We start from the raw sequence: 55,587 nt of genomic DNA on the forward strand, positions 1-55,587 counted from the left end.
CCAAGAAGCAGGCCGGCGAGGCCGCGGAGGACCTCCGCGTCGTCGACGTGGCACAACTGCTCCTGCAATCCGTGCAACTCCCCGAACCACCGGCGGCCGAGGGGGCCCTGGAGGACGCGGGAGCCAAGTAGGGCCTGTGTGAAGGGTCGGCGGTCGGCGGTCGGCGGTCGGCGGTCGGCGGTCGGCGGTCGGCGGTCGGCGGTCGGCGGATGATAACGAGTGACAGGTGACGGGATCGCCGTCGGTTCTCCTGCGGGAGGTCGACGGTGATCGCGTTTTTGTGCCCGAATTACGACCTTCCCGGGACGACGCGAGGGGTCGAACTGCCGGTACCGTCATTGATGTGACTGGCAATGGACCCTACGACCCGTACCGGCAACAGCCCCCGCCTGCCGGCCAGGGTTACCCACCTCAGCACGGCGGGGCTCACGGCGATCAGTACGGTGGCCAACAGGGCCCGTACGGTGGCCAACAGGGGTATGGGCAGCAGGGCTACGGCGGCCAACCGGGCCACGGCGGGCAGCAGGGCTACGGCGGGCAACAAGGCCATGGGCAGCAGGGCCACGGGCAGCAGATTCCGCCGCCACCGCCGCCTACGCCTTCGTCATCGCAGGGTGGACAGGGCGGCTCGGGCGACCCGAACTACGGGCCTCTGTCGTTGCCGGACGAGACGAGTCTGTACATCTACGGCGCGCCGCCCGACGAGTACACGACGGTGACGCCCGCAGTGTCGCCCCGGCAGCAGCAGCCGTACCCGCAGCCGCCGCAGTACAGCGGTCCACCGCCGCGGAACCTGCACTGGAAAGAGGTGCTGAGCGGGTTCGTGCTGCGCCCGTTGCGCACCATGGACGCGGTCCGCGACCAGGCGGTGTGGTGGCCGGCGCTGATCATGTCCGCGCTCGGTGGCGCACTCGCGGTGTTCGCGAACGACGCGTCCCGCAAGGAACTCGTCGACTCGACCATGAGTACGAGCGTGCCCGCACTCGGCATCGTGATCGTGATGGTGCCGGCGTTCTGCGCACTGCTCGGGCTGGTGTCGCATGCGCTCGCGACCCAGTTCGGCGGGAACGGATCGCCGACGCCGTTCATCACGCTGTCGATGATCCTGGTCTGGATCGCGGACGCACCACGGCTGGTGGTCGCGCTGTTCGCACCCGACGACAATCCGATCGTGGCCGGTATCGGCATCGCGTCGTTCGCGTTGACCGCGTGGCTGCTGACGATGTTGATGACGCGGGTACACGAGTTGCCGTGGCCTCGGGCGCTGGGGTGTGTGTCGGTCGAGCTGATCGCGCTGTTGCTGGTGCTGAAGCTGCCGTTGGCGTCGTGAGGTCGCGGGGGCGTGAGGTCGCGAGGGCGTGACGGTGTGCGATCGTGGCGGCGTGGGGCGTGGCGGCGTGGCGTCTTGAGGCGTGGCGGCGTGGTGGCGTGACGTTGTGCGGTTGGGGGTCGTGAGGTCGTGAGGTCGTGACCCTGAACAGCCGGACAGCTGGACAGCGTCAGGGTGTTGGTGGCGTCGTGAGGTGGGCGGCGGTGGGGGCGTGGGTGCGGCCTCGGTTCTGACGTCGAGTCAGCCCGGTGGCGAAGCGTGCCGGCAGTGGACCGGGTGGACCACAAGTGGCACGGCCGGGCCGCGTTGCGGATCTGTTCGGTATCCGCTCCGGGCGGTGTACTCGTAGAAGTACACCTGTCCGCGTACGACATCTCGTCGTCATCGCGGTTGTGAGGAACGGAACGGACATGCTTGTGCGGCAACGCACCCGGGCTGCGCTCCAGGCCGCCGCTCTCTTCTACGTCGTGGATCGCGGTTGGCCCGTCCTGCCCGGTGCCTACGTCGAAGACGGTCGATGTTCGTGCGGCGACACCGATTGCCCGGACCCGGGCGCCCACCCCGCCGCGGAACCCGGGCTGACCCGGGCCACCCGATCGACCGACGACGTCTGGGAATGGTGGAGCGGGAAGCCGTACACGGTCCTGCTGGCGAGCGGGCTGGAGTTCGACGTCCTGGACGCCCCGGCGAAGGTCGGCTATGCGGCGATCCGCCAGTTGGAGGTGACCGGCCTGCCGCTGGGGCCGGTCCTGCATCTACCGGGCGAGCGGCTGTTGTTCCTGGTCGACCCGGGCGCGCGCAGCATGTACTGGTACACGGTCGACCACAACGACACGGCCCGGTTCGACGTCCGCCACCACGCGGTGGGCCACTTCGTACCGGCCCCGCCCTCGTCCACCGCATGCGGCGAATGCACCCGCTGGGCGGTCCCTCCGGATCCGATCGAGCGGGGATTGCCGGGCGCGGTGGACGTACTGGGCGCGTTGATGCGGTTCAGCACACAGGGACGGTAGCCGGCGGGCGGAAGCGCGGGCGGTAGCGCCGGTGGCAGCGCATGTCGGAGCCGGTACTCCCACTCCGGCTCCTCTTCCTCTTCTTCCTCTTCCGAACCCTGCTCCGGTCCGGCTCAGGCGTCGAGAATCTGGCCCTGGCGGGTGACCACCGGCGGCTGCACGGACCACGGGAAGTTGATCCACTCGTCGGTGTGCTTCCACACGTACTCGCACTTGACCAGCGACTGCGGCTTCTCGTAGACGACGGCGCAGCGCACCTCGGCGACGTTGCCCTCGCAGAAGTCCCGAACCAGCAGCAACGTCTTGCCGGTGTCCGCGACGTCGTCCGCGATCAGCACCTTCTTGTTCGAGAAGTCCACCACGTCCGGCACCGGCGCGAGCATGACCGGCATGTCCAGCGTGGTCCCGATGCCGGTGTAGAACTCGACGTTGACCAGGTGCAGGTTCTTCACGTCCAGCGCGTACGCGAGCGCACCGGCCGCGAACACGCCACCGCGGGCGATCGACAGGATGATGTCGGGCTCGTACCCGTCCTCCGCAACCTGCGTCGCCAGCTCACGCGTGGCCTGGCCGAAGAGCGGCCAAGTGAGGTTTTCGCGCACGTCACTCATGTCCGGGTATGCCTATCTTCGCTTCGGGATCGGCCGCGGGTGGTGGTCGCGGCGGGAGAGTGGAGGCGAGAGCAGTGCTCACGCTAGCGAGCAGCGCTCACGGCTATGAGCATCGCCCGCGATCAAGATCGGTGCTCGCGGTCTTGAACAGTGCCCGCGGTCGCGGTCACGGTGTCGGCGGGATCGCCACCTCGCCGCGATCTAATCGCGGACGTTCGTCCGATGAAAGTCCTTGAACGAGCGGGAGGGAGTGGGCCCCCGCTGCCCCTGGTAGCGCGACCCGTACACCGAGGACCCATACGGAAACTCGGCCGGCGACGACAGCCGGAACATGCACAACTGGCCGATCTTCATCCCCGGCCACAACTTGATCGGCAGCGTCGCGACATTGGACAGCTCCAGCGTCACATGCCCCGAGAAGCCCGGGTCGATGAACCCCGCAGTGGAGTGCGTCAACAGCCCGAGCCGCCCGAGCGAACTCTTCCCCTCCAACCGGGAGGCCACGTCGTCCGGCAACGACACGACCTCGTAGGTCGAGCCGAGCGCGAACTCACCGGGATGCAAAATGAACGGCTCGCCTTCCGGCGGCTCGATCATGCGAGTGAGATCCGGCTGCTCGACGGCGGGGTCGATGTGCGGGTACTTGTGGTTCTCGAAGACCCGAAAGAACCGGTCAAGTCGAACGTCCACACTCGACGGCTGAACCATGGCCGGCTCGTAGGGATCGATCCGAACCCGACCGCAGTCGATCTCCGCGCGAATGTCCTTGTCCGATAGAAGCACGTGGAAAGGGTAATCGCAGGCCCCCGGATCCACCCAAACGCTCCGCACCACCCACCCGCCACACCCACCCCCACCACGAAACGTTGCTGCAACCACGCTCGACCATCCGGTAGAGTGACGGTGCAGGGTTCCCCTTGGGGCGCCTGATGCGGGCGTAGTTTAATGGTAGAACATGAGCTTCCCAAGCTTAGAACGCGAGTTCGATTCTCGTCGCCCGCTCCGGAAGTGAAGGCCCAGGTCACGGACATGATCCGCAACCTGGGCCTTCGCCGTTCCCGGGTGCGCTATGGCCTCGCGTGCCAGGTCCGGGCCGGATCGGCGATGAGCTTGGTTGGCTCGGGGACTTCCTGATCCGCTCTGCTATGGCATCGGCGATGGCTTGGTCTCAGCCGGCGCGAGCATGCTGTAGATCAGGGCCGCATGGGACGTGCGATCCATGAGCTCTCGGAAGGTGGCGCCAGTCTCGGCGGCCAGGACGTTGCCGGTGTGGCGTAGGTCGTGAAAGTGCAGGTCGCTCACGCCGAGGTGACGGGTACCGCGGCGCCAGACCCGGCTGAAGTTGCAGCGGCGGAGGGCGGCGCCCTTCGGGCCGACGAAGAGCAGGCCGCCCGGCTCCTTCTCGGCGAACCACTCCACGTGGCGGCGCAGGTCGAGCAGGATCGGCGCGGGGATGGTCACGGTGCGCTTGCCCGCAGCCGACTTGGGCGGGCCGGTCACGCGTTGGCCGTTGCTCATCTCGATGGCGGACACGTCGATGCGGATGGTGCCGGTGTCGAGGTCTACATGGTCGCGTCGGAGAGCGGCGAGTTCGCCCCAGCGCAGGGAGCCGAAGGCGGCGAGGAGTACGAGGGCCCGGAAGCGAGGCCCGACTCCGTCCGCGATGGGTGAAGACCTGTTCGAGGGTGAGGATCGGGCGTTCAGGAGCCTTCTCGGCACCGCCGCCCTTGATGCGGCAGGGGTTACGGCGGATCAGTCCGTCGTCCACGGCGGTGTTCATGATCGCGCGCATGAGTCGGTACGACTTGGCGGTGGTCGACAGGCCAAGGCCGCCTTCCAGGCGCATGGCACGCCAGCGGCGCACGTCGGCCTCCTTGATCGCCGGGATGGCTGCGTCGCCGAACGTGGGCTTCAGGTGGAGCCTGAGCAGAATGCTGTACAGCTCGCGAGTGCGGGGGCGGAGGTTCGGCCGCTCCTTGATCCAGGCCGTCGCGAACGTACCGAAGACCATGTCGCCGCACGGATCGATCCAGTCGCCGCGTCTCATCTCCGACTCGGTGTCCGTCAGCCACTCTTCGGCGGCCGTCTTGGTGGCGAAGGTCTTGTCAGCCGTCCGCAGTTGGCCGTCCGGACCGGGGTATCGCGCCTGCCACTTCTTGGACGGAAGTTGGCGAACCGCCCCGAAACGACGACGCCGTCCCTTGCTATTGGCCATCAGGCTGCCTTTCCGCATGTCCGGCTGGGCTCGACAAGTCCAGCGCGAATGAAGGCGTCGACCGCGTCCTGTGGAATTCGAACGTGGCGGCCGATCCGAATGAAGGTGATGCGTCGCTCTGCGATGAGGCGACGGACGAAGCGCTCGCCGACGTTGAGCCGGTCGGCGGCTTGGGGGACGGTCAGGAGCCGTCCGGGAGTGCTCTTCTCGCTCACGGGAGCAAGTCCCCTCGCAGGTCTGGACTGGTCAGGTCGCGTCCTGTTGGGGCCCGTCTGCGTGGGGACCTCGGCTGGTTGTCTCGACACCGTTGGGCGTTTGGTCGGTGCAAGCCGGCCTGTGGCGGCCGTTGCCGAATATCGGTCGGGTGGTGCGGTGGTCCGGCCGGGTGCGCGGGAAGCGCTCTGCGCACCCGGCCGAGGTGTGTGGGGTCAGGCCGCTTCGTCGTGCGCGGCGAGGTGATCCAGTTCGGCACAGAGACCGTTGGCGAGGAGCGTGGCCAGGCGGTGGACTGCGTCGGCAGGGACGGAGCCGAGGTTGACCAGGCCGTCACCGTGGACGTTCACTTCCGCCTTGAGCGCTCCGAAACCATCGTGCAGGCCGGCCATGGCGAGGCGTGCGGCGAGTTCGGTCGTGGCGTTGTTCGCCTTGCTCCAGCCACGAACGTAGGGGATGCCGGCGTGCAGAACCTCGGCATGTGGCGCGCAGGTTCGCGCGTTATCGGAGACAGGACGCATAGCGATACCTCCTTGTCAGGTGGGGTTCTTCTCGGCTGCGGCAAGAAGTTCGGCGAGCCGGGTAGCGGCTTCCGGTGTGGTGCGGCCGAGTTCGACGAACCCGTGGCCGAAGGCGTTGACGTCGGCCCGGAGATAGGGGAAGTGCTCGGCGAGGCCGGCGGCGATCAGAACGTCTCGGAGAGCCGCAACGGCGGACCGCGCCTCGTACCAAGCCGTGGTGTCGATGGGCGACCAGGAAGCCGCGTCCGGATCACTCATCGCCCGTGCCCTCGGCGGCGGCAGTCAGGTTGCGCAGTGCGATCAGGAGATGGACGGTGAGCACCGCAACCGCGTCGCGATCGAGGGTGGATTCCTCCGTGGGCTTGGTGAGCCACTGGTAGCGGTCTCCCGCTTCGGCGTCCCGGCCGGGGACCACCAGATACCCGCCTGTCGAGAGGTAGCGGTACGGGACGTCCCCGCGCAGAACCGTCAATGCGCCCGCGAAGAAGGGCTCCCCGACCGGCGCAATGAGGAAGGCGACCTTTCGCGCCTGGTGGTCGATGACGGACGGCGGAGCCAGGGAACCGAGACGCCGGTACCAGTCGACCGCTTCGATCCCCAGCCGATCCGCCACGATGACCGCGTCCACGACGTGGCCGGTCGCCCACAGCCGAGGTGCCCGGCGGTGTCCCGTCCCGGCCGAGGTGCCGAGGGCCGCGAGCAGCCAGGCACCGGCGAATTCACTCGCCTGATGAAGCGTCATGTTCATCTCCCGAAGCCCGCCGGTCGTTCCGCCGGGCATCACAACGATGCGGCGGCGGCACCGGTCCGAGGCAGACGGCAAGGGATGACAAGGGGTGACACGGCTTGTCACCTCAGCGCGCGTCAGCAAGATCAACTCACTGCGATTCTTTGACGACGCTTCGTGTGCGCGAGCATGATGGCTGGATCTGGCTCCGCTTCCGGGGAGGCGATTCGTGGTGTCGATCACCACGCCGTATCAAGCCGGTCTCCTACGCGCGGCCCGAAATCACCTCGGCTGGAAGAAGCCCCGTCTCGTCTATGCCCTCCGCCAGGCCGCCGCGCAGGAGGGTCGCTCTCTCCCCACCGACACGTCACTCCTGCGAAGCATCGCCCGCTGGGAGAACGGCCAGACTTACCCCGCCGACTACGTCGAACTGCTGGTGAAGGTCTACGGCCAGCCAGCTCACCGACTCGGGTTGGCCGACGCCCCGGCCGCTCCGGAGCCCCCAGGGGCGGTCTACCCGACCACCCCCGTAGACAGCGTTGAAGCACTCACGGCGTTGTGGCGCGCCGATCTCGCACCCAGTAGCGACATGCCGGCGTTGTCCCCGGACCCGGCCGCCTGGAATGCGGCGCCGCTCGCCTGGCTCGTTTCCGGACAGCAAGAGCAGTTGCCGAACGCGCGCACGCGCACACAGGTGGGGGTGTCAGACGTCCAAGCCGTCCGTGCAACGGTCGACGTCTACGCCGACCTGGACAACCGCTTCGGGGGAGGGCACGGCCGCCGAGCCTTGATCCAGTACCTGGACGGCGACGTGGCCGAATTGCTGACCGCGCGCAGCACGGAGCCCGTAGGCCGCGCCCTGTTCGGCACGGTCGCCGAAGCCACGCTCCTCGCCGGGTGGATGAGCTACGACAGCGGGCACCACGGCTTGGCCCAGCGCTACTTCATCCAGGCCCTCCGCCTGGCCCAGGCCGCCGAGGATCGCCGTCTCGCAGGAAGCGTCCTCTCCGCGATGAGCCATCAGGCCACCTACCTCGGCCGCTTCACCGAGGCAGCCAACTTGGCCCGCGCCGCCCAGCTTGGCACCACAGGCCACGCAACGCCGACCCTGACCGCACAGTTCCTCGCGATGGAGGCCCGAGCGCTCTCCCGCGTCGGCGACCACGCCGGATGCAACACGGCCTTGACCCGGGCAACGACGATCTTCGAACGCACCAACCCGGGCGAAGACCCGGAGTGGATCGGCTACTTCGACCAAGCGGAGCTGTCCGCCGAACTCGGCCACTGCTTCCGCGACATGCGCCAAGCCCGGCAAGCCACCACATACGCGGAACTGTGTCTCGGCGGCACGGACGGCCGCTACGTTCGCAGCGACTTCTTCGCGACCATGGTCCTGGCGGAAGCCCACCTGACGGCCGGAGAACCCGAACCCGCCTGCCGCAGCGCCCTTGCCGCACTGAGGCTCGGACGCCAGCTCAAGTCCGCCCGCTGCGTGACTTATCTATCCGAATTCCGCACAAAATTGGCGGTGTTCGCAACCTCAGCTTCAGTTGCCGAATTCCTGGAGGAGGCCGAGAGCCACCGCCTGTGGCAGCAGACCGCCAGTTGATCCGGCCTCAGAACGGCTTCCACCCGTGCCGGTCGGCACCGGTCCGCAGGTCCGACATGCGCCGCGCGACCTCCGCCGTCACCGCAGCGTTGCCAGCCATGTTCTGCGTCAGCCACACGGTCATCATCAACTCACGCATGTCGGCCAGCACGGGATAGCCGTACCAGTTCATGACGTCGAACCCGTACGCGTGCACGAACGCCTCGTACTCGGCCCGGGTGTGCCACCCGTACCGCTCGTAGTACATCGCAGTCAGCACCAGGTCCCACTCACGCGGCCCGAGCGCGAACCCATCCAGGTCGATCAGCACCGCCCGCCCGGCATCGTCAACGAGGGCGTTCCCGACGTTCGCGTCCCCGTGCACGAGCCCGAACGGAAGCACGAACTCCAGAGCGTCATACCGCTTACGCAGTTCCTCGGCCCGCTGCTGAAGAAAGCCCCGGTCCTCATCACCCAACGCCACCGCGGCGTCGATCCGCCCCCAGGTCGCCGCCAACGGCTCCAGATACGGCAGCCCCAGCGACTCCGGCTCCTCCAACCAGTGCAACCGCCGCAGCAACTCGGCCAACGCGACCACACCCGCAAACCGCTCCTCCTCGGCGACAAGCTCCCAGAAGGTCACCACCCGCCCATCAGCCACGAGCGGCTGCCGAATCCGCGAAACAACCCGCACCGCAGGGAACCCCACCACGGCAAGCCACCGAGCAGCAGCCACAGTCCGCTCATGCTCATCAACCCGGTCCGCCGACCGCGCCACCCGCACCACAACCCGATCACCCAACCGAAAGACAGCGTTCTCCCCAAGCCGCAGCAGAGACGCCCCCTCAGCGCTCAGCCCAGCCACAGCACACGCCGAGCCCAACACCTCCCGAGCGTGCTCCGCAGTAAACGCACCACCGGCCCCAGACACCCCGCCATCCGCCATACCGCGAAGCTACCCGCATCCCGCGCCCTGTCGACCCACCAACGGCACCCAATCGACTATTGCCGAATTTGGCTCTACTGGATCGAGAGCGCCGCCCTGCGTGCGCCGCATGGGGTCACGCCGCGCGTGCGGCGTGACCGCCGGTCACGGCGTGGCCCCATGCGCATCGAAAGGTGTAAAAACTTGCGATCAACATCTCTCCTGATTCTTAATACCCCTCACCGCCATGAATTGATCATTCCTTGATTAGACAAGCCAACATCTGATCGATTCACGTGTATATCGCGATCAAAATTACAACCCGCTATAACCATGTATGCTAACCAAATGAACAATGAGCACCCCGTAGGATTTTGGAGCTACACCCATCGCGATGACGAATTGGACGATGGCCGAATCCGCCGCCTTGCCCAGTCAATCGGCGACGAGTTCGAGATCATCACAGGCGAAGAACTGAAGGTTTTTGTAGACAAGAAATCAATTGAGTGGGGTGACGGATGGCGCATTCGAATTGACACCGCACTTACGAGCAGTACGTTTCTCATTCCCATCATTACTCCAAGATATTTCAAAAGCCAGCAATGCAGGCGGGAAATCATCACATTCGCCGGCCATGCAGCCAGCCTGGGGTTGGACGAGCTGCTTCTCCCTATCCACTACGTAAATGTGCCAGAGTTGACTGATAATAAGGATGAAGATGAAGTCATAGCACTCATTCGCAAGCGTCAATGGGTTGACTGGAGAGACCTTCGCCTAGAGGATGAAAAGTCCCCAGAATATCGGAAGGCAATCAATCAACTAGCTGCACGGCTAAGTAAGATCCTGGAGGAGTCTGCGTCCGTTGAAGCCCCGCTTCCAGTTCCTCGCCAGCGAGGATGACAGCCCGGGGTTTGTCGAGATTATGGCGACAGCCGAGGCGGCTATGCCGCGTTGGGTTGAAACTCTCCAGTCGTTGACAGACGTCATGACACTCGTCGGATCAGAAATGAACTGGGCGAGCCAATCATTCACGGAATCAGATTCCAGAAATGCTGGCTTTGCCGGACGGCTTCGTATCTCACAGGAGCTCGCCAAGCGACTCGATGGCCCCGCGCAGGAAATGTTGACGCTGGGCTCCAAGTACTCGACCGAACTGATCGACATCGACCCTGCCATTATCAGCATCATCCGATATGCGGCAGAAAATGAATTGAACAAGGAAGACAAGCAATCTTTTCGCGAGTTCTTCGAAATTCTTGCAGGATTGATTACGGCCACTCGCGCCAACGCTCCACATATGCAAGCTTTCGCAGAGGGGGCGCGTAGCACCGCCCAATCAAGCCGGCACATCCGACCCGTCATGAATATCCTGCAAGCCGCCATCCAGCACGTAATCGATGGCCAGACCATCATCGAGGAATGGGATCGGCTTCTGAAAGACGTGGATGATGATCCCGAATACCCAGACGAAGACATAGATGAATAGACCGCAGGGCGTCACCCAGTTCCCGGCACAACTATGCGAACGGGGCTCTACCCCGGACCTGGCCCTCTCTCGGAGGGCGGCCCGGGCATGGGCCACTGCGGTTCGTGGGTGGTCTTGGGGTCTGGGGGTTCCCTCCTCGATCGGGCACCGCAGGCGTACCCGGAACCCCGGAGGGGCGCAACGGCCGAGCGCGAGCGTCACGGTGTGAGCCGTTGCGCCCCTCCGGGAACCCGGGTCCGTGCAGGCATGCCCGATCGAGGAGGGAACCCCCAGACCGACCACCCCCTTGGAGAGCAAGGCAGGCCCGGCTAACTCACCAGATGCGCACCAGAACGGGGCGCGGCTCAGGGGTCCTCACGGGCACTCAGGGGATGAGCGAACGCCCCACCGCAGGTGGGTGGTTGCGCAGGTCGCGCCCAAGATCACGGGCAACCCTTCCAAGCTAGGAATCCGCTGCTGTCGCTTCGCGCGGGGTGACCCCTAAAAGCGAGAGGCGCACGCTCCTCGCCGTGCCAGATGCGTGCCAGAACAGGCGGGAACGCGCGGTCATCAGCGAGCATTTGGCGGGCAATCGAGCCATGAGGGCCAGCCGGAACAGAGGGCTGGTCAGGGGGCATCTCTGCGGGCCGCTGGGACTGCGCTTCCCAAGCTTAGAACGCGAGTTCGATTCTCGTCGCCCGCTCCGGAGGTGAAGGCCCAGGTCACGGAGGACTTCCGTGGGCTGGGCCTTCGTCGTTTCCGGACTCGCCGCGCCTCGCATGCGGGGTCCGTGCCGGATGCGGGTTGATGTCGGCGGTGAACTTGAGTCGCTTCGCGATGGTGGCGGCAACGGCTTGGCAGCGCGACTGCCGGCTTGTGGACGCAGCGTCCGGTCCTACCCGTTACACATCCACTCTGAGCCGATGCACCAGAGGGGCGGTCGTACACGACCAGGCCGTGACCGGCGGATCTTGGTGGGGCCACGCCGCCCGGCACCGCCTCTCGCTGCACCGGGAAACAGCGGAGGTGGAGCAAGAAGAGTTCCGGGCCTGCGTGCCGGACGGCGAAGGGCGAACCGAGGTGCGCCCAACCCCAGTCCGAGGCTCTCCCGGCAGACCTCGTCCGCTGGCCTGACGAGTCGCCAAATTCAGCATCACGCTCGCCCCGATGGGCCCGACACTCCATACCAGCTGTCAGCGCCATAATAGGCGGCGCCTCTCATGGACCCTCGCGTGGGTCAGAGGTCGAGCAGCCCCTCGCCTCGCGCCCATTCAATGAACTCGCTACCGGAGCATGGCAAGAATGCTTCGTGGTCGGCGAGAATATCGACAACGCTGGAAGCTTCGTCTTCGCTGATCATCCCGTCGCGTATCCCTCGGCAGATCAGTTGAAGGGATCCGGTGATTTGAGTACCACGCTCGATCGCCATCGCCCTACCGGCGCGGTCGTCCACCACGGCGCAAATTCCGTGAAACTCCGCATAGGCAAGGGTTGCGCACTCTCCCAGGTTGCGCATGCCTCCGCCCATTCGTGAATGATATTCACTGAATCGTGCTATGTACCCAAGGCTCGGTTCGTCAACAACACTGATCCAAGGCGTGGCAAGGACTTGATGAAGCCGACTGCTCTTGGTTGTGCCGTTTAAGATTTCCTCCTCGACGACGCGCGTGATGACGCAGCGATGCCCATCAACGAGCCGGCCGAGCTTGTCCAGCTGGTTCGAGCGCGCGAAGTAGTTTAGTGGCGAGCTGTCGAACACCAGGCGCCCGCCCCCGAGCAAGGCTGTCAAGCCAACTCATTCCTCAGTGCCTCGAGCGGGATCTCATCTCGCGCCGGAAGCTCGTCCACGGTAACGGCTCCACGCGCAATTTCAACTGCGCGCTCAGCAGAGATCTTATGCTTCTTGTACGCGCGAATGGCAGCCTGCAAAACTCCTGTAGAAACTTCAGGCGCCACCAACTCTTCTTCCACCCGGACACCCGCTTCGAGGTAGTCTGCGCGCGTCGGAGATCGAGAGTCGAGAACCCGCAAATCACTTCCGGTGATCAGCGAAAGCTCTCTGAGACGAAACAAAAGGAGAGACCAGCTCACCCGATACTCGGCGCCAAGAATAATTGCGCTGCTGCGTTTTTCATGCTTGAGAGTGAGTTCCGACCAGCGCCGGCTGATACCCGGCGGAATCAGGATTGACCTGGCCAGCGCATCAATCGCACGTTCATGCTCGCCGGTTGCCCCTCCCCAGTCGGTAGAAAAGGCGTCTCCCAGTACGTGATGCCCAATCTCATGCGCCAGGACAAACCGACGATGGCCCGAGTCTCGGTCGCCGTTGATTACGGCAACCCCGATACCATCGCCAACTTCGGCATAACATCCGTCGACAGCACCCTCGCCGAGCCTCAGAGAGTACGCGTACAGGCCAATGCGGGCCGCCGCGTCAGACAAGGCGAGCAGCGGCTTCGACCGGTCGACACGCATGCAGTCGCGCACCGATGTCGCGATCGTTCCGACGGCTTCCACGTCATCCGCACCGAACGAGGAGTAGCGTCCAGGCTGATGCGGGGGCCGGATCGCTTTGACCTCGACGAGCAGGGTCACGTCCCGACTTACGTCCTCGAGGACGAGGTCTCCTACCGGATCGGAGCGTTGCTCGGCCTGCTGTGCCCTCCGACTGGCCACAGCCGGTGGTGGACTCGTCACGAACCACGCAAGGGGGCGCTCCAAGCGCTCCGCCAGGCGAACGAGTTCAAGAGAACTCAGCTGACGCCGCCCCGCCTCGATTTTGGCCACAGCGCTGCGGTCGACGTTCAGGGCCTCGGCCACCTGCTCCTGGCTCAGGCCGACCAAGCGCCGAGCGGTGGCTACCCGCGCTCCGACGTCAGACCAAGTGAGTTCGGCGTCCATTGTGCCAATATCGCACATCGAAGGATTCGAGACCACGGGGCTCCACGCACGAGTGACGCCGGCGGAGCCGGGCGCCGAGCTGCCGCGATGTTGTTTGCTTGCTCGACTGACAGCACGGACCCAGCCGGCCATGCCTCGTAGTGGCCTCCACCAATATGGCTTCGACCTATCGAGGAGCAACGTTCTGAGGTCCAGTTGCGCCTCGGCCGGTGCGAGGGTTGCCGCAGTGACGTGGTGATACGCAAACGCACGTCTTGGTGGAGTGACCGTGGGATGAATTCGCCCCCGCATCCCCGGCCCGGTGGAATCGGCAGGTTGCGCTTCCGCGCGATCCTGGCTCGGCCCCGCGGGATCTGACCTTGTTCCGATGGAACCCGCTCGTTTGATGAGGGCCCGGGTCACGGATGGTCTCCGTGGACTGGCGACTTCGTTGGACTGGGACTTCGTTGTTTTCGAGTTTGTTCGGTCTTGCTTGGCGGGCTTGGGGTGAGGTTCCTGATCCGCCTTGCGGTGGCGTCGACTGCTTGGGTGGGTCGGAACAGGGATGCTGGTGGGGTGGGTGTGCCGGTGGGTGTGCGGCTGCTGTCGGTTGAGGCGATGGGGTTGACGGGTTTGATGGGCGGGACGATGCGGGCTGTGGTTTTGGGTGGGCCCGGGCCGGTGGGGAACCTGGTGGTGCGGGATGTGGCGGTTCCCGAGGTGCGGCCGGGGTGGGTTCGGGTTGCGGTGAAGGCGTTTGGGCTCAATCGGTCGGAGTTGCATACGCGGCTCGGGTTGGCGGAGGGGGTCACGTTTCCGCGGGTGCCGGGGATTGAGGCTGTGGGGGTTGTGGATGGGCTGGATCCAGCCGATGAGGAGTGTGGGCCGGCGGTTGGGCAGCAGGTGGTGACGATGATGGGGAATATGGGGCGGACCTACGACGGCGGGTACGCGGAGTACACGTTGGTGCCGGTGGGGCAGGTCATTCCGTTTTCGTCGGAGTTGGCTTGGGAGGTAATCGGGGCGGTTCCGGAGACGTTGCAGACTGCTTATGGGTCGCTGACCACCGGGTTGGATTTGGCTGCGGGGCAGACTCTGCTGGTTCGTGGGGGGACTTCGTCGGTCGGGCTGGCTGCGGCGGCGCTGGCGAAGGGGCTCGGGGCGACCGTGTTGGCGACCACTCGTAAGGCCGCGAATGTGGATGTGTTGAAGGCCCAGGGGGTCGACCACGTGTTGGTTGACGATGGGAGCGTGGCCGGGGCGGTTCGGGCGCTGTATCCCGATGGGGTCGATGCCGCGTTGGAGCTGGTCGGGACGCCGACGTTGCCGGACACCCTGGCCGCCACGCGGGTGCATGGGACGGTGTGTTTTACCGGCATGTTGTCCAATGAGTGGCTCGTGCGGGACTTCTATCCCATTGGTTATCTGCCGAAGGGCGTTCGGTTGACCGCCTATGGGGGCGAGAGCGGTGATCTGCCGGGCGAGGTGTTGCAGCACTACCTCGACGAGATCGCCGCGGGGCGGATTTCGCTGGGGCCGACGCACGTCTATCGGCTCGATGACGATGACATTCGGCAGGCCCATATGGACATGGAAATGGGCCGCACCGTGGGCAAGTTGGTCGTGCTGACCGGTCGGTGAACGCGGAGGGCGGGCTCATGGCGCCGCCGTCCGCGTTCGCCGATGTGGCTGGTGGCGCGGGTGTGGATCGACCGGCGACGGTACGCCCTTGGCGTGTCACGGCGGCGGCACGCTGCGGACCGGGTCTGGCCGGGCCTGGCCGGCCCTGGCCGCGGCCACGTCCTGTGGCATGCCGACGGGTCGATGCCCAGGTGGGCTTCGACCTCGTTGCCCTCCCTGGGCTGCGGTCTGCTCTGGGTGGCCGCGCCCGGTGGCGGGCAGGGCGGCTGTACGTCCCTGGCCTTCGAAAACGCGTGGACGGTCGGGGCGGAACCACCGAGAGTCGGCGTATGGATGTCACGAGTGCCGACCGGCTTCGACGGTCGGATGAATGGTTGAACGAGGCCGCGAAATCGGCGCTGCCCGTCTGGGAGGCGGAGCGTGACCACGATGCGTTTCGGCGGTTTCTGCGCGCTCAGGGTTGGAGTGCCGTGCAGGCGATCGCGGTGATCCGGCGGGTGCAGGGGTGTTCGCTCAGGGACGCCATCGACGTCCACGAGTCGTATCGCACACGAGCCCGGGCGGAGGAGGGCTCGTCCGAGGCCGGCCCCTGAGTCGGTGGGGTTCCGGCGTGGGCGGTCCGGCGGCGCCCCGCGCCGGAGAGACCCTGTCGGCACATGCGACTCGGGCCAGGCGCACCCACGACCCGCGCCAGGCGCCAGGCGCCAGGCGCCGCCGGATCAGGTGGAGGCGGACTCGCCCTGGGCCGGCGATGATCCGAGAGTGGCCGACCCCGTGGAGGAGCGGGCGATTCCGGGGAGGGTTCATCGCCGAAGTAGTGGGTGAGAAGGCCGTAGGAGGCAGGCCGGCGGCCCTTGAGCCGAACGGCGGCGGCGGACCCTTGAGGCGTGCATGATCCGGGCAGGGCGCGTTCACGACGGCGAATCGGCGCGGCCGGATCAGGTGGAGGCGGACTCGCCCTGAGCAGGCGGGGATTCCAGCGTGGCCGGCTCCGTGGAGAAGCGGGCGGTTCTGGGGTCGCGTTCGTCGCCGAAGTGGTGGGTGAGGATGTCGTAGAGGGCGGGGCGGCGGCCCTTGAGCCAGCGGCGGCCGGTGGACATCGGGATCAGGGACAGGTCGATGTCGGCGGTGACCATGGTGTCTTCGGCGGCGCAGGTTTCGGTGAGGATGCGGCCGTAGGGGTCCAGGATCATCGCATTGCCCGTGCGGACCTCGTCGTCGTCGCGGCCCACGCCGTTGCTGAAGATCAGGGCCAGGCCGTTGTCGTGGGCTCGGGCGGGAAGCCAGCGCATCAGCCAGGCCCGGCCGCTTTCGCCGCGGAAGGCTGCTTCGATGGCGGCGGGGTCGCGGTGTCTGGCCTCCCACAGGGGCATCGGGATCGGACGCATGGCGTGCGGGCTGCGCGAGGCCGTACCGCCGGTTTGGTGCGGGGCCACCAGGATCGAGGCGCCGAGAAGGGCGGTGGCGCGGACGTTTTCGACCAGGTTGTTGTCCCAGCAGATGAGGATGCCGACGCGGGCTCCCCATGGGGTGTCGAAGACGGTGTAGTGGTCGCCGCTGGAGATGGCCTCGTGTTCGAAGGCGTGCAGTTTGCGGTGGCAGTGGACTCGGCCGTCGGGGAGGCAGACGGCGTACGAGTTGTAGAGGCGACCGTCGGTCTCGTCGATTTCGAGGAAGCCGAGGCCGGCCGCGATGCCCAGTTCCATGGCGAGCCGGCGCACGTGCGTGACGGACGGGCCGGTGCTCGGCTCGGCGAGTTCGCGCAGGCGGTCGGGGGTGTGGCGACGGAGGTGCCAGTAGCCCAGGAGGCACATCTCGGGGAGGACGACCAGGCGAACGCCGTCGGCGGCGGCTTCGCGGACGAAGTGTTCGACGCGGGCGAGGTTGTAGACCTTGTCGTCCGGACGGGGCTCGAACTGTACCGACGCGCAACGCAACAATTGGTCCATCGATGGCTCCCGCTCTCGGGTTCGGTAGGCGGTGGGCGGTAGGCGGTAGGCGGTAGGCGGTAGGCGGTAGGCGGTAGGCGAGTATCCGGAGTTCGGTACGCGGTATTCGGTACGCCGTATTCGGTACCTGGATACGTCCGGATACGTGTGGTCGGGCTTACCGGTCCGATCTCTCCCCCATCACAGTGGTGCGGCGGGCTGCGGTCCAATGAATGTTTGGGCCGCTTCGATAACCGAGTGGAATGGATCGCCGCCTAGACTCCGGGTATGGACGTGCGGCTGCTGCGAGCCTTGGTCGCGGTCGCGGACTCCGGCGGGTTCGGAGTCGCGGCGGGGCGCTTGTCGATCACTCAGCCCGCGTTGACCAAGCAGATTCAGGCCCTGGAGGCCGAGGTCGGTGGCGCGTTGTTCACGCGCGGACGGCGGGGGGCCGAGCCGACCCGGCTCGGGCTGGCGCTGTTGCCGGATGCGCGGGAGTTGGTGCGGCGCGTCGACGTGTTGAACCGCCGGGCCGCGCAGTTCAGGCGTGGCGAGGCGGGGACGCTGGCGGTCGGGTTCGGGCTCTCCGGTATCGATCTGGCCCCGCAGGCCGTGGCGGCCTTTCGGCGGCGCTTCCCGGGAGTCGGGATCACGTTGGAGGACATGTCGTCCGATGCACAGGTCGAGGCGGTACGAGCCGGCGATCTCGACGTGGGTTTCGTACGGCTGCCGGCGCCGGACGACCTGGGGCGGCTGGTGGTGCTGACCGACACCCTGGCGGTGGCCTCGCCCGGGGACCAGGATCCGCCGCCGACGGATGCGGTCGGGGTCGCCGCGTGGTTGCGCGGGCGGCCCGTGGTGCGGCTGACGCGGGCGAAGGGGCCGGGGTTGGTACGGCAGATCGAGCTGTTCGAGAGTGAATTCGGGGCTCGGCCCGAGCTCGTCCAGGAGGCGTCCGACCTGCAGACGGTGCTTGCTCTGGTGGCGGCCGGGGTGGGCGCGGCCCTGGTGCCGGCCGGCGCCGCCGACATCGCGGCGGCCACGGTCACGGTGACCCCGATCGAGTCCGGTGGCGGGTCGAGTGGCGGGCTCGACGGCGGGGCGGGTGGCGAGTCCGGCCGTGGATCCGACGGCGGGGCGGACGGCGGAACGCTCGGCAGGTTCGGCGGCGAGCGAACCGGCGGATCCGATGCGGTGTCCTGGCGGATCGGCGCGGTCTGGGATCCGGCTCGGCCCACTCGGGTCCGGGACAACTTCCTCGCCGTCGTCCGAGACCTTGCCGGCCGCCGCAACGGGGGCACCTCCGACGCCGGTTCGGTACGGATGCCCGGCCGGGGCCGCGAACGCGACGCCTCTGCGACCGGTCCGTAATGCACACGGGCCCGGGGCGGGCGAGGATGCGGAGACGCAGCAGCGTGCGAGCCGGCGAAACCCGAGGGCGGGGGCGGAAGGCGGAAGGCGGAAGGCAGCTAAGGGAAACGCGCATGCTGGAACGTCGTGGTCGGCGACGCGGCCCGGCCCGGCCCGGCCCGCCGAATCCGATGCGGGTGACTGCCCGGATCTCGTCGGCGGCCTCGCCGGGTGACTCATCCGGCGGTCCGTACCGAGCCCGGGGACATGGGCGCCGTGCGGTGATCGCTTCTCCGAACACCGCCGCCGCGCCGGACCACCCGCCCGGTTCAGGGGACAAGGCAGCGCTGGGCGAGGACGCGGTGCGCGGTCCGGGCCGGCCCGCGTGGCTCCGGCGCGCTTGGGGGCGGCGGCTTCGGGCACTTCGACAGGTCGCGTGCCGAGTACGAGCAATCAGCGGCTGACCAGGCAGAAGGGATGGCCGGCCGGGTCGGTGAGGACGCGCCACCTGTCCTCGTTCGGCTGGTGGTCCGGCTTGCCTGCGCCCAGTTCCAGCAGTAGGGCTTCGGCCTCGTCCAGGTCTTCGACTTCGAAGTCGAAGTGGAACTGTTGGGGGACGCTCTGATCGGGCCAGCGAGGAGCCCGATAGTCGTCGACCCGCTGGAAGCCGATGAAGAGGCCGTCCACACTGTTGAGACCGGCGAAGTCGGCGTCGGATTTGGGGTGCGGTTCGAGGCCGGTGGCTTGCTGGTAGAACGCCGCGAGAGCCTGCGGATCAGGGCAATCGAGGGTTATCGCGCACAACTTCATCGGCAGGGGCATGGCACCTCCGGAGCGGATCGATGGCTTCTGCAATGCCCAAACCTAGAGCGTGACTTCCCTCCTTCGCCGGGTTCACGGGCGTCCCACGCCGCGTCTCGGTGTGCCGGTGCGTCGGCGGGCCGGCGGCCCGGAGAATCACCCGCACGTGCCGGAACGGCACCCGCATGGGGCTGCATTCGGGCGTTTCGCCGAAGCGGCGCCCGCAAATGCGGAGCCCGCAGGGCGGATGCACGCAGGGCGGATGCCCGGCGGCCGGGTAGTCGGCGGGGGATCGAGGACACGCCTTGCGAGCGGCGCCGCCCCGCCGACCCGCACGCGGCGGTGGCCTCCTGCCGACGTTTTCGCGTGCCGGGACGCCTCGCCGAGGCTCGCCCAGTGCCCAAAACCATCCCGATGGCCGGTGCCGACCACCCCGATGGCGGACGCCCATGCCGCCGCCGATCCCAAGGCGCGCTCGGCCCGCGGGCTCTGCCGTGGCTTCAACGGCGGGCTCGGCCGCGACGCCGGCACACCGGCATTCCCCGCGGTTACTTCTTCGCCAGGCGGGCGCGCGTGAGTTCCGGAGTGTCCGGGGAGCGGGATTCGACCGTGGCTCTGAGGTCGGCGAGGGTCTGGGCGGCCAGTTCGTGGCGCCAGGCGAGGTCGGCTCGGGACATGGCCTGGGCGATGGCGCAGGAGGTGCGGTAGTCGGCCGTGGGGTCGGCGTCGGGGCCGTTGTGCAGGATCTGTTGGCAACGGAAGGCCGGGTCGGGACCCTCGATCGCGACGACGACGTCCATCAGGGTGATGTCCTTGAGGGCGCGGGCGAGGCGGAAGCCGCCGCGTGGGCCGGAGGTCGAGGTGACGATGCCGGCCCGGGCGAGCGCCTGGAGCTGCTTGTTCAGGTACGCGGCGGGCAGGCCGTAGAAGGCGGCCAGTTTCGTGGCCGTCACGGCAGTTCCCGATTCGGCCCACGCCAGATTCAGGCAGCTGTGCAGCGCCCACTCCACGCCTTCGCTCATGTGCATATGCTGGACGCTACCCATCCAGAATATCCGGAACAACCTCGATCACCCATCGGAGGGACGCTCCGGGAAGGTGGCTCGACGAGTCTTCGGGGCCACCCCGCCCCACCACGAGGGTCGCCGCGAACGACGGCGGGCCCGCGCCGGGGCTACAGGGGTCGGCCGGCGAACCCCTTCCACGTCGTCGTCCTCAGCGTTGACCGTGCCTGCGGCTGTGCGTTGCGGCGAACTCCCGGAAGTCCGCGTCGCTCGCTCCGGGCATGCGAAGTCCCCCATTCGTCGGCGTCACCAGAGGAATGGGGTGAACCCGACGATCCGTTACAGCCCGCCCGACCGGGTTCCTGGTTTCCGGTACCCGTCGCGTTGGGCAGGCTCGATGCGCGCGTACCCACGCGGTACTTCGGAGTTCGGGAGAGGCGACCAAATGGCCAAGATCAAGGGGAGCGTGAAGTGGTTCAACGAGGCCAAGGGTTTTGGCTTCATCAGCCCGGAGGACGGCAGTAAGGACGTCTTCGTGCACTTCAGCGCGATCCAGGGCAACGGCTTCAAGACGCTCGCCGAGGGCCAGTCGGTCGAGTTCGAGATCCAGGACGGCCAGAAGGGCCCGAGCGCCGCCAACGTGCTCGCCATCTGACCCGAAGCACCGCGGACATGCGATCGTGGCCACGAACCCGGTCCGCCGACTCGTGGCCACGACGGCACCCACACCGAGGCCGCTCCCGACTCGGGCCTCGACCCGGGCTCCGCGACTGCCGGCCCCAAAACTCCGGACCAAGGGCCTCCGCGCCAAGGGCCTCCGGGCTCCGATCCGAAGCCGAATCCGAGGCCGGAGCCGAACCCGAGGCCGGAGCCGAACCCGAAGCCAAGCCGAAGCCGAAGCCGAAGCCGAAGCCGAAGCCACGCACTCGTCTTCGGCCTCCGCGGCCCTACGCCAGGTACCGCTCGATCGTCTCCACCTTCGCCGTCAGCCCGTCCACGACCCCGTCGCGGATATCCGCCTTGAGCACCAGGCTGACCCGGTTCGAGTGCGCCTTGACCGCCTCGACGGCCGCCTTCACCACGGCCATCACCTCGTCCCACTCGCCCTCGATCGAGGTGAACATCGCATCGGTCCGGTTCGGCAGCCCGCTGGCCCGCACCACCCGGACGGCCTCCGCGACCGCCTCCCCGACGTCTTCACCGACACCGAGCGGGGACACCGAGAACGCGACGATCACGACAACACCTTCCGCAGCCCGAACACCGAAGCCCCCAGCCTAGGCCGTGTCCGGCGGATCTCGGTGGGGTCGCGCCGCCTGCCACCGCGTCTCGCCGCACCGGAGAAACAGCCGAAGGGAACCACTATGCGGCTGCTTCTCCGGCACGCCGAGCCACGGCACCGGACGACGCGACCTCATCCACCGAGATCCACCGAGATCCACCGAGATCCACCGGACCCGGCCAGGGCCGAGCCGGCTACGCGACCTCGAACGCCGCCCGCAGGGCCCGGCGGATGTCGGCCGTCGCGCGGCGCGAGACGTCGGCGGTCGGGATGGCGTTGGAGCCGTGAAAGGTGCCCGGGCGGTGGTGGAGTTCGACCCGGACGCCGGCGCGGATCAGCCGGGAGGCGTACTCGATCGCCTCGTCGCGCAGCGGGTCCAGTTCGTTGGCGGTGATGTACGCAGGCGGCAGGTTGGTCAGGTCCGTGGCGCGGGCCGGTGCCGCGTACGCGGTGGGCTCGGCGCCGGCCAGGTAGTACTGCCAACTCAGCGCCGCCTGCCGCCGGTCCCACAGCGGCGCCGTCTCGAACTCGCGCATCGACGGGGTGTCCAGGCGGTCGTCCAGCACGGCCGTGTCGAGCACCTGGAACACCGGCGTCGGCCCGCCCTCGTCCCGTGCCCGCAACGCCAGCGCCGCGGCCAGACACCCACCCGCACTGACCCCGCCCACCGCGATCCGCGCCGGGTCGGCGCCGAACGAGGGCGCGTGCTCGGCCACCCAGCACAGCGCCGCCCACGCATCCTCGAAGCCGGCCGGGAACGGGTGCTCGGGCGCGAGCCGATACTCCACGCTCACCACGATGCAGCCGACCTCCAACGCGGTCGCCACGCAGCTGCCGTCCGAGCTGTCGATGTCGCCGAACACGAAGCCGCCGCCGTGGAACCACACCAGCACCCCGAGCGAGCCGTCCGGACCGGTCGCCCGGGCCGCGTCCTCGGGCGTGTAGATCCGCACCGGTACGCCCCCGGCCACGATCCGGTCCTCGACCAGCAGGCCGTCCGGACGCTGCACCGGCTGGGTGCGGCCCCGCTGCGCCGCGCGGAAGGCCGCCGGGTCGGCGATGTCCACGGTCGGCAGGTACGGGAGGACCGCGAGCAATTCGGGGTCTATGCGGTGTTCCATGCCGCGGAAACTAGCAGCGGATGCCGGCAAGATCCATGACGGTCCGTCAGATCCATTCGCAGCGAGGCGGAAGTCACTCCGTCGGCGGTACCCCGCCGAGCCGCCGGCGACCGCCCCGACCTGCGAAATCCGCTTTCACCCCGACCCCCTGCGGACGCACCATGTGGCCATGAACGCCATCCCCACCACGACGCTCTGGCGGCCGACCGGACCGGCCGAATTGGAGCTCGTGCGCGAGTCCGGCTGGACCGCCTGGCCGGCCAGGCTGCCCGACCAGCCGATCTTCTATCCGGTGCTGAACGAGGACTACGCGATCAAGATCGCGCGCGATTGGAACGTGCCGGCCTCCGGGGTCGGCTACGTGACCCGTTTTCGGATCGAGACCGAGTTTGTGATCCGCTACCCGGTGCGGCAGGCAGGTGGCCGCACCGTCCTCGAACTGTGGGTGCCGGCGGAGGAGTTGGCCGAGTTCAACCGGCACATCGTCGGCCCGATCGAGGTCGTGCACGAGTTCCGCTGAGCCGGGCGCGGCCGGGTTCGGCCGGCCGCGCGCCCCGGTGACGGACCCTGCCCGCCCGCGCGACGCACTCGCGCGGGCGGGCCCGTCGCGCCGGATCACGGCGTCGGCGGGGTCACCTGCTCGGCCGCCCATTCCGCCCACTCGCGCTGTACCTGCGACAACCGCAGCCCGTACTCCAGCGCGATCCGCCCGTACACCGACAGCGGGCTGTCGTCCCACTCCACGTTCGCCTGTACCGCCTCGAGACCCGCATGGGTCCCGGCCGCGGCCTCGGCCTGGGCGGCGAGATAGTCCCGGGCCTCGGCCGGATCCAGTGTGTCCAGGAAGAAGACCCGCAGCAGCATGCCGCTGCGCCGGACCCGCTCCGGCTCCACCTCGACCAGCCAGTGCCGCAGCTCGGTCCGCCCGCTCGCGGTGATCGAGTACTCCTTGCGGCCGCGCGGGCCCTCGGCGGTCACGTCGAGCAGGCCCTCGGCGGAGAGTTTGCCCAGTTCGCCGTAGACCTGGCTCTGGGTGGCAGGCCACACGTTGGCCAGCGAGGTTTCGAATGCCTTCAACAGGTCGTAGCCGCTGGCCGACCGATTGGCGAGGAGTCCCAGGAGGGCATGACGGAGGCTCATGACCCGGACTTTACCACTCTGCATTGACATGTCGAAATAGGAACGTCCATGATTGACCTGTCAGCAGCGCACTGTCGTGCCGAGCGCCAGGTCGAGCCAGGGGAATCCCGTGAACTACGTACGCAACTTCGCACCGTGGATCGTCTTCGCCGCCATTCCCTCGACGAACTGGCAGTGGGGCGCCCTGGCCGCCCTGGTCGTCACCGTGGCAATGGCCGCCCAGGACCACCGGGCCGGCCGCGGGGTCGACCTGCTCGCCTACAGCAGCGCGGCCTTCTTCCTGGTGCTGACCCCGATCGCGTTCGCCGCGCCGGACGCCGCCTTCCACCGCTACGTCGGCGCCGCCTCGTTCGCGTGGCTCGCGATCACCGCGTGGGGCTCGCTGGCCCTGCGCAACCCGTTCACCCTGGTGATCGCCCGCCGCTCCACCCCGCGCGAGATCTGGGGCCTGCCCGGCTTCCTGCGGGTCAACGTGGTGATCACCGCGGTCTGGGCGGCGAGCTTCACGGTCACCGCGCTCGCGCTCTACCTGGTCAAGGCCGACGACGTCGCCGGCGGCGTGGCGATCGCCGTGCAGGCCGCCGGATTCGTGGTCCCGGCGATCTTCACCGCCCGCTACCCCGCGATCGTCCAGGCCCGACACGCCGGCTGACCCGCGCCCCGCACTCGTGAACCGCACGCGCAACCCCGCGCCGAGCACGTCCGCCGCCCGCACACCCGCCAGGAGCCCGCATCATGACGCCGTTCCACCTCACCGGCAACCACGCCCCGGTCACCGAGGAGCGCACCGAGACCGCCCTACGGGTCAGCGGCGAACTCCCCGTCGCACTCACCGGTTCCTACCTGCGCAACGGCCCCAACCCGCGGACCCCCAGCGGCCACTGGTTCCTCGGCGACGGCATGGTGCACGGCGTGCGGCTGACGGCCGGGCGGGCCGCGTGGTACCGCAATCGCTACGTGCGCACGAACAACTTCGACACCCGCGCCCCGCTCCGCCGTGCCGACGGCGCCCGCAACCTGGCCGACGGCGTCGCCAACACGCACGTGGTGCGACACGCCGGCCGCACCTTCGCGCTCGTCGAGAGCTCGTACCCCTACGAGCTCACCGAGTCGCTGGACACGATCGGGCCGTACGATTTCGCCGGCCGGCTGCGCACCGCGATGACCGCGCACCCCAAGACCTGCCCGACCACCGGCGAGCTGCACTTCTTCGGCTACGGATCGTTCGTCCCGCCGTATGTGACCTACCACCGCGCCGACGCCGCCGGTGAACTCGTGGTCAGCCGCGACCTGGACGTCCCGGGCCACACGATGATGCACGACTTCAACCTCACCGCCGGGCACGTGGTCTTCATGGACCTGCCGGTGGTCTTCGACCCGGACCGCGCCCGGGCCGGGACCATGCCGTACGCGTGGGACGACGACTACGGCGCCCGCCTGGGCGTGTTGCGACGCGACGACCCGTACGGCGCCGTGCGCTGGTTCGACATCGACCCGTGCTACGTCTTCCACACACTGAACGCGCACGACGAGGGCGCCGATCGAATCGTGCTGTACGTCATGCGCCGCTCGCACCTGTACCGCGAGGATGCGCCGGACGGCGCCGCCACGTTGTGGCGGTGGACCATCGACCTGGCCGGCAAAAGCGTGCGCGAGGAGCAACTCGACGACCGGTCATCGGAGTTCCCCCGCGTGGACGACCGATTCGCCGGGTTGTCCGCACGTCACGGCTTCACCGTGACAGGGCAGGCGGTGCTGCGCTACGACCTGACCGACGGGACCGCGCTCGCCCACGACTTCGGCGCCGGTCGTACGCCCGGGGAGGCGACCTTCGTGCCCGCCGACGAGCGGCCGGGCGGGCCCGGTTGGCTGCCCACCTACGTGTACGACGCGGCGAGTGACACCAGCGACCTGGTCGTGTTGGACGCGGACGACCTCGGCGCCGCCCCGGTGGCCACCGTGCATCTGCCGTGCCGGGTGCCGTTCGGGTTCCACGGCAACTGGCTGGCGGATCAGGCGTAACCGTCCGGGCCACGGGATGCGGGCGGGCCGACCGACTCCGGCTCAGGACGCCGTTCGCCGACGCAGCCACGCCTGGACCGGCCAGTGGTCGGACGGGCAGCGGCCGTCCCTGGTCCAGGTCAGCGTGCGCGCGTCGACCACGACGAAATCGGCGGTCGCCAGGATCCAGTCGATCCGCTCGCCGTCGACCGGTGGTTCCCAGTTGTTGTAGGTCCGGGTCGTGCCGGTCGGGTCCGCGTCCCGCAGCAGCCCACCCGCGGTCAGGACGGCGTACGGAACGCTGTCGGTACCGACGTTGAAGTCGCCCACCACGATCGCTGGTTCACCGGCGAACCGGCGGGCCAACAGAGCCCGCAGCGCGTGCGCGCTCTTGCGTCGGGCGTTGGCCGAGACGTGATCCCAGTGCGTGTTCACGAAGGCGAACTCCCCGCCGGAGTCCAGATCCCGGAAGCGGACCCAGGTCATCATCCGGGGATGCCGCCAATTGCCCCAAGTACGCGATCCGATCAGGCGCGGGAACGCGGACAACCACACGTGGTCGAAGGCCAACGGCTCAAGACGTTCGACGTCGTAGAAGACCGCACCGAACTCGGACCCGCTGCCCCCCTCGCGCCCGAGGCCGATCCAGTCGTACTCGGCCCGCAGTTCGCGGGCCAGCGGCCGGAGTTGATGCCAGCGCCCCTCCTGGGTGCCGAGCACGTGCGGGTGCTCGCGGCGGATCGTCTCCACCACGAGGGGAAAGCGCTCCCGCCACGAGTTCGGCGCCGGGTTCTCCGGGCCGCGCAGATTGAACGTCATCACGTGCAGCGGATCGCTCATGTCCCGGGGACCATCGCTCATGTCCTGGGGACTACCACCGAGACGACCACCGCACGCCGGACGTCACCCGTCGACCACGCGCGTTCGTGCCACGGCCGCCGGGCCCGACCGCGGTGCGGCCCGGCCCGTGCGGCCCCGGCTCAGCTGAACACGTCGCTGACCGCGTTGACGCCGGCCGTGACGAAGTGGTCGACCAGTTCCGAGAGCGAGGACGCCACCTGGGTACCGGACAACATCACGCCGGCCACGAAGGCCAGAACCAGGCCACCGATCTTGTAGTTCTTGTGGGTGACCAGGTAGAAGAGAATGAAGATGATCAGGATCGGGACACCGACGGTCACTCCGCGACCGGCGCTGCTCGTCTCGTTGGGCAGCGCCAATTGGAGCTCGACGATGGAGTCGGGCGCGGCAGCGGCCACGGCGCTCAGCGACATGTGCATGATTCCCCTCCGGTCCTGCGGTAGTCCGCCGGTCCCTGTTTGCCTTGGCGTACCCGTGATATGACGGTTCGTAAGCTACTCACGTCGCACGCACCGTCACCCGCCACCGATGGGGATGGATGCGCCGGCCATCAGACCGGCGAGCACCCAGGCCCAGCGCATCAGCCGCAGCAGCGGCCACTTCGCGCTGACGATCACGATCCAGAAGCCCATCATGAGCCACAGGCAGAAGGCCGCCATGAAGTTCGCCTCCGACGAGCAGCTCACGAGGAGCCCCGCACCGTAGTAGGCGGCGAATCCGGCGGGAACCAGCATGATCAGGTCGGTTCCACCGAACGGACCCCGGGTGGGTCCGACACTCCCGTCGGCACCCCCCACGAACGGCGGCTGCACCTTGGGTGTACCCGAACCCGCGCCCTGCGTACCGGAATCGGCGGCTCCGGCGGCATCGTCCGCAGCACCGGCCGCGGGACCTCGGCGAACGAACCTGCTCAGCCCGGAGGCGGCGGTCGCACCGCGTGCGGTCTCGGCCGCGGAACCCGCCGCGGCGGCGCCCGCGGCCGGGCCTGCCGCCTTGGCCGACTTGCGCCACGGCAGCTTGCGCGCGCTTTCGACGGGCGTCGCGGGAGCGTTGAGGCGCCCCGGGTCGCGGGGTTTCATCACGTGCCGCACCGTGGGCCGCGCCGGCCGACCCGCCGCATCGGCGGTGCCGCGCTCGGCCCGTTGCGCCTCGGCTCGGCGGGCCTCCTCGGCGCGTCGGTCCTCGGCGGCGCGTCCGGGGCGCGTGGACGGACCACCCGCGCGCTCGGTCGTACGCCGGGTCTCGGCTGCGGCCGCCGCGTCCCGCTCGTGCTTCCGACGCTCCCGCAACTCCCGCCGCCAGGAGGGCTCCTCGTCGACCCGAGGTGCGCTCGACGCGCGCGAGGGCTTGCTCGCACGCTCCGCGCGAGGCGCCGGGAAGGCCGGCTCCTCCTCGTCGGGGTCGGCGAGTTGGCGTCGACGGACCAGGTCCCCGAGCCGAAGTCCGCGTGCCTCGGGGGGCGGTGGCGGTTCGTACGCGCTCATCGCCTATCCCCCTCCCGACTGACGTGGACACGGCTTGCAGGCACGGCTGTGCCGATATGCCGCCAGTATCCACGGCACCGCGATCGCGAGCGCGAACAACTCACCGTCGCGCGCACGTCCTTTGAGGTGCAGGACCACCGCGAACACCGCGGCGGTGCCGAGGATGAGCATCGTGAGCGCGTTCGAGTGGATGATCTTCAGCGCGATCCAGTTCGTGGACGAGGCCCGGGTCTTGACCGTGCTCTCCACGAACTTCTTGCGCCAGTCGGTGGCCATCAGGGCCCCCATGGCCCGGTCGCACCGGGCCACGCACGGGTCGACGGAAAACCCGTGGGCGACGTACCGGTCGAAGCCGGTCCGATCACCCACGAACCGGTCGGGGAGATGGCGAAATATGAAGCGTGGGGCGGCCGTCGGTCACCGTCGCCGATGCCGTGTGCCACCCGGGAGGGCCAGGACATACGCGGACTCCTCTCGTCCGGTGTCACATCGCGCCGTCGACCGGGGCCACTTCGGCCCGGCGGCGGAGCTCACGGTGGTGAGGTGACGGCTCCACTCCTCTTTCCGCAGGCCGCGCTCATAGCGCGGCAAACCGGTACGTTCCATTTGACCTTGTTCAGTGTGGCCAGTGGGCGGGACAGCGTCAAGGGGCGACCGGTCGGCTCCGTTGCGTAGCCCACGCGCTCGCCCCTGTGAGGCATTCCCTTGCACCCTAAGGGCTCTGACGACCCGTCAGATTCCCTGCCGATGATCTTCGGCCACTGTTGACCGGCCGTCAGATCCGGTCCGCCGGGATCCTTCCCATCCGACCGGCCTTGAAGTCGTCGAACGCCTGCGCCAGTTCGGCGTGCGTGTTCATCACGAACGGGCCATACCAGGCGACTTCCTCGCCGATCGGCTGTCCACCGAGAACGATCACCTCGAGGTTCGGCTTGTTCGAATCCTGTCGCGCATCGGCCTGGAGGTCGATCGTGTCCCCGGCCCCGAACACCGCGAGCCGGCCGGTTTCGATCGGTCGACGATCGGTCCCCACGGTGCCGGAGCCCGACAGTACGTACACCAGGGCGTTGTAGTCCTTGCGCCACGGCAGCGAAAGTCGTGCACCCGGATTGACCGAGGCGTGCAGCAACGTGATCGGGGTGTGCGTGATACCCGGCCCATCGAAGCCGCCGACCGAGCCGGCGATCAGCCGCACCAGGGCGCCGCCGTCGTCCGACGCGAGCAGCTTGACGTCACCCGCGCGGATGTCCTGGTAGCGCGGATCGGCCATCTTCTGCACGGACGGCAGGTTGACCCACAGCTGGATGCCGTGGAACAGACCGCCACTGGTCACCAGCGCCTCCGGCGGTGCCTCGATGTGCAGCAGGCCGGAGCCGGCCGTCATCCACTGCGTGTCGCCGTCGGTGATCACGCCACCGCCACCCGCCGAGTCCTGGTGCACGAACTCGCCGTCGATCAGGTAGGTGACCGTCTCGAAGCCGCGGTGCGGGTGCCACGGGGTGCCCTTGGGCTCGCCCGGCGCATAGTCCACCTCGCCCATCTGATCCATCATGATGAACGGGTCGAGACGGCTCTGATCGACCCCGGCGAAGGCGCGGCGAACCGGGAAGCCCTCGCCCTCGACGCCGGTGGGCGCGGTGGTGACGGCGAGCACGGAGCGCGGCCGCGCGTCGAGACCGGGTTCCGGCAGACGCGGCAGGGCCAGCGGGTTGGAAACGGTGACGGCGGGCATGGCCTGCTCCTCGGATACGAGTACGGTCCCGGCTTCCCCGGGCCCTGCTCGCTCCAACAGTAGTTGCCCACTCAACATTCCCCACGCGGAGGATCCCTTTCCGCGCAGCACTCGGCCCAGCGGGCGCGAGCCGAAGCAGGCGCGGCCGGTGCCCAAGGCCACTCGGCCCGCCGGCGCTTGAGACGAACCAGCCCGGCCGGCGCTGAGGCCACCCAGCCCCGCCGGCGCTTGAAGCCACCCAGCCCCGCCGGCGCTTGAGACGAACCAGCCCCGCCGGCGCTTGAAGCCACCCAGCCCCGCCGGCGCTTGAGGCGAGCCAGCCCGGGCCGGCGCATGAGGCCACCCAGCCCCGCCGGCGCTTGAGGCGAACCCGAAGCAACCCACGCTCAACGGCGGACGAACACACAGCAGCCGGCCGGCGCTTGAGGCCTGCGCCCGAGGGCGACCAGCCACCGCCGGGTCCGAGTGCGCCCGAGGCAACCCGGAAGCCGCCGGCCCGAGTTCAGGCCGGGAGCGCCCGATTCACACTCGGCAACGATCGCCCACCCGCGAGCCGCGCGAGTGTCGTGTCCACCGAGTCGGGCGACAGGATCTGGTCCAAGGCCATGAAGGCGCAGCCGGTCAGCCCGGCGGCCTCCCCCAACACGCTCGGCACGATCCGCAGCTCCCGCGTGGCCACGGCCGTGGACCGCTTGTACACAACCTCCCGCACCCCCGCCAGCAGCGGATCGCCCGCGTCGGCGAGGTCGCCACCCAGCACCACGACCGCCGGATTGAGCACGTTGACCACACTCGCCAGCACCTCGCCGAGCATCCGCCCGGACTCGCGCACGAGTCGAACCGCCTCGGGCTGACCGGCCGCCGCGAGCGCAACCACGTCCCGCACGCTGGAGACCTCGCGCCCGTCCGGGAAGCGTGCCCCGTGCGCGGCCAGGGTCTCGATCAAGTGCCGTCCGCTGGCCAGTACTTCGAGGCAGTCCACGTTCCCGCACCAACACCGCACGCCGGTGCCGCCGGCCACCGGGATGTGGCCGATCTCGCCGGCCGCGCCGAGCGCGCCCCGGTACACCTTGCCGTCGGCCACTATCCCCGCGCCGATGCCGGTGGAGGCCTTGACGAACACCAGGTCGCCCGCGTCGGCCCGGGCCCGGTACTCGCCCAGGGCCATCACGTTCACGTCGTTGTCCACGTACACCGGTACCGGCAACCGGCGTTGCAGGGTGGGCGCTATCGCCACCCCGTCCCAGCCGGGCAGCGTCGGCGCGCCGGCCGCGCGGCCGGTGTCCAGTTCGACCGGGCCGGGCACGGCCACCCCGACGCCGCGTACTCGCGCCGGGTCGAAGCCCTCTTCCGCGAGCATCGTGTCGATCCAGGCCGGCAGTCCGGTGAGCACCGCGTCCGGCCCACCCTGGGCGGCCATCTGGGTCTCCCGGCTGGCCAGCACCCGGCCGGTCAGGTCGCAGACCGCGAGTTGGCCGCGACTGCTGCCGAGCGAGGCGGCCAGCACCAGGCCGCCGTCGGGATTGAGTTCGAGGCGGATCGGCGGTCGGCCGCCGGTGGACACGCCGTCGGCCCGCTCGGCGAGCAGGCCGGCGTCGACCAGCTCGTCGATCCGAGCCGCCACGGCGGATCGGGACAGCCCGGTCAGCCGGGCGACGTCGGCCCGGGTCTCGGCTTCCCCGTCACGCACAAGGCGAAGGACCTCGCCTGCACTGCTGTGCGGGATGGGATTCGCGCGTCGGGCCATGCCATCCAGTGAACCAGGGCGGCTTTCCCTCGGTCAAAGCCCTAAGTTCACTACTTCGACACCCGAGCGTCACTCTTTTGCTTGCCAAGAGGCAAAAGTACCCCTAGTTTGGTACCCGAACCGGCAGAGCAGGCCGCTGACAGCAGGGGCACGAAGATCGTGAGCGAGCAGAGGATCCACCCGACGGTGGCCGCAGTGACGGAGCGCATCGCGCGCCGCAGTGCCGCCACGCGTACGGCCTACCTGGAGCGGATCCGGGCGGCGGCCTCCGAGGCTCCCGCGCGCGGTCAGCTCGGTTGCGCCAACTTCGCCCACGGCTTCGCCGCCTGCTCGCCCGGCGAGAAGCTCGCTCTGCGCGGCACCGGCCCCCAGGGTCCGGTCAAGCCGAACGTCGCGATCGTCTCCTCCTACAACGACATGCTCTCCGCGCACCAGCCGCTGCGCACCTACCCCGAGCAGCTCAAGGCCGCGGTCGCCGAGGCCGGTGGCGTGGCCCAGTTCGCCGGCGGCGTGCCCGCCATGTGCGACGGGATCACCCAGGGCCGCGCGGGCATGGAGCTCTCCCTGTTCAGCCGCGACGTGGTCGCGATGGCGGCGGCCGTGGCGCTGGCGCACGACATGTTCGACGGCGCGCTGATGCTCGGCGTGTGCGACAAGATCGTCCCCGGCCTGGTGATCGGCGCGCTGTCCTTCGGGCACCTGCCGACCATCTTCGTGCCGGCCGGCCCGATGTCCTCGGGTCTGCCCAACAAGGAGAAGGCCCGGGTCCGGCAGCGCTTCGCCGAGGGCAAGGTCTCCCGCGAGGAACTGCTCGACGCCGAGGCCGGCGCGTACCACGGCATCGGGACCTGCACCTTCTACGGCACCGCGAACACGAACCAGCTGGTCATGGAGGTGCTCGGACTGCACCTGCCGGGCGCCAGCTTCGTGCACCCGGACCAGCCGTTGCGCAAGGCGCTGACCGACGAGGCGGGCCGCCGGGTCGCGGCCACCACGTCGCTCGGCGACCCGACGTCGCTGGTCCGCGAGTACACGCCGATCGGCGAGGTGCTCGACGAGAAGGCCTGGGTCAACGCGGTCGTCGCGCTCCTGGCCACCGGCGGCTCGACCAACCACACGCTGCACCTGGTCGCGATGGCCGCCGCCGCCGGGATCACGCTCACCTGGGACGACTTCGCCGAGCTGTCCACCGCGGTCCCGCTGCTGACCCGGATGTATCCGAACGGTCCGGCGGACATCAACCACTTCCACGCCGCGGGCGGCACCGCGTTCCTGATCGGCACGCTGTTGGACGGCGGCCTGCTCAACGAGGACGTGCGCACGGTCGCCGGCGACGGGCTGAACCGCTACCGGCGCGAGCCGCAGCTCACCGAGGACGGCTCGATCGTCTGGGTGGACGGCTCGACCGAGAGCCTGGACCTGGACGTGCTGCGGCCGTACGACAAGCCGTTCGCGCCCGATGGCGGGCTGCGGATGTTGCACGGCGACCTCGGTCGCGCGGTGATCAAGGTGTCCGCGGTCGACCCGTCGCACCACGTGGTGACCGCGCCGGCGCGCGTGTTCGACGGGCAGGCCGAGTTCCTGGCCGCGTTCGAGAACAACGAGCTCGACCACGACCTCGTCGCGGTGCTGCGCTACCAGGGCCCTCGGGCGAACGGCATGCCCGAGCTGCACAAGCTGATCCCCGCGCTCGGCGTGCTCCAGGACCGCGGCCACCACGTGGCGCTGGTCACCGACGGTCGCCTCTCCGGCGCCTCCGGCAAGATCCCCGCCGCGATCCACTGCACGCCCGAGGCGGCGGCCGGCGGCCCGATCGCCAAGGTCCGCGACGGCGACATCGTGACCGTGGACGCGGTCGCGGGCACGCTGACCACGCAGGCCGACCTGGCCGGGCGCCAGGTCACCGGCGCGGCCCCGACCGACGCCGAGTGGATCGGTACGGGACGCGAACTGTTCACCGCGCTGCGCGCCGGAGTCGGCCCGGCCGACTTGGGCGCCGGTGTGTTCGGCGCGGTCGCGACCGTGGCTTTCGACGGAGCGAGCGCATGAACCCGACCGTGGCCCAGCCGACCCCCGACCGCCCGTGGCTGGTCGCCGACATCGGCGGCACCAACGCGCGCTTCGCCGTGGTCACCGAGCCGGGCGGGCAACCCGAACGGGTGCTCGGGCTGCGCAGCGAGGACCACGCGGACCTGGCCGCCGCGATCGAGGACTACCTGGACCGTTCCGGCACGGCCCGACCGGGCGCGATCTGCGCGGCCGTCGCCGGCCCCGTGCACGGCGACCGGTTCCGACTGACCAACGGCGCCTGGGTGTTGTCCATCGCGGAGACCCGGGTCAAGCTGGGCGTCCCGGACCTGCACCTGATCAACGACTTCGAGGCGCTGGCGCTGTCGCTGCCGCACCTCGCGGGCGACGACCTGATCGTGGTCGGCGACCGGCTGCCCGACCCGACGCTGCCGATGGCCGTGCTCGGCCCCGGCACCGGACTCGGCGTGGCCGGCCTGGTGCCGATCCCGGGCGGCGGCTGGGTGCCGCTGCCGGGTGAGGGCGGCCACGTGCTGCTGCGCCCGGCACACGGCCCGGACGCCGCGGCCCTGGAGGTGCTGCGCGACGAGCGCGGCGGCCTGGGCACGGTGACCGCCGAGCACGTGCTCTCCGGCCCCGGACTGTGCCGCCTGCACCGCTGCACGGCCGCGGTACACGGGGTCCCGGCCGAGGCGCTCAGCCCGGCGGACATCTCCGCCCGCGCGCTGGACGGCTCCGACGAGGTGTGCGTCGCGACGGTGGAGACGTTCTGCCGACTGCTCGGCACGTTCGCCGGCGGAGTGGCCCTGACGATGGGCGCTCGCGGTGGCGTCTTCCTGGCCGGCGGCATTCTGCCCCGGATCACGGAGATGTTGCTGAAGAGCGAGTTCCGGATGGGCTTCGAGACCAACCCGACGATGGCGCCGTACCTGCACCGCATCTCCACCGCGCTCGTGGTGGCCCCGCATCCGGCCCTGCGCGGCGCGTCCGCGTGGCTGGACGCGCGCAGCACTCGACTCGTGGAGGTGGCGGCGTGAGCACGTCCGCTCTGGACCTGGCCCCGGTGATCCCGGTGGTGATCGTGGACGACGTGGAGTCGGCCGTACCGCTGGCGCGTGCGCTGGTGGCGGGCGGACTGCCGGCCGTCGAGGTCACCCTGCGGACGCCGGCGGCGCTCGGCGCGATCGAGCGGATCGCGGCCGAGGTCGAGGGTGCGTTCGTGGGCGCCGGTACGGTCCTGACGCCGGATCAGGCGAAGGCGGCGGCCGACGCCGGCGCGCGTTTCCTGGTCACGCCGGGCTGCACCGAGACGCTGTACGGCGCGCTGGCGGACACCGGGCTGTCCTTCCTGCCCGGGACGTCGACGGTGTCCGAGGTGCTGCGGCTGCGCGAACTCGGGGTGCGGGAGATGAAGTTCTTCCCGGCCGAGGCCTCGGGCGGTGCGCCGTACCTGAAGTCGCTGGCCTCGCCGGTGCCGGATGTGCGGTTCTGCCCGACGGGCGGAATCACCCCGGCTTCGGCCCCGACCTACCTGGCGCTGCCGAACGTGGCGTGCGTCGGCGGGTCCTGGATGCTTCCCGCGGACGCGGTCGCCTCGCGCGACTGGGCGCGGGTGGAAAAGCTCGCTCGCGAAGCCTCGGGGCTGCGCGGGTAATGGATCGTCCCCTGGCGCGCTCTGCCCTGAGGTGCGCCAGGGGCACGGACCGCGGATGGTGGGCCGTATGAGGGTTCGGCCCACGAACGAGCAGGTCGTATGAGGGTTCGACCTGCGGAGACCGCGAATAGGGACCCGCTCTTCGGCGAGGAGAGCGGGTCTCTTCTTTTTTGGGCGCCTTCGGCGCCGACTCGCGAGGCACCACCTTCGGGACCCTGACGCGCCTTGTTCGGACGGGGGCGGCATCACGCCGTCACTCCCGCCGCGCGTGCTGCCACGGTCCGGTCATGGGCGGGTCGCTTGGCGGCGTGGGCGAGTGCGGCTCGCCGTTCGGCCTGTTCCCGGCCTTCGCTTGCGCGACCGTACATTGGCACCGGCTCGACGATCACGAATGTCCGCGACAAACGCGGAAGCGGCCGAAGCACGCGCCCGTGATCGAGGGCATTGCGAGACCCAACGCGGTTCAGGGCGCCCCTATCCGCGGTCGCCGTGCCCGTTCGGCGGCCCGCGCCCGGGAACAAGGGGCAATCCCGCCCCCGAACGCGGCGGGGCGCCGCCTCTCGCTCGAGAGCGAGAGGCGGCGCCTCGGGGGTCCGCTGTGGCGTGGCCGGTTAGAAGGCCGCCTCCGGGAGGTCCATGATCGTGTTGTCGATCTGCTCGACCATCAGGCGCTGCGGCGTCAGCAGCGGCAGGATCTCGCGCGCGAAGTGCTTCGCCGCGGCCACCTTGCCCCGGTAGAACGCCTCGTCGCGGCCGGGGGTGCCGGCCAGCTTCGTGAGCGCCACGGCGGCCTGGCGCAGCAGGAGCCAGGAGACCACCAGGTCGCCGGCGGCGATCAGGAGCCGGGTGGTGTTCTGGCCGACCTTGTAGATCGAGTCGATCTCCTGCTCGGACGCCATCAGTTGGTTGATCATCGCCGCGACCATGCCCTGGACGTCCTCGGCGGCGGTCGCGAGCAGCTTGACCTCGGCGGCCAGTTCGCCCTCGGTGTGCGCGGCGATGAACTCCTGGATCTCGCCCGCCACCACGGTCAGCGCCTTGCCCTGGTCGCGGACGATCTTCCGGAAGAAGAAGTCCTGACCCTGGATCGCGGTGGTGCCCTCGTAGAGGGTGTCGATCTTGGCGTCCCGGATGTACTGCTCGATCGGGTATTCCTGGAGGAAGCCCGAGCCGCCGAAGGTCTGCAGCGACTGCGCGAGCTGCTCGTAGGACTTCTCCGAGCCGTAGCCCTTGACGATCGGCAGGAGCAGGTCGTTGACCCGGTCCGCGGTCTCGTCGCTTTCGCCGGCGAGCGCGGCGCCCTCGATCCGGTCCTGCCACGAGGACGTGTACATCACCAGCGCGCGCATGCCCTCGACGTATGCCTTCTGGGTGAGCAGCGAGCGGCGCACGTCGGGGTGGTGGGTGATGGTCACGCGCGGCGCGGCCTTGTTCGTCATCTGCGCGAGGTCGGCGCCCTGGTAGCGCTCCTTCGCGTATTCGAGCGCGTTGAGGTAGCCGGTGGACAGCGTCGCGATGGCCTTCGTGCCGACCATCATCCGCGCGTACTCGATGATCTTGAACATCTGCGCGATGCCGCTGTGCACCTCGCCGACCAGGGTGCCCACGGCCGGGATGCCGTGCTCGCCGAAGGTGAGCTCGCAGGTCGTGGAGACCTTGAGGCCCATCTTGTGCTCGACGTTGGTAACGAAGGCACCGTTGCGCTCGCCGAGTTCGCCGGTCTCCGGGTCGAAGTGGAACTTCGGGACCACGAACAACGACAGGCCCTTGGTGCCGGGACCCGCACCCTCCGGGCGGGCGAGCACCAGGTGGATGATGTTCTCGGTCATGTCCTGGTCACCGGAGGTGATGAAGCGCTTGACGCCCTGGATGTGCCAGGTGCCGTCCTCCTGCCGGACCGCCTTGGTCCGACCCGCGCCCACGTCCGAGCCCGCGTCGGGCTCGGTCAGCACCATGGTGGAGCCCCACTGGCGGTCGACCATGAAGCCGGCGACCTTGCGCTGCTCCTCGGTGCCGAGCGTGTGCAGCACCTGGGCGAAGTCGGGACCGGCCGCGTACATCCACAGCGCCGGGTTGGCGCCGAGCACCAGCTCGGCCACCGACCAGCGCAGCGAACGCGGGCAGTTGGTGCCGCCCATGCTCTCCGGGAGCGCGAGGCGCCACCACTCCGAGTCCATGTAGGCCTTGTACGACTTCTTGAACGCCTCGGGCAGCGTGGCCGAGTGCGTCGCGGGGTCGAACACGGGTGGGTTGCGGTCGCCCTCCGCGAACGAATCGGCGAGGTCGTTCACGGCGAGGCGCTCGACCTCGGCCAGGATCGACTTCGCGGTGTCGACGTCCATTTCCGCGAACGGACCCGTGCCATAGACCTGCTCGCGTCCGAAGACCTCGAACAGGTTGAACTCCAGGTCGCGGAGATTCGACTTGTAGTGACCCATGACAGGCTCCGCCCGTGGTTGCGTCCTGTGGACTGCGTTGACTGAACTCCGACGCGATCGACCGAAGCGATCGACCGAACCGAGGCCCAGTGTACTGGTCAGTAACATAATGATCGTACCCATGGGTAACTTTTTCAATGCCCACGAGGTTCCCATCGGGTTACCACCAGGTACATGTGACCGTCTCGACGGAGGGCTCAAACCCTGGCTCTCGACCCGCTAGCCTCGTGGTGTGTACGGCTACGCAACGGAAGAACCCCAGGCCCGCGCGGAGGCGCCGGCGCTCACCGACGCCGTGCGCGCGTTCGCCACGGGCGTCATGAACGGCGAGGACTTCCAGTCCATCTTCATAGCGTCGAAGGTCTTCTGCCCGAGGGGTGACCGCCCGGGATTCCTGGCGTTGCACAACACCCCCGAGCCGGTGATCCCGATGTTCAGCTCGCTCGCCGAACTCAAGAAGTACGCAGGCGAGGAGTCGCGCCACTTCACCGTCACCGGGGCCGAGGTGCTCGACCTGCTGCCCAACGGCTACGGCTTCGTGCTCGACCTGGACGGCGAGCACCGGGTGATGTTCGACGCGAAGGCCATAGAGCAGATGATCGCCTTCGCGATGCGCCGGATGTACGGCTGAGCCGTCCGTCACATCGACCGCAGGCCCCGGTCGGGCCGTCGGTCGGCGGGACGGCGGCCGGCGGGACGGCGGCCGGCGAGGCAGCCGCGGTGGCGGGTATCGCGCAGGAGCGCACCCGCGCCCGCTGTGCGCGGGCCGGGTGCGCTCGTGGTCGGATTCGGTGGTGCCCGGATCAGGCCGGCCGATGGCCGTGGTTGGCTCTGTTCTTGCGACGGGACCTGCGCTTGCGGGTCTTCCTCGACATCGCGCCCCCTTGGTCGTCGTGCCGCATGCCTACCCAGGGTCGGCCCGTGCGCAAGCCCCGATCCGCGTGATTCGGCGGTGCCGGGTTCAGCGGGAGCGGCGGCCGTGGCGCAGGAGTTCGCCGCTGTGCACGCCGGTGGGTTCGTCGTTCTCGATGGTGACCCGGCCGTTGACCAGGATGTAGCGGTAGCCCTTGGCGTCGATCACGGTGCGGAGTTGGCCGGCGGGCAGGTCGTGGACGAATTCGGGATCGCCGTACGCGAGTTCGTCGTAGTCGTAGACGATGATGTCGGCCGCGGCGCCCTCGACGAGCACGCCTCGGTCGGTGAAGCCCGCGCAGCGGGCGGGCAGGCCGGAGAGTCGCCAGTGGGCCTGTTCCAGCGAGGTCCAGGCGTGCTTGCGGACGTACTCGACCAGATACTCCGTGCCGTACATGCCCGCGCTCAGCGTCTTCAGGTGCGCGCCGCCGTCGGACAGGCCGGGCAACAGGTACTCGTAGTCGACGAGTTCCTTCAGGCCCTCCAGGGTCGCGTTGAACTGACCGGTGTGCACCTGCGTGGTCAGCCCGTCCGCGACGGTCACGTCGCACAGCACGTCCACCGGGTGCCGGTCCAGCAGGGCGCCGATCTCCTTGAACGACAGCCCCTCGTACTGCCTGTACTCGTCGGTGAACGTGCGGTGCAGCTTCATGTCCGGGTACAGGTGGTAGAACAGCGGGTCGAATTCGCGCAGTTCGGCCCGTACCGCCGGGTCGTTCAGCATCGCGATCTTCTCCTCGACCGTCTCGGCCGCGAAGATGTCGGCCACCGGCGGCCGGGTGGACACGCCGCCGTACAGGAAGCTGAACGGCACCGGGACGTCGGTCGTCATCGCCTGGCCGTAGATCGGGATGCCGCGTTCCTGGCAGCGCCGCAGCCACTCGATCTTGCGCTTGTACAACCCGCCGCTGCGCGAGTTGGCGATCACCGCGTTCCAGATCAGCGGCCGGCCGCTGACCTCGACCAGGTGCTCGTACTCCTCCTCGGTGATCTGCGTCCCGGAGACCTGCATGAAGCCGCGGCCCTGTCGGCCCAGCGCCCGGGCCAGCGCGAGTCGGGTCTGCGGCCACATGATGTCGGTGGGCATCGGCGTGCCGTCGAAGTCGCCCTGCATCAGCCGGCCGTTCGGGTTGCCCGGTTCGCCCAGACACTGGGCCGACCAGCCGCACGCGCCGGCGTCCATCGCCTCCTCCAACAGGCGGGCCAATTCGGCGTGTTCCGCGTCGGTGGGCTCGGCGCCGGCCTTCGCCCGCTCCAGGCCGAGCACCCAGATCAGCAACGGGTTCACCGGCACGTACGGCAGTACGTTGACCGCCTTGGGGGTGCGGTCGACGCTGTCCAGGTAGTCGGGGAAGGTGACCCAGTCCCACGGCATGCCCTCGCGCAGGGTCTCGGTGGGGATGTCCTCGACGGCCGTCATCGACAACATCGCGCGCTCGCGCATGTCCTCGCGTACCGGCGCGAACCCGAAGCCGCAGTTCCCGGTGACCACCGAGGTCACCCCGTGCGGACCGGACGTGGTCAGGTACGGGTCCCAGAAGACCTGGCCGTCGTAGTGGGTGTGCAGGTCGATGAAGCCGGGCGCGACGATCAGTCCGCTCGCGTCGATCACCCGGTCCGCGTCCGCCGCCGGGATCCGTCCGATCCGGCTGATCACGCCGTCGGTGATCGCGATGTCGCCCCGGAAACGCGGGTTTCCCGAACCGTCGACGACGATGCCGCCCTTGATGACCACGTCGTAGTTCGCCATGGCGTCCCTTCCTCGGCAGAGCCCTTGATTCAGTTAATTAATGAGTGTGTTTAATACGAGGTGTCGAAGGAGTCAAGAGCTTCCGGAGCGGGGTGTTCGGCGCGGGATCGGCGAGGCGAGGCGGGGGCGGATCCGGGGGTCGGGAGCGGCGGTGGCTGCGGCAGCGGGGGCAATCGGCGGCGGACGGGCGGGCGCGGCGCGGCGCGACGGCCGGCGAGGCCCCCGGTCGGTTCAGTCGCCGGCCAGTGCGCCCGCGACGATCGAGGTCAGGTGGTCGTCGAAGGCATCCGGACCGAGCAGGCCGGTGGGCACGATCGCGTCCGGGCGGGCCGGCCGGCTGTGCCGCGCGGCGCGGGCCGCACACAGCATGCCGACCATCTGGGTGACCAGGAAGGTGCGCGTCTGCAGCGCCGTCGCCTGCAGGTCGGGCCGCGCCGCGGCGACCGCGTCCACCACGTCCTGGACGTCCTCACCGCCCAGCAGCGGCGTCACCGGCGAGGTCGCGTCGCGCAGCAGCTCGACCGAGATCTGGAGGTAGGCCCGGTCGGCGGGCGAACCGTTGAGCAACTCGGTGATCGGCAGCACGATCGCACGGGCGAAGCCGGACAGGTGCGGCTGCTCGCGCGCCTCGGCCAGCAGCGCCTGGCGGCGTGCGTAGACGATCGGGACGTGCTGTTCGACGATCGCGCGCAGCAGTCCCTCGCGACCGCCGAAGTGGTAGTGGATCGCGCCGGCGTTGCGCTGTCCGGCCGCGCGGGTGATGTCCTGCAACGGCACGTCGAGACCGTGCCGCGCGAACAAAAGCTCGGCGGCCTCGACGATGCGGCGCCTGGTGGGGCCGGAGTCACGCGGCATGCGCGCAGCATATGGCCTGGGTGAGGGCCGGGTTCCGACACGAATGGCGGTGCTGTCAAGTGCCTGTTTGGCCAGGTTTGGATACGTTTTGGAGCTAATGGGACCTTCGCCCCTGTCCGAGTGCCACCGCGCACGTGACGATGGAGGGCAGTCGGTCGTCGGTCGTCCCCCCTCGCGTCAACGAAAGGTCCCGATACATGCCTGCCATGGCCCTCCCCGCCGGCCGAGCCGTTCCGGTGGCAGCGGGTTTGTATGTGGCAGTGCTGCTGAGTCGGGTGTTCGCTCCGCCCTACCTGGACATGCACGCGGTGTTGATCGCCGTGCCGGCGGTCGTGGCGATGGCCTACCGACCGTGGATGACGGCGGTGGCCGGAGCCGTGGCGTTGATCACCCGACTGTTGTTGCGGCCGGAAATGTACAGCAGTGACTACGGTGAGTACAAGAACTCCACCGGCGTCTCGGCGGCGATCCTGATCGTCACCCTGTTCGGCTGCTGGGTCGGCTGGGAGCGTCGCCGCCAGGACGCCCGGCTGCACCGGGTGCAGTCGGTGGCGGAGGTGGCCCAGCGCGCGCTACTGCGGCCGGTGCCCCGCACGATCGGCCGGTTCGGCTTCGCGGTGCGCTATCGGGCGGCGGCCGAGGAGGCGTCCATCGGCGGCGATCTGTACGAGGTGCTGGAGACGCCGTACGGGGTGCGGGTGCTGCTCGGCGACGTGCGCGGCAAGGGCTTGGAGGCGGTCGACATGGCGGCCCGGACGCTGGGCGCGTTCCGCGAGGCGGCCTACGACGCGCCGACCCTGGGCGAGGTCGGCATGCGGGTGGATCGCAGCCTGAATCGACAACTCGGCAGCGAGGACTTCGTCACCGCGGTGATGGTCGAGCTGTGTCCGGGCGAGGGCACGATGCAGGTCCTGGCCTGCGGCCATCCATCGCCGCTGCTGGTCCGCGGCGGCACGGTCGGCGAGGTGATCGCCGAGGCGGGACTGCCGCTGGGCATGGGCCTGCTGCCGGCGGCCACGGCGCGCTCGGTGGAGGAGGTCCGCTTTCGGCCCGGGGACGTACTGCTGCTGCACACGGACGGGGTGACCGAGGCCCGGGACGCCTCCGGCACCTTCTACGCACTGGCCCATCACCTCGCCGTCCACGCGCACAACGACGCCGCGGCGATGCTGGACGCGGTCGAGCAGGGCCTGCTCGCCCACGTGGGCGGCAAACTCGAGGACGACGCGGCCCTGCTCGCGGTGACCCTGACCGGCCCGCTGAAGAAGGTGGTCAAGCCGGCTCGGACCCTGGAAGCACTCCGCAACCCGGCCTGATTCATCGGCCGGGCAGCGGGGTCGGGTGTCCGGCCGCAGGCCGGTGACCTTCGCCGGGGGGGGGGGGGGGGGGGGGGGGGGGGCGCGCCGCCCCCCCCCCCCCCCCCCCCCCCCCCCCCCCCCCCCCCGGGCCGTCAGGCGGTCGGGCGGCGGCGCTTGGCGAGCACGATCGTGGTGGTGCCGACCAGGGCGAGGCCGGCCGCGGCGGCGGCGAGCGCGGGGGCGAGCGCGGGGCCGCCGGTCTCGGCAAGGGCGGCCGGCAGCGGAGCGGCGGCGGTCGTGGCGGGCGAAGAGGTCACGGCAGGCTCGGCATCCCCCAGGACCGCGGCGGGCTTCGCGGGAGCGGGCTTGGCCGGCGTGGGCTTGGCGGGCGTGGGCTTGGCGGGCGTGGGCTTGGCCGTGGGCCTCGTGGGAGGCGTCGGCTGCGGAGCGGCCTTGCCGAGCGCGAACTCCCGGTAGGCCGCTCGGCCGCGAACGGCTCCCGCGGCGAGGTGCCCGGTGGTCACCTGTACGGGGGTGGTGGTCTTGACCGTGACCTGGATCGTGACGGTGGTGGTACTGCCGGGGTGGCCGCCGCCGTTGATGACGAACCGCCCGCCGAGAACGGGGTCGCACCCGGGCTTGACCGCGAGGCGCTGCGGAGCCCGGCCGGGGAGTGTGTAGCGGATGTCCACGTCCTTCGCGCCGCCGTGGTGCAGGCGGCCGTCGGGCGAGTCGTTCTCGCCGTTGTCGAGCAGACCGAGGCCGACGCCCACCGGGATTTGGCCGAGTTCGACCTTGGAGTTGTTGGTGACGGTGAGCCGGGCCGTGAAGGTGGCGCCTCGGGTGACCTTGGCCGGCACGCCGGACAGGGTGGCGGAGACCTTGTCCCAGTCCTTCTGGGTGCCCGTGGTCGCGGCTGCCTGCGCCGTGCCGTCGCCGTCCCCGCAGGCGTAGGCGGTTCCGGCCATGCCGGGCAGGATCGGGGTGAGGAGAGCGAGGGTGACGACGGCCGCGCCGGAGATGCCGATCTTCTTCGTGAAACGGCTCATAGCGGGCATTTGCATGGCGGAGTTCTCCCCTGGGGAATCGGTGTCTCAAAGAATGTCGACACGGAGTCGGGCCGGCGGCCGGGCGGACGGGTTCCCGCTCCGGGGCTCCGCTGCCGTCTTCCTTGCCCTCGATTACTAAGACGCCCATCCCCGAGGGGGGTTGCGGCGGGTTGCCGACCGATTTCCTTCCGTGTACACCGATCACCCCCCGGGGCAGGCGAGGTGGGCGCTCGGGACGGGCCTGGGACGAATCGAGCGGCGATGACGACGTGGTCGACGCGGTGCTGCCCGTGCGGGCCGGCAGAGAGCACCCCCGCGCCCCCGCAGGCGGGGCCCGCCGCACGTTCCGGGCGCTGCCGTACGCGGGCCGGGAGGCGGCTCAGGAGGACGATCCGCCCCGACACGAGGTGGTCGACGCGATCGTGACCACGCCGACCCGGGGCGTACTGGCCGGGGCGGATCCCCACCGACCCGAGCCCGGCAGGCCGGTGCCGGCCGATCCGGTCGGACCCGCGCGCCCGATCGCGGCGCGGCCGTCCGGGCACCCTCCCGCGTCCGCCGCGCCGCGGATTCGCCCGGCGTGGGCAGCCCGGCGCACGCCTCGCGCCGAACACGCCACCTGTCCGGGCGCCGCTCTACCGTGGCCGCATGACTTCCCTGAGCCACGACCGCCACTGCTCCGAGATCGTCGCCCAGATCGACCTGCTCCGCGCCACGATCGAGGGCACGGACCTGACCGTCCCGGTTCCCTCGTGTCCCGGCTGGAACGTCGGCCAGTTGCTGCGGCACCTCGGCGGTGGCCAGCGCTGGGCCGAGGAGACGGTGCGGACCAGGGCGACGGGACCGCTCTCCGACGAACACTTCAGGGACCTGTCCGCGTACACCCACGAGGACCCCGCCGTCCTGGGCCCCTGGCTCGCCGAGGGCGCCGAACGCCTCGCCGACACCCTTCGCGCCGCCGGCCCCGACGCCGAGCTCTGGACCCCCGTCACGGGCGGCACCACGGGCTTCTACGCCCGCCGCTTCACCCACGAGACGGTCGTCCACCGCGCCGATGCGACCCTGGCCCTCGGCGCGAAGTTCACCCTCGATCACGAGGTGGCCGCCGACGCCCTCGACGAATGGATGGAACTGGGCTCCCTCCCCTTCCATTTCGAGGTCCACCCCCGGATGCGCGAACTCCTCGGCCCCGACCGCACCATCCACCTCCACGCCACCGACACCGCACCCGCGGCCGGCGCGGAATGGGTGGTCGACCTGACCGGCGAGCACATCACCTGGCGCCGCGCGCACGAGAAGGCCGCGGTGGCCGTCCGCGGCCCGCTGGTCGACCTGCTGCTGGTCACCTACAAGCGACGCACCCCTGCCGAGGCCGACGTGGAGATCCTCGGCGACGCCGAACTGCTGAACTTCTGGTGGGAACGAGTGAGCTTCGGCTGATCGGACGTCCGGGCCGGCTCGGACCGGGTACCCGCCGGCCGCATCCGTGGCTCGGGGGCGAGGGTCGAGGTTCGAAGGCGGCACCCCCGGCCCCGCAGCCCCGGCCCCCCAGCCCCGGCGCGGGCGGTCGTACGAGCGCGGGGTCCGGGCAAACGACGGGCCCGGGCGGCGCCGGTGCGAGGGTCCTCGGGGCCGTTCCTCACCCCTTTCGGCTGGGGGTGTGGGGGCGGCCTCGGCGGTTCGGCGGGGCGTAGTCTCGTGGTCGGAGAGCCCCTGACGATCTTCGCGGCCGGCCGGCCGTGGCCCTTGGAGTATGTATGCCCTCGCCTCGCTTCGACCGGAGTCACACCGACGACCTGATCGAGTTCATCGGTGCCTGCCCCTCCCCCTACCACGCGGCGGCGAAGGTGGCCGCGCGGCTGGAGGCGGCGGGCTTTCGGCGGCTGGTGGAGACGGCGGCGTGGGACGGCGGGGCGGGCGGGCGGTACGTGCTGCGTGGGGGCGCGATCGTGGCCTGGTACGTGCCGGAGGGCGCCGAGAGCACGCGCGGCTTCCGGATCGTGGGAGCGCACACCGACTCGCCGACGCTGCGGGTGAAGCCGCGTCCGGACACCGGGGCGGCGGGCTGGCGACAGGTGGCCGTCGAGGTGTACGGCGGGCCGCTGTTGAACTCCTGGCTCGACCGCGACCTCGGTCTGTCCGGCCGGATCGTGCTGCGCGACGGCAGCGAGCACCTGGTGTTCGTGGACCGGCCGTTGCTGCGGGTGCCGCAGTTGGCCATCCACCTCGACCGCTCGGTCAACGAGGCGGGGCTGCAGTTGGACAAGCAGCAGCACATGACCCCGATCTGGGGGCTGGGCACGGTGGACGAGGGCGCGCTGATCCGGTTCGTCGCCGAGGAGACCGGCGTGGCCGCCGGCGACGTCACCGGGTGGGACCTGATGGTCCACGACGTGCAGAAGCCCGGCTACCTCGGCCGCGATCGCGAACTGGTCGCCTCGCCCCGGCTGGACAACCTGCTGTCCGTGCACGCGGGCCTGGCCGCGCTGCTCGCCGCCGCGCACGACAAGGTGACGCACATCCCGGTGTTCGGCGCGTTCGATCACGAGGAGACCGGCAGCGAGTCCACCACGGGCGCCGCCGGTCCGCTCCTGGAGACGGTGCTGACCCGGATCGTCAGCGCCCGCGGCGGTTCGCTGGAGGACCGCGCCCGCGCGTTCGCCGACTCGTTCCACCTCTCCAGCGACGTCGGCCACGCGGTGCACCCGAACTACGTCGGCCGGCACGAGCCGGGCCACCACCCGGTGCCCAACGGCGGCCCGATCCTGAAGGTCAACACCAACCAGCGCTACGCGACGGACGCTCGCGGCCGGGCCGTGTGGACCGCGGCGTGCGAACGCGCGGGGGTGCCGGCGCAGATCTTCGTCGGGATCAACTCGATCCCGTGCGGCTCCACCATCGGCCCGATCACCGCGACGCGCCTGGGCATCGAGACGGTGGACGTGGGCACCGCGTGCCTGTCCATGCACTCCTCCCGTGAACTGTGCGGCGCCGACGACCCGTTCCTGCTCGCCTCGGCCGCCGCCGCGTTCCTGGAGGGCTGAACGTCGCCGCGAATGCGTGGGCATGGGTTCCGGGACTCCGGGTAGGCGCGAGCCGACAGTCAATCGGGCGTCCGGTTGATCGGGCGCCGCGAAAACCCGCCGCACATCAGCGGATCGGAGTGAACGGACTCATGGGCATCGGAGCGGGCATCCTGTTGATCGCGGTGGGCGCGATCCTGACCTTCGCCACCGACTGGAGCGTGTCCGGCATCAACATCGACGTGGTCGGCGTCGTGCTGATGATCGCCGGAGTCGTGGGCATCGCACTGTTCCTGATGGTGTGGGGGCCGCGGCGCCGCGACGCCGTGCTGAACCCGCCGCCGGCCGGCTATGTGCAGCCGCCGCCCACGGGAGGCTACGTCGAGCCGCCCGTCGAACAGATCGTCGAGGAGCGGCCGAGGCGCCGCTACTACCGACGCTGACAGACCATCTCGGCACCACCCCCCGACGACCGCGGCTCCGGAGTCCTCCCCCTCCCACTCCGGAGCCGCGGTCGTTTCCGTTGCGGGTGGTCGCGGGACATGCCCGGGCGGCCGGGCCCGGAGCGAGGCAGGCCGCCGCACGGCCTCGTCGCCGCCCGCGCGGCCTCAGATGTGCGGCATGCGGAGTTTGCGGACCCGGTGGGCCGCGGACTCGACCACGGTCAGGTAGAGGTCCTCGTCCAGGTCGGCGACCACCGCCACGGCGGCCGGTTCGGCGAGGTCGCCCAGGACGGTGGACACGAACCCGTCCGAGGGGTCGTAGCGGCGCAGTGCGCCGTTGTAGGTGTCCGCGACCACGACCGAGCCGTCCGGCAGCGTGTCCACGCCCAAGGGGTGCTGGAACAGCGCGTGTTCGGCCGGTCCGTCGCGCAGGCCGAAGTCGAACAACCCGCGACCGACCACCGTCTCGATCCGGCCGTCCACCAGGCGGCGCAGCGCCGAACTCTCCGCGTCCACCACCCACAACGTGTGCCGATCCGGTGACACGGCCAGGCCGGACGGCTGGGCGAAGCAGGCGGTGTCGACCGGGCCGTCCTCCATGCCCTCGTCGGTCGTGCCGGCCAGCACCCCCATGCCCTCGCCGACCGGGTCGAACTCCCACAGCTGGTGTACACCCGCCATCGCCACGATGATCCGGCCGCCGAACCACGCCACGTCCCACGGGCTGGAGAGGTCGATCGTGCGGGCCGCGCCGTGGTCCTCCGCGCCGCGCCGGCGCGCTCGTCCGGTGCCCGCGACCGTGCGGATCGATCCGGTGGCCAGCGAGACGCCGCGCAGCGCGTGATTGGCGGTGTCCGCGACCACGACGTCGTACCGCACGTGCGCGGCCACCTCGGGCGGCAACAGGGCCATCCCGTGCGGCTCGGCCAGCATCGCGTGCCGGGGCCCGCCGTCGAGCAGCCCGCGCCGCCCGGTACCGATCCGGCGCAGCACCGTACGGCCGTCGTCGGAGAGTTCGGCCAGCGAATGGTGCCCGGTGTCGGCGACCAGCAGCGCGCCGGAGGGCAACCGCAGCAGCTGGCCCGGGAAGCGCAGGTCGGTGCGCGGCGCGTCGGGTCGCTCGAAGTCCTCCGCGGCCCGGTGCAGCGTGCCCTTGCCCTCGTGCTCGATCACCAGGTCGGCGATCAGCGCCTCGATCTCGCTCGCGTGGCCCTCGCCGGACAGTTGCGCGACCACATAGCCCTCGGGGTCGACGACCACCAGGGTCGGCCACGCGTGCACCGCGTACTGCTTCCACGTGCTCAGCTCGGGGTCGTCCAGGACCGGATGCCGCAACTCGTGTCGCTGCACCGCGCAGACCACCGTGCCGTGGTCCGCCTCGTGCTCGAACTTGGGCGAGTGCACGCCGATCACGGTCAGCACGTCGCGGTGGCGCTCCTCGATCGGGCGCAGTTCGGCCAGCACGTGGTGGCAGTTCACGCACGCCGAGGTCCAGAAGTCCAGCAGCACGATCCGCCCGCGCAGCCCGGCCAGTGTCGGTCCGGGTCCGTCGGTGTTGATCCAGCCGCCGGAACCGGACAACTCGGGGGCCCGGATCCGGGCTCGGCGCGCGGTGCTGCTCATGATCCGAAGTGAACCATCCGGGTCGGCCGGCGACCCCCGGCCGGCGCGTGTACCGGCCGCGCCCCACCCAACCGGGTGTATCCGCGCGCCGCACGCACGTGCGCCCGCACGACTGAACGCCGCCATTTCGGGCAGTCTGCCCGACAAGGCGTAGTCATCGTGGAGGCAGCAGTGTTCGGGGACGAGTACGACGGAGCGCAGCTCTATCCGGGAGTCGCTCCCGGCCGCTATCTCGTGCGCGAGAAGATGTTCGCGATCGGCGACGACTTCTGGGTCACGACGGAATCCGGCGAGAAGGTCTATCTGGTCGACGGCAAGGCGCTGACGCTGCACGACCGGCTGGAGCTCAAGGACGCGGCCGGCACGGTGTTGGCCACCGTGAAGAAGAAGATCATGAGCATCCACCACTCGATGAAAATCGAGGACGCGACCGGCGAGACGGTCGCCACGGTGCGCAAGAAGATGTTCACGCCGCTGCACGAGGCCTTCGAGGTCGATCTCGCGGTCGGCATCGAACTCTCGGTGCGCGGCGACATGTTCAACCACGAGTACGGCATCACCGGGCCGAACGGGCCGGTCGCGCAGATCACCCGCAAGTGGCTGCGGGTGCGCGACACCTACGGCGTCGACATCGCACCCGGGTGGGATCATGCGCTGATCATCGCGATCGCGGTGTGCGTGGACCGGTTGAGCGAGGACGACGACTGAACGGCCGCCGATCCGTCGGCGATCGTCGCGGCGCGGCATGGAACGGCTCCCTTCCACACGTCTGTTCGGGTGGAAGGGGGCACGGTTGAGATCCCAGGGGGCGCGTCTACGCACTCGTGGTGGTGGCCCGCTCGGCCGCACCCGCCTACACCCTCACGGCGTTCGACGCCCAGGGGCGGGTGCGCAAACAGTTCCGGCAGTAGGCCGGCCCGGCGTGCTCACATGACGCGGTTCCGCAGCACCGGGAAGTCCTCGCGGGTCTTGGCCACCAGCGCCGGGTCGATCTCGGCGGTGAGCACGGTCTGTTCGGTGCCGGCCTCGGCGACGATCTCGCCCCACGGGTCGATCACCATGCTGTGCCCACCCATCGCCTCGCCGCCCTGGGTGCCGGTCGCGTTGCACGCGAGCACGAACATCTGATTCTCGATCGCGCGGGCGCGGGACAACACCCGCCAGTGCTCGACCCGTCGCGCCGGCCACGCGGCGGGCAGCACCAGCACTTCCGCGCCCGCGTCCAGGATCCGCCGGAACAGTTCCGGGAAGCGCAGGTCGTAGCAGGTCGCCAGGCCCACCGCGGCCCACGGCATGCGCACCTGGGCAAGCTCGGTACCGCGCGAGATCAGCGCGGCCTCGCCGCCGGTGAAGCCGAAGCGGTGGATCTTGCGGTAGGTGCCGCGCAGCGCGCCGTCCGGGTCGAAGACCAGCGAGGTGTTGTAGAGGTTTTGATCCGCACCGCGCTCGATGATGCTGCCGGCGTGCAACCAGACCCCGGCGTCGCGAGCCGCGCGGGCCATGGTCTGGGCGACCGGTCCGCGTACGGTCTCGGCATCCGACTCCCAACCGTCGTAGACCCAACCGGTGTGCAACCACAGCTCGGGCAGGACCACCAGATGGTCGCCGCGCCGGCTGCGCACCAGGGCGGAGACCTCGGCCAGGCGTTCCCGGGCGGGCACTGCCGGGTCGACGTCGAGTTGTACGAGCGAAACGCGCACTTTCCCCTCACCTACACCGCTTGCTTCCCGCGAACGGGCTGACCGCGGGATCTTTTGCAGCGTAACGTGCCTGCCAGGATCCGGGACCACGTCAAAGCAACGGTCGCACCCCCCACCCGACCGGTGACGCAGCGACAAGAGGTAGTTCGTGACCAACGACCTGAAAACGCACGCCGACGCCTGGGAGCACTCGATTCGCTCCCTCAAAGATCTGGTCTCCACCCTGACCGAGGGTCGGTGGAGCAGCGCGACCGAATGTCCGGGCTGGTCGGTCCGAGACATCGTGTCGCACGTGATCGGGATCGAGCTGGAACTGCTCGGCGATCCGCGGCCGATCCACACGCTGCCGCGTGATCTGCGACACGTGCACGACGAATTCAGCCGCTACACCGAGATACCCGTGGACGTGCGGCGCTGCCACACGTCGCCGGAGATGACCGGCGAATTGGAGTACGTGATCCTGCGTCGGCGCCGGATGCTCGACGAGAGCGATCGGGGGCCGGACGACGAGGTGCGCGGCATCATGGGCCGCAGCGTCCCGTACCGGTTCCTGCTCACCCAGCGGGTATTCGACGTGTGGGTGCACGAACAGGACGTGCGGCGCGCGATCGGGGTGCCCGGCAACCTGGACTCGCCCGCCGCGCTGATCACCCGCGACTTCCTGCTCACCGGACTGGCCCGGGTGGTGGCCAAGGACGCCAAGGCGCCCGCCGGCGCATCGGTGGTGTTCGACGTGAACGGGCCGGTGGAGTTCATGCGCACGGTCACCGTCGACGAGAACGGCCGGGGTCGGCTGGACGGGCGGGTGCCACTGGGACCGCTCGTGCTGATCTCCACCGACTGGGAGACGTTCGTCCGGCTGATGTGCGGCCGGGTCGCCGCCGGCCGGGCCGACGTCAAGGTCGAGGGCGACCCCGATCTGGCCCGGCGGATCCTGGACAACATGGCCGTCACGCCCTGACACCGCCGACGGCGGGGCGTCAGCCGGCGTCGGGAACGCTCTCCCGCTCCGGTGCGCGCCCCGCCGCCACCACACACACCGGCTCGGCCCGGCGGCCCCGCCCCGCGACCTTGCGGGCGTAGCGCAGCACCTGGACGACGCCGAGCAGCAGCGGTACGGCCTGGACGGCCATCGCGACGCGGTACGCGTTCAACCCGTGCGCACCGCCGCCCGGCTCGACCAGGTCCAGGACCAGGCCGATCGCGAACAGGCACAGGGTCGCGGCGGCGAACCCGCCGACGTTGACGATGCCCGACACCGTGCCCAGGCGCTGCGCCGGATTGCCGTCCCGGGCGAACTCCATGCCGACCAGGGACAGCGCCCCGCCCGGGCCGATCACCAGCGCGAGCACGACCAGCAGCCACAGCGGCGAGGGCTCGGCCGGGATCAGCACGGCGGCCCACAACACCAGGGCCAGGATCGGCTGCCCCACACACAACATCAGCCTGCTGCCCGGCCGGCGGGTCACCAGCGGGCCGACCACCAGGCACGCGAACATGTTGATCACGATCGACACGGTCAGCAGCGCGCTCGCGGTGCCCTTGGCCAGGCCCTGGCCCTCGACCAGGAACGGGAAACCCCACAACATCAGGAAGACCTGCGGCAGGCAGCCGCACGCCCAGTGCACCCACAGGCCGAGCCGGGTGCCGGGTTCGGCCCACGCCGCGCGCACCTGGGACCACATGCCCGGACCGCCGGCCGGCCGTACCCGCCTCGTCGCTCCGGGGTTGTCACGCAGCACGAGCAGCACCACGACCAGGACCGCCACCCCCACCCCGGCGGAGACCGCGAAGGTCCGGCTCCAGCCGAACGCGTGCAGCGCGCCGGCCAGCGGCGTGGCACCGGCGAGGTTGCCGGCCATCCCGAGCAGTGCGGTCAACTGGGTCAACACGGCGACCCGGTTCGCCGGGAACCACACCGACACCACCCGCAGCACACTGACGAACGTCATCGCGTCGCCCATGCCGACCAGCACCCGGGCGAGTACGGCGCCGGTGAAGCCGTGCGCGAACGCGAAGGTGAACTGACCCGCCGTCATCAGCACCAGCCCGCAGCCGAGCACCCGTTTGGCGCCGAGCCGGTCGGTCAGCGCACCGACGGGTATCTGCAGGCCCGCGTAGACGAGCAGTTGCAGCATGGGGAACAGCGAGAGCTGCGAAGCGGAGACGCCGAACCGCTCCTGCGCGTCGATCCCGGCCACGCCGAGACTGCTGCGGTGGAACACCGCGACGACGTATACCGAAGCCGCGACCGCCCACATGATCCAGGCGATGCCGCCGCCGGGCCGGGAGGGGGCTGTGTCCGCAGATGGTTTCACAGTACATACACATTAGGGGACGCCCTCGGACATACGTACGGCCGGGCCCCGAAAAGGGACCCGGCCGTACGCCCGTGGACGACCCGCCGTACGCGGGCCACCGGCGCCGGAGGCGTCAGCCGCGGACGAACAACAACTTCGGCCGCTCCAGCATCTGGGCCACGTCGGCCAGCACCCGCGAGCCCAACTCGCCGTCCACCATCCGGTGGTCGAAGGACAGCGAGAGGGTGGTCACCTGCCGGGGCTTGACCCTGCCCTTGTGCACCCACGGTTGCTCGCGGATCGCGCCCACCGCCAGGATCGCGGCCTCGCCCGGGTTGAGGATCGGTGTGCCGCCGTCCACCCCGAACACGCCCACGTTGGTGATGGTCACCGTGCCGCCGGCCATGTCGGCGGGCGAGGTGCGCCCGTCCCGAGCGGTGGCCACCAGCTCGGTGAGTGCGCCGGCCAACGCGGTCAGGCTCTTGCCGCCCGCGTCCTTGATGTTCGGCACGATCAACCCGCGCGGCGTCGCCGCGGCGATGCCCAGGTTGATGCGATCGCGGACGACGATCTCCTGGTTCGGCTCGTCCCAGGACGCGTTGATCTCCGGGTGCCGGGCGATCGCCACGAGCAGCGCCCGGGCGACCAGGAGCAGCGGACTCACCTTGATGTCCGCGAAATCGGGCAACTCGCGCAGCTTGCGCACGAGCTTGACGGTGCGGGTCACGTCCACCGTCACCCATTCGGTGACGTGCGGCGCGGAGAACGCGCTCGCCACCATGGCCTGCGCGGTCGCCTTGCGCACCCCCTTGACCGGGATGCGCCGCTCGCCCGTGACGCTCTCGCCGGGTCCGGTCGCCGCGAAGGCGGCCGGGGCGGCGGCGGGCGCGGGGCGGGCGGCCGCGTGTACGTCCTCACGGGTGACCGTTCCGCCGGGGCCCGAGGGGAGCACCGACGCGAGGTCCACGCCCAGGTCCCGGGCCAGCTTGCGGACCGGCGGCTTGGCGAGCGCGATCGAGCCGGCCGCGGGCGAGCCCGACGTCGGCGGACCCGGGTGCGCCGAGCCGTTGGCCGCGCGGACCACCGGCGCGGGCGCGGCCGTGTCCGTCTTGCGGGCCCGCCGCCGGCCGGACGTGGTGCGCACGCCGTACCCGACCAGCACCGCCGTCCGGGTGTCCTTCTTCTCCGGCTCGGCGGCCGGAACGGGCTCGGGCGCCGCGGGTTCGGGCGTCTCGGGTTCGGGCACGAGGTCCGCCGCGAGGGCCTCTTCCCGGGTGTCGGCCGGTTCGGCCGCGGCGGCGGGCACCTGCGTACCGCTCGGCGCCACCGCGATGATCGGAGCGCCGACCGCGACCGTGTCGCCCTCGGCGGCCAGGAGTTCGGTCACCACCCCGTCGAACGGACACGGCAGCTCGACCAGGGCCTTCGCCGTCTCCACCTCGACCATGACCTGGCCGTCACTCACCTCGTCGCCGACCTTGACGTGCCATACGACGATGTCGGCCTCTTCGAGCCCCTCGCCGACGTCGGGCATCAGGAACTTCTTCACCTCGGACACGGGATTCCTCACCAGGCCAGGGAACGGTCGACGGCATCGAGCACACGGTCCAGGTCGGGGAGGTAGTCCTCCTCGACCCGGGACGGCGGATACGGCGTGTGATAGCCGCCGACCCGGAGCACCGGCGCCTCCAGGTGGTAGAAGCAGCGCTCGGTGATCGTCGCCGCGACCTCCGCGCCGATACCCAGGAACGACGGGGCCTCGTGCACGACGACGAGGTGACCCGTGCGCTTGACCGACTCCTCGACCGCGTCGACGTCCAGCGGGGACAACGAGCGCAGGTCGATCACCTCCAACTCGCGCCCCTCCTCGGCCGCCGCCGCCGCGGCCTCCAGGCAGGTCGCCACCATCGGCCCGTAGGCGACCAGCGTGCAGGCGTTGCCCGGGCGCACCACGCGGGAGCCGTACAGCGGGCCCGGGGTCGCGGCGGTGTCCACCTCGGCCTTGGTCCAGTAGCGCCGCTTGGGCTCCAGGAAGATCACCGGGTCGTCGGAGGCGATCGCCTGCTGGATCATCCAGTAGGCGTCCACCGGGTTCGAGCACGACACCACCCGCAGGCCCGCGGTGTGCGCGAAGTACGCCTCGGGCGACTCGCTGTGGTGCTCGACCGCGCCGATCCCGCCGCCGAACGGAATGCGGATGACGATCGGCAGTCGGACGTAGCCGAGCGAACGGGCGTGCATCTTGGCCAGTTGGGTGACGATCTGGTCGAAGGCGGGGAAGACGAAGCCGTCGAACTGGATCTCCACGACCGGTCGGTAGCCCGCGAGGGCCAGGCCGATCGCGGTGCCGACGATGCCGGACTCGGCCAACGGGGTGTCCACCACCCGGTCCTCGCCGAAGTCCTTCTGCAAACCGTCGGTGACCCGGAAGACACCGCCGAGCTTGCCGATGTCCTCGCCCATGATCAAGACCTTGGGGTCGCTCTCCAGGGACTTGCGCAGCCCCGTGTTGAGCGCCTGCACCATCGACATCGGACGGGTCGTGCCCGTCGCCTGTGCGGCAGCCATCAGTGCCCGTCCTCCCCGGCGTCGACGAAGGACGCGTGGTAAGCCTCGAACTCGGCCCGTTCCCGGTCCACGAGAGTGTGCGAATCGGCGTACACGTGCGCGAACATCGACACCGGATCGGGGTCCGGCATCGTGCGCACACCGTTGCGTACGCGCTTGCCCAATTCCTCGCTCTCGACCTCCAGGGCCGCGAAGAACTCGGGGGTACCGATGCCCTGCTTGTGCAGGTATGCCTTGAGCCGCTCGATCGGGTCCTTGAGCCGCCACTCCTCCAATTCCGCGTTCAACCGATAGCGGGTCGGGTCGTCGGAAGTGGTGTGCGCGCCCATTCGGTAGGTGAACGCCTCGATCAGCATCGGGCCCTCG

53 protein-coding genes, 2 tRNA genes and 2 pseudogenes (1 of these 57 only partly in view) are annotated in these 55,587 nt (G+C 69.8%); 24 read left to right on the forward strand and 33 right to left on the reverse strand.

Annotated elements, in window-relative coordinates; all coding sequences use genetic code 11:
* Nucleotides 1-343: 343 nt before the first annotated feature.
* Both ACIBM5_RS19020 and ACIBM5_RS19025 read left to right on the forward strand, forming a co-directional pair.
* A complete protein-coding gene (locus tag ACIBM5_RS19020) occupies nt 344-1,330 on the forward strand; it encodes a Yip1 family protein (RefSeq protein ID WP_391587162.1) in 987 nt (328 codons plus the stop codon).
* A gap of 410 nt (nt 1,331-1,740) precedes the next feature.
* A complete protein-coding gene (locus ACIBM5_RS19025) occupies nt 1,741-2,343 on the forward strand; it encodes a bifunctional DNA primase/polymerase (RefSeq protein ID WP_391587163.1) in 603 nt (200 codons plus the stop codon).
* A gap of 113 nt (nt 2,344-2,456) precedes the next feature.
* Here ACIBM5_RS19025 and ACIBM5_RS19030 read toward each other — a convergent pair whose 3' ends face one another.
* Both ACIBM5_RS19030 and dcd read right to left on the reverse strand, forming a co-directional pair.
* Nucleotides 2,457-2,954 (reverse strand): phosphoribosyltransferase, encoded by a 498-nt coding sequence (locus tag ACIBM5_RS19030; RefSeq protein WP_391587164.1) that lies wholly within the window; start codon nt 2,952-2,954, stop codon nt 2,457-2,459.
* A gap of 201 nt (nt 2,955-3,155) precedes the next feature.
* The gene (dcd, locus tag ACIBM5_RS19035; RefSeq protein ID WP_020557430.1) at nt 3,156-3,737 is read right to left on the reverse strand and encodes a dCTP deaminase; all 582 of its coding nucleotides are present in this window, start codon (nt 3,735-3,737) and stop codon (nt 3,156-3,158) included.
* Nucleotides 3,738-3,885: 148 nt separating this feature from the next.
* On the opposite strand from dcd, the gene ACIBM5_RS19040 reads away from it, so the two are divergent.
* Nucleotides 3,886-3,956 (forward strand) — tRNA-Gly (locus tag ACIBM5_RS19040).
* Nucleotides 3,957-4,097: 141 nt separating this feature from the next.
* Here the strand turns inward: ACIBM5_RS19040 and xerC are convergent.
* From xerC to ACIBM5_RS19070, 6 genes and pseudogenes are all read right to left on the reverse strand, one after another.
* Nucleotides 4,098-4,673: a tyrosine recombinase XerC gene (gene xerC / locus ACIBM5_RS19045; RefSeq protein ID WP_396007951.1), complete on the reverse strand. Its 576-nt coding sequence runs from the start codon at nt 4,671-4,673 to the stop codon at nt 4,098-4,100.
* A gap of 142 nt (nt 4,674-4,815) precedes the next feature.
* A pseudogene (locus ACIBM5_RS19050) lies at nt 4,816-5,187 on the reverse strand (site-specific integrase); the annotation flags it as partial.
* A complete protein-coding gene (locus ACIBM5_RS19055; protein ID WP_395799007.1) occupies nt 5,169-5,384 on the reverse strand; it encodes a helix-turn-helix domain-containing protein in 216 nt (71 codons plus the stop codon). The gene ACIBM5_RS19055 and the pseudogene ACIBM5_RS19050, both read right to left, overlap by 19 nt.
* Nucleotides 5,385-5,597: 213 nt before the next feature.
* Entirely contained in the window at nt 5,598-5,903 is a 306-nt protein-coding gene (locus tag ACIBM5_RS19060; protein ID WP_396007952.1) for a hypothetical protein, read from the reverse strand.
* 15 nt (nt 5,904-5,918) lie between these two features.
* Nucleotides 5,919-6,161, reverse strand: a complete 243-nt coding sequence (locus ACIBM5_RS19065; RefSeq protein ID WP_396007953.1) for a hypothetical protein — start codon at nt 6,159-6,161, stop codon at nt 5,919-5,921.
* Nucleotides 6,154-6,645, reverse strand: a complete 492-nt coding sequence (locus ACIBM5_RS19070; RefSeq protein WP_396007954.1) for a hypothetical protein — start codon at nt 6,643-6,645, stop codon at nt 6,154-6,156. The genes ACIBM5_RS19065 and ACIBM5_RS19070 overlap by 8 nt, the downstream gene beginning before the upstream one ends.
* A 214-nt stretch (nt 6,646-6,859) precedes the next feature.
* Here ACIBM5_RS19070 and ACIBM5_RS19075 point away from each other — a divergent pair, with 214 nt between their 5' ends.
* Nucleotides 6,860-8,239, forward strand: a complete 1,380-nt coding sequence (locus ACIBM5_RS19075; protein ID WP_396007955.1) for a hypothetical protein — start codon at nt 6,860-6,862, stop codon at nt 8,237-8,239.
* 7 nt (nt 8,240-8,246) lie between these two features.
* On the opposite strand, the gene ACIBM5_RS19080 is transcribed toward ACIBM5_RS19075, so the two are convergent.
* Nucleotides 8,247-9,164 carry a phosphotransferase gene (locus ACIBM5_RS19080; RefSeq protein WP_396007956.1) on the reverse strand — a complete coding sequence of 306 codons (918 nt, stop codon included), beginning with the start codon at nt 9,162-9,164 and terminating at the stop codon, nt 8,247-8,249.
* Between the two features lie 327 nt (nt 9,165-9,491).
* Here ACIBM5_RS19080 and ACIBM5_RS19085 point away from each other — a divergent pair, with 327 nt between their 5' ends.
* From ACIBM5_RS19085 to ACIBM5_RS19095, 3 genes are all read left to right on the forward strand, one after another.
* Complete coding sequence (locus tag ACIBM5_RS19085; RefSeq protein ID WP_396007957.1) at nt 9,492-10,043, forward strand: toll/interleukin-1 receptor domain-containing protein; 552 nt, start codon at nt 9,492-9,494, stop codon at nt 10,041-10,043.
* Nucleotides 10,006-10,629, forward strand: a complete 624-nt coding sequence (locus ACIBM5_RS19090; RefSeq protein WP_396007958.1) for a hypothetical protein — start codon at nt 10,006-10,008, stop codon at nt 10,627-10,629. The genes ACIBM5_RS19085 and ACIBM5_RS19090 overlap by 38 nt, the downstream gene beginning before the upstream one ends.
* A gap of 621 nt (nt 10,630-11,250) precedes the next feature.
* A tRNA-Gly gene (locus tag ACIBM5_RS19095) sits at nt 11,251-11,311 on the forward strand.
* A gap of 534 nt (nt 11,312-11,845) precedes the next feature.
* On the opposite strand, the gene ACIBM5_RS19100 is transcribed toward ACIBM5_RS19095, so the two are convergent.
* A complete protein-coding gene (locus ACIBM5_RS19100; RefSeq protein ID WP_396007960.1) occupies nt 11,846-12,397 on the reverse strand; it encodes a hypothetical protein in 552 nt (183 codons plus the stop codon).
* Nucleotides 12,394-13,509 carry a helix-turn-helix domain-containing protein gene (locus ACIBM5_RS19105; RefSeq protein WP_396007961.1) on the reverse strand — a complete coding sequence of 372 codons (1,116 nt, stop codon included), beginning with the start codon at nt 13,507-13,509 and terminating at the stop codon, nt 12,394-12,396. Before ACIBM5_RS19105 ends, ACIBM5_RS19100 begins: the two co-directional genes overlap by 4 nt.
* Before the next feature lie 615 nt (nt 13,510-14,124).
* Here ACIBM5_RS19105 and ACIBM5_RS19110 point away from each other — a divergent pair.
* Complete coding sequence (locus ACIBM5_RS19110; protein WP_396008151.1) at nt 14,125-15,129, forward strand: zinc-binding dehydrogenase; 1,005 nt, start codon at nt 14,125-14,127, stop codon at nt 15,127-15,129.
* A 329-nt stretch (nt 15,130-15,458) separates the two neighbouring features.
* Nucleotides 15,459-15,722, forward strand: a complete 264-nt coding sequence (locus ACIBM5_RS19115) for a hypothetical protein (RefSeq protein ID WP_396007962.1) — start codon at nt 15,459-15,461, stop codon at nt 15,720-15,722.
* Nucleotides 15,723-16,067: 345 nt separating this feature from the next.
* Here ACIBM5_RS19115 and ACIBM5_RS19120 read toward each other — a convergent pair whose 3' ends face one another.
* Nucleotides 16,068-17,078, reverse strand: coding sequence for a nitrilase family protein (locus ACIBM5_RS19120; RefSeq protein ID WP_396007963.1), 1,011 nt, complete (start codon nt 17,076-17,078; stop codon nt 16,068-16,070).
* Between the two features lie 267 nt (nt 17,079-17,345).
* Between ACIBM5_RS19120 and ACIBM5_RS19125 the strand changes: the two genes are divergently transcribed.
* Nucleotides 17,346-18,428 carry a LysR family transcriptional regulator gene (locus ACIBM5_RS19125; RefSeq protein ID WP_396007964.1) on the forward strand — a complete coding sequence of 361 codons (1,083 nt, stop codon included), beginning with the start codon at nt 17,346-17,348 and terminating at the stop codon, nt 18,426-18,428.
* Nucleotides 18,429-18,860: 432 nt separating this feature from the next.
* Here the strand turns inward: ACIBM5_RS19125 and ACIBM5_RS19130 are convergent, their stop codons facing one another.
* Entirely contained in the window at nt 18,861-19,229 is a 369-nt protein-coding gene (locus ACIBM5_RS19130) for a VOC family protein (protein WP_396007965.1), read from the reverse strand.
* A 527-nt stretch (nt 19,230-19,756) separates the two neighbouring features.
* A complete protein-coding gene (locus ACIBM5_RS19135; RefSeq protein ID WP_355544894.1) occupies nt 19,757-20,236 on the reverse strand; it encodes an Rrf2 family transcriptional regulator in 480 nt (159 codons plus the stop codon).
* 421 nt (nt 20,237-20,657) lie between these two features.
* Here ACIBM5_RS19135 and cspE point away from each other — a divergent pair, with 421 nt between their 5' ends.
* Nucleotides 20,658-20,867, forward strand: a complete 210-nt coding sequence (gene cspE / locus ACIBM5_RS19140; protein WP_355544882.1) for a transcription antiterminator/RNA stability regulator CspE — start codon at nt 20,658-20,660, stop codon at nt 20,865-20,867.
* A gap of 292 nt (nt 20,868-21,159) precedes the next feature.
* Here cspE and ACIBM5_RS19145 read toward each other — a convergent pair whose 3' ends face one another.
* Together ACIBM5_RS19145 and ACIBM5_RS19150 are read right to left on the reverse strand one after the other, a co-directional pair.
* The gene (locus tag ACIBM5_RS19145; protein ID WP_391587171.1) at nt 21,160-21,450 is read right to left on the reverse strand and encodes an MTH1187 family thiamine-binding protein; all 291 of its coding nucleotides are present in this window, start codon (nt 21,448-21,450) and stop codon (nt 21,160-21,162) included.
* Nucleotides 21,451-21,688: 238 nt separating this feature from the next.
* Nucleotides 21,689-22,615 carry an alpha/beta hydrolase gene (locus tag ACIBM5_RS19150; RefSeq protein ID WP_396007966.1) on the reverse strand — a complete coding sequence of 309 codons (927 nt, stop codon included), beginning with the start codon at nt 22,613-22,615 and terminating at the stop codon, nt 21,689-21,691.
* A 169-nt stretch (nt 22,616-22,784) separates the two neighbouring features.
* Between ACIBM5_RS19150 and ACIBM5_RS19155 the strand changes: the two genes are divergently transcribed.
* Nucleotides 22,785-23,135 carry a hypothetical protein gene (locus tag ACIBM5_RS19155; RefSeq protein WP_391587173.1) on the forward strand — a complete coding sequence of 117 codons (351 nt, stop codon included), beginning with the start codon at nt 22,785-22,787 and terminating at the stop codon, nt 23,133-23,135.
* 95 nt (nt 23,136-23,230) lie between these two features.
* Here ACIBM5_RS19155 and ACIBM5_RS19160 read toward each other — a convergent pair whose 3' ends face one another.
* Nucleotides 23,231-23,755, reverse strand: coding sequence for a PadR family transcriptional regulator (locus ACIBM5_RS19160; RefSeq protein ID WP_391587174.1), 525 nt, complete (start codon nt 23,753-23,755; stop codon nt 23,231-23,233).
* A 109-nt stretch (nt 23,756-23,864) separates the two neighbouring features.
* On the opposite strand from ACIBM5_RS19160, the gene ACIBM5_RS19165 reads away from it, so the two are divergent.
* Nucleotides 23,865-24,407, forward strand: coding sequence for a hypothetical protein (locus tag ACIBM5_RS19165; RefSeq protein WP_396007967.1), 543 nt, complete (start codon nt 23,865-23,867; stop codon nt 24,405-24,407).
* An 83-nt stretch (nt 24,408-24,490) separates the two neighbouring features.
* Complete coding sequence (locus tag ACIBM5_RS19170) at nt 24,491-25,777, forward strand: carotenoid oxygenase family protein (protein WP_396007968.1); 1,287 nt, start codon at nt 24,491-24,493, stop codon at nt 25,775-25,777.
* A 42-nt stretch (nt 25,778-25,819) separates the two neighbouring features.
* Here ACIBM5_RS19170 and ACIBM5_RS19175 read toward each other — a convergent pair whose 3' ends face one another.
* The 6 genes from ACIBM5_RS19175 to ACIBM5_RS19200 all read right to left on the reverse strand — a co-directional run bounded on the left by ACIBM5_RS19175 (nt 25,820) and on the right by ACIBM5_RS19200 (nt 31,523).
* Nucleotides 25,820-26,617, reverse strand: coding sequence for an endonuclease/exonuclease/phosphatase family protein (locus ACIBM5_RS19175; protein WP_396007969.1), 798 nt, complete (start codon nt 26,615-26,617; stop codon nt 25,820-25,822).
* A 119-nt stretch (nt 26,618-26,736) separates the two neighbouring features.
* Entirely contained in the window at nt 26,737-27,036 is a 300-nt protein-coding gene (locus ACIBM5_RS19180; protein ID WP_396007970.1) for a hypothetical protein, read from the reverse strand.
* A 96-nt stretch (nt 27,037-27,132) separates the two neighbouring features.
* Nucleotides 27,133-28,101, reverse strand: a complete 969-nt coding sequence (locus tag ACIBM5_RS19185) for a hypothetical protein (protein WP_396007972.1) — start codon at nt 28,099-28,101, stop codon at nt 27,133-27,135.
* Nucleotides 28,102-28,104: 3 nt separating this feature from the next.
* Nucleotides 28,105-28,377 (reverse strand): hypothetical protein, encoded by a 273-nt coding sequence (locus ACIBM5_RS19190; protein WP_396007973.1) that lies wholly within the window; start codon nt 28,375-28,377, stop codon nt 28,105-28,107.
* A 499-nt stretch (nt 28,378-28,876) separates the two neighbouring features.
* On the reverse strand, nt 28,877-29,833 hold the full coding sequence (locus ACIBM5_RS19195) for a pirin family protein (protein ID WP_396007974.1): 957 nt from the start codon (nt 29,831-29,833) through the stop codon (nt 28,877-28,879).
* A 502-nt stretch (nt 29,834-30,335) separates the two neighbouring features.
* On the reverse strand, nt 30,336-31,523 hold the full coding sequence (locus ACIBM5_RS19200; RefSeq protein ID WP_391587182.1) for an ROK family transcriptional regulator: 1,188 nt from the start codon (nt 31,521-31,523) through the stop codon (nt 30,336-30,338).
* Nucleotides 31,524-31,754: 231 nt separating this feature from the next.
* Between ACIBM5_RS19200 and edd the strand changes: the two genes are divergently transcribed.
* From edd to eda, 3 genes are read left to right on the forward strand one after another with little or no spacing between them, the layout of a single operon-like run.
* Entirely contained in the window at nt 31,755-33,629 is a 1,875-nt protein-coding gene (gene edd, locus ACIBM5_RS19205) for a phosphogluconate dehydratase (protein WP_396008152.1), read from the forward strand.
* The gene (glk, locus tag ACIBM5_RS19210; protein ID WP_396007975.1) at nt 33,626-34,645 is read left to right on the forward strand and encodes a glucokinase; all 1,020 of its coding nucleotides are present in this window, start codon (nt 33,626-33,628) and stop codon (nt 34,643-34,645) included. Before edd ends, glk begins: the two co-directional genes overlap by 4 nt.
* Nucleotides 34,642-35,262 carry a bifunctional 4-hydroxy-2-oxoglutarate aldolase/2-dehydro-3-deoxy-phosphogluconate aldolase gene (eda, locus tag ACIBM5_RS19215; protein WP_396007976.1) on the forward strand — a complete coding sequence of 207 codons (621 nt, stop codon included), beginning with the start codon at nt 34,642-34,644 and terminating at the stop codon, nt 35,260-35,262. Before glk ends, eda begins: the two co-directional genes overlap by 4 nt.
* 611 nt (nt 35,263-35,873) lie before the next feature.
* On the opposite strand, the gene ACIBM5_RS19220 is transcribed toward eda, so the two are convergent.
* Nucleotides 35,874-37,700 (reverse strand): acyl-CoA dehydrogenase, encoded by a 1,827-nt coding sequence (locus ACIBM5_RS19220; RefSeq protein WP_391587190.1) that lies wholly within the window; start codon nt 37,698-37,700, stop codon nt 35,874-35,876.
* A gap of 232 nt (nt 37,701-37,932) precedes the next feature.
* Between ACIBM5_RS19220 and ACIBM5_RS19225 the strand changes: the two genes are divergently transcribed.
* The gene (locus tag ACIBM5_RS19225) at nt 37,933-38,331 is read left to right on the forward strand and encodes an SseB family protein (protein ID WP_078976240.1); all 399 of its coding nucleotides are present in this window, start codon (nt 37,933-37,935) and stop codon (nt 38,329-38,331) included.
* 330 nt (nt 38,332-38,661) lie between these two features.
* Here ACIBM5_RS19225 and ACIBM5_RS19230 read toward each other — a convergent pair whose 3' ends face one another.
* Entirely contained in the window at nt 38,662-40,362 is a 1,701-nt protein-coding gene (locus ACIBM5_RS19230; protein WP_396007977.1) for an amidohydrolase family protein, read from the reverse strand.
* A gap of 231 nt (nt 40,363-40,593) precedes the next feature.
* Nucleotides 40,594-41,217, reverse strand: a complete 624-nt coding sequence (locus ACIBM5_RS19235) for a TetR/AcrR family transcriptional regulator (RefSeq protein WP_396007978.1) — start codon at nt 41,215-41,217, stop codon at nt 40,594-40,596.
* A gap of 197 nt (nt 41,218-41,414) precedes the next feature.
* On the opposite strand from ACIBM5_RS19235, the gene ACIBM5_RS19240 reads away from it, so the two are divergent.
* The gene (locus ACIBM5_RS19240) at nt 41,415-42,533 is read left to right on the forward strand and encodes a PP2C family protein-serine/threonine phosphatase (protein WP_396007979.1); all 1,119 of its coding nucleotides are present in this window, start codon (nt 41,415-41,417) and stop codon (nt 42,531-42,533) included.
* A gap of 134 nt (nt 42,534-42,667) precedes the next feature.
* On the opposite strand, the gene ACIBM5_RS19245 is transcribed toward ACIBM5_RS19240, so the two are convergent.
* The gene (locus ACIBM5_RS19245) at nt 42,668-43,564 is read right to left on the reverse strand and encodes a hypothetical protein (protein ID WP_396007980.1); all 897 of its coding nucleotides are present in this window, start codon (nt 43,562-43,564) and stop codon (nt 42,668-42,670) included.
* A 648-nt stretch (nt 43,565-44,212) separates the two neighbouring features.
* Between ACIBM5_RS19245 and ACIBM5_RS19250 the strand changes: the two genes are divergently transcribed.
* From ACIBM5_RS19250 to ACIBM5_RS19260, 3 genes are all read left to right on the forward strand, one after another.
* Nucleotides 44,213-45,004, forward strand: a complete 792-nt coding sequence (locus ACIBM5_RS19250; RefSeq protein ID WP_396007981.1) for a maleylpyruvate isomerase family mycothiol-dependent enzyme — start codon at nt 44,213-44,215, stop codon at nt 45,002-45,004.
* A gap of 317 nt (nt 45,005-45,321) precedes the next feature.
* Nucleotides 45,322-46,608 (forward strand): M18 family aminopeptidase, encoded by a 1,287-nt coding sequence (locus ACIBM5_RS19255; protein ID WP_396007982.1) that lies wholly within the window; start codon nt 45,322-45,324, stop codon nt 46,606-46,608.
* 131 nt (nt 46,609-46,739) lie between these two features.
* Nucleotides 46,740-47,030 (forward strand): hypothetical protein, encoded by a 291-nt coding sequence (locus ACIBM5_RS19260; protein WP_391587197.1) that lies wholly within the window; start codon nt 46,740-46,742, stop codon nt 47,028-47,030.
* 174 nt (nt 47,031-47,204) lie between these two features.
* Here the strand turns inward: ACIBM5_RS19260 and ACIBM5_RS19265 are convergent.
* Nucleotides 47,205-48,653: pseudogene (locus tag ACIBM5_RS19265) on the reverse strand (thioredoxin-like domain-containing protein); the annotation flags it as partial.
* Nucleotides 48,654-48,812: 159 nt separating this feature from the next.
* Here ACIBM5_RS19265 and ACIBM5_RS19270 point away from each other — a divergent pair.
* Complete coding sequence (locus ACIBM5_RS19270; RefSeq protein WP_391587198.1) at nt 48,813-49,361, forward strand: LURP-one-related/scramblase family protein; 549 nt, start codon at nt 48,813-48,815, stop codon at nt 49,359-49,361.
* Between the two features lie 218 nt (nt 49,362-49,579).
* Here the strand turns inward: ACIBM5_RS19270 and ACIBM5_RS19275 are convergent, their stop codons facing one another.
* Nucleotides 49,580-50,353 carry a carbon-nitrogen family hydrolase gene (locus ACIBM5_RS19275; protein WP_396007983.1) on the reverse strand — a complete coding sequence of 258 codons (774 nt, stop codon included), beginning with the start codon at nt 50,351-50,353 and terminating at the stop codon, nt 49,580-49,582.
* A gap of 148 nt (nt 50,354-50,501) precedes the next feature.
* On the opposite strand from ACIBM5_RS19275, the gene ACIBM5_RS19280 reads away from it, so the two are divergent.
* Nucleotides 50,502-51,314, forward strand: a complete 813-nt coding sequence (locus tag ACIBM5_RS19280; protein WP_391587200.1) for a maleylpyruvate isomerase family mycothiol-dependent enzyme — start codon at nt 50,502-50,504, stop codon at nt 51,312-51,314.
* Between the two features lie 19 nt (nt 51,315-51,333).
* On the opposite strand, the gene ACIBM5_RS19285 is transcribed toward ACIBM5_RS19280, so the two are convergent.
* The 4 genes from ACIBM5_RS19285 to pdhA all read right to left on the reverse strand — a co-directional run.
* Entirely contained in the window at nt 51,334-52,614 is a 1,281-nt protein-coding gene (locus ACIBM5_RS19285; RefSeq protein WP_396008153.1) for a nitrate/nitrite transporter, read from the reverse strand.
* Between the two features lie 172 nt (nt 52,615-52,786).
* Entirely contained in the window at nt 52,787-54,187 is a 1,401-nt protein-coding gene (locus ACIBM5_RS19290; protein ID WP_396008154.1) for a dihydrolipoamide acetyltransferase family protein, read from the reverse strand.
* A gap of 32 nt (nt 54,188-54,219) precedes the next feature.
* Nucleotides 54,220-55,185: an alpha-ketoacid dehydrogenase subunit beta gene (locus ACIBM5_RS19295; RefSeq protein ID WP_396008155.1), complete on the reverse strand. Its 966-nt coding sequence runs from the start codon at nt 55,183-55,185 to the stop codon at nt 54,220-54,222.
* Between the two features lie 35 nt (nt 55,186-55,220).
* Nucleotides 55,221-55,587, reverse strand: the final stretch of a protein-coding gene (gene pdhA, locus ACIBM5_RS19300; RefSeq protein WP_391587201.1) for a pyruvate dehydrogenase (acetyl-transferring) E1 component subunit alpha. Its footprint extends 761 nt past the window's final position; the window shows 367 of its 1,128 coding nt (coding positions 762-1,128); its start codon lies off the right edge, out of view — the gene reads right to left on this strand; it ends in the stop codon at nt 55,221-55,223.

This window comes from Embleya sp. NPDC050493 (assembly GCF_044458105.1).
Classification (GTDB): Bacteria; Actinomycetota; Actinomycetes; order Streptomycetales; family Streptomycetaceae; genus Embleya.

What these genes read in the sequence shown, in the direction of transcription:
- ACIBM5_RS19180 (WP_396007970.1), bottom strand. Translation starts at nt 27,036, where the DNA reads ATGCACATGTCGCTGAGCGCCGTGGCCGCTGCCGCGCCCGACTCCATC.
- ACIBM5_RS19185 (WP_396007972.1), bottom strand. Translation starts at nt 28,101, where the DNA reads ATGAGCGCGTACGAACCGCCACCGCCCCCCGAGGCACGCGGACTTCGG.
- ACIBM5_RS19110 (WP_396008151.1), top strand. Translation starts at nt 14,125, where the DNA reads ATGGGCGGGACGATGCGGGCTGTGGTTTTGGGTGGGCCCGGGCCGGTG.
- ACIBM5_RS19260 (WP_391587197.1), top strand. Translation starts at nt 46,740, where the DNA reads ATGGGCATCGGAGCGGGCATCCTGTTGATCGCGGTGGGCGCGATCCTG.
- ACIBM5_RS19030 (WP_391587164.1), bottom strand. Translation starts at nt 2,954, where the DNA reads ATGAGTGACGTGCGCGAAAACCTCACTTGGCCGCTCTTCGGCCAGGCC.
- ACIBM5_RS19250 (WP_396007981.1), top strand. Translation starts at nt 44,213, where the DNA reads ATGACTTCCCTGAGCCACGACCGCCACTGCTCCGAGATCGTCGCCCAG.
- ACIBM5_RS19155 (WP_391587173.1), top strand. Translation starts at nt 22,785, where the DNA reads ATGAACGCCATCCCCACCACGACGCTCTGGCGGCCGACCGGACCGGCC.
- ACIBM5_RS19170 (WP_396007968.1), top strand. Translation starts at nt 24,491, where the DNA reads ATGACGCCGTTCCACCTCACCGGCAACCACGCCCCGGTCACCGAGGAG.
- ACIBM5_RS19125 (WP_396007964.1), top strand. Translation starts at nt 17,346, where the DNA reads ATGGACGTGCGGCTGCTGCGAGCCTTGGTCGCGGTCGCGGACTCCGGC.
- glk (WP_396007975.1), top strand. Translation starts at nt 33,626, where the DNA reads ATGAACCCGACCGTGGCCCAGCCGACCCCCGACCGCCCGTGGCTGGTC.
- ACIBM5_RS19190 (WP_396007973.1), bottom strand. Translation starts at nt 28,377, where the DNA reads ATGGCCACCGACTGGCGCAAGAAGTTCGTGGAGAGCACGGTCAAGACC.
- ACIBM5_RS19295 (WP_396008155.1), bottom strand. Translation starts at nt 55,185, where the DNA reads ATGTCGATGGTGCAGGCGCTCAACACGGGGCTGCGCAAGTCCCTGGAG.
- ACIBM5_RS19175 (WP_396007969.1), bottom strand. Translation starts at nt 26,617, where the DNA reads ATGAGCGATGGTCCCCGGGACATGAGCGATCCGCTGCACGTGATGACG.
- ACIBM5_RS19120 (WP_396007963.1), bottom strand. Translation starts at nt 17,078, where the DNA reads ATGGACCAATTGTTGCGTTGCGCGTCGGTACAGTTCGAGCCCCGTCCG.
- ACIBM5_RS19070 (WP_396007954.1), bottom strand. Translation starts at nt 6,645, where the DNA reads ATGACGCTTCATCAGGCGAGTGAATTCGCCGGTGCCTGGCTGCTCGCG.
- ACIBM5_RS19115 (WP_396007962.1), top strand. Translation starts at nt 15,459, where the DNA reads ATGGATGTCACGAGTGCCGACCGGCTTCGACGGTCGGATGAATGGTTG.
- ACIBM5_RS19025 (WP_391587163.1), top strand. Translation starts at nt 1,741, where the DNA reads ATGCTTGTGCGGCAACGCACCCGGGCTGCGCTCCAGGCCGCCGCTCTC.
- ACIBM5_RS19235 (WP_396007978.1), bottom strand. Translation starts at nt 41,217, where the DNA reads ATGCCGCGTGACTCCGGCCCCACCAGGCGCCGCATCGTCGAGGCCGCC.
- ACIBM5_RS19160 (WP_391587174.1), bottom strand. Translation starts at nt 23,755, where the DNA reads ATGAGCCTCCGTCATGCCCTCCTGGGACTCCTCGCCAATCGGTCGGCC.
- ACIBM5_RS19060 (WP_396007952.1), bottom strand. Translation starts at nt 5,903, where the DNA reads ATGCGTCCTGTCTCCGATAACGCGCGAACCTGCGCGCCACATGCCGAG.
- ACIBM5_RS19255 (WP_396007982.1), top strand. Translation starts at nt 45,322, where the DNA reads ATGCCCTCGCCTCGCTTCGACCGGAGTCACACCGACGACCTGATCGAG.
- ACIBM5_RS19195 (WP_396007974.1), bottom strand. Translation starts at nt 29,833, where the DNA reads ATGCCCGCCGTCACCGTTTCCAACCCGCTGGCCCTGCCGCGTCTGCCG.
- ACIBM5_RS19285 (WP_396008153.1), bottom strand. Translation starts at nt 52,614, where the DNA reads ATGTGGGCGGTCGCGGCTTCGGTATACGTCGTCGCGGTGTTCCACCGC.
- ACIBM5_RS19290 (WP_396008154.1), bottom strand. Translation starts at nt 54,187, where the DNA reads ATGCCCGACGTCGGCGAGGGGCTCGAAGAGGCCGACATCGTCGTATGG.
- ACIBM5_RS19085 (WP_396007957.1), top strand. Translation starts at nt 9,492, where the DNA reads ATGAACAATGAGCACCCCGTAGGATTTTGGAGCTACACCCATCGCGAT.
- ACIBM5_RS19245 (WP_396007980.1), bottom strand. Translation starts at nt 43,564, where the DNA reads ATGAGCCGTTTCACGAAGAAGATCGGCATCTCCGGCGCGGCCGTCGTC.
- ACIBM5_RS19105 (WP_396007961.1), bottom strand. Translation starts at nt 13,509, where the DNA reads ATGGACGCCGAACTCACTTGGTCTGACGTCGGAGCGCGGGTAGCCACC.
- ACIBM5_RS19220 (WP_391587190.1), bottom strand. Translation starts at nt 37,700, where the DNA reads ATGGGTCACTACAAGTCGAATCTCCGCGACCTGGAGTTCAACCTGTTC.
- ACIBM5_RS19080 (WP_396007956.1), bottom strand. Translation starts at nt 9,164, where the DNA reads ATGGCGGATGGCGGGGTGTCTGGGGCCGGTGGTGCGTTTACTGCGGAG.
- ACIBM5_RS19240 (WP_396007979.1), top strand. Translation starts at nt 41,415, where the DNA reads ATGCCTGCCATGGCCCTCCCCGCCGGCCGAGCCGTTCCGGTGGCAGCG.
- ACIBM5_RS19065 (WP_396007953.1), bottom strand. Translation starts at nt 6,161, where the DNA reads ATGAGTGATCCGGACGCGGCTTCCTGGTCGCCCATCGACACCACGGCT.
- ACIBM5_RS19130 (WP_396007965.1), bottom strand. Translation starts at nt 19,229, where the DNA reads ATGCCCCTGCCGATGAAGTTGTGCGCGATAACCCTCGATTGCCCTGAT.
- ACIBM5_RS19230 (WP_396007977.1), bottom strand. Translation starts at nt 40,362, where the DNA reads ATGGCGAACTACGACGTGGTCATCAAGGGCGGCATCGTCGTCGACGGT.
- ACIBM5_RS19135 (WP_355544894.1), bottom strand. Translation starts at nt 20,236, where the DNA reads ATGCACATGAGCGAAGGCGTGGAGTGGGCGCTGCACAGCTGCCTGAAT.
- ACIBM5_RS19150 (WP_396007966.1), bottom strand. Translation starts at nt 22,615, where the DNA reads ATGGAACACCGCATAGACCCCGAATTGCTCGCGGTCCTCCCGTACCTG.
- cspE (WP_355544882.1), top strand. Translation starts at nt 20,658, where the DNA reads ATGGCCAAGATCAAGGGGAGCGTGAAGTGGTTCAACGAGGCCAAGGGT.